General features: G+C 67.5%; 50 protein-coding genes (2 of these 50 cut by a window edge). 11 read left to right on the forward strand and 39 right to left on the reverse strand.

Going from position 1 to position 56,542, the window contains the following annotated elements:
• The 8 genes from ACE3QW_RS01270 to fmdA form a co-directional block, all read right to left on the reverse strand.
• Positions 1 to 600, reverse strand: partial view of an ABC transporter substrate-binding protein gene (locus ACE3QW_RS01270; protein WP_374250121.1) — the beginning only. Its footprint begins 744 nt before the window's first position; 600 of the gene's 1,344 nt are visible here — the first part of the coding sequence; the start codon lies at positions 598 to 600; its stop codon lies off the left edge, out of view.
• Positions 601 to 650: 50 nt separating this feature from the next.
• On the reverse strand, positions 651 to 1,745 hold the full coding sequence (locus tag ACE3QW_RS01275) for an ABC transporter ATP-binding protein (protein WP_374250122.1): 1,095 nt from the start codon (positions 1,743 to 1,745) through the stop codon (positions 651 to 653).
• Entirely contained in the window at positions 1,738 to 3,294 is a 1,557-nt protein-coding gene (locus ACE3QW_RS01280; protein ID WP_374250123.1) for a xylulokinase, read from the reverse strand. Before ACE3QW_RS01280 ends, ACE3QW_RS01275 begins: the two co-directional genes overlap by 8 nt.
• Entirely contained in the window at positions 3,284 to 4,786 is a 1,503-nt protein-coding gene (locus ACE3QW_RS01285) for an FAD-binding oxidoreductase (RefSeq protein ID WP_374250124.1), read from the reverse strand. The genes ACE3QW_RS01280 and ACE3QW_RS01285 overlap by 11 nt, the downstream gene beginning before the upstream one ends.
• 141 nt (positions 4,787 to 4,927) lie before the next feature.
• Positions 4,928 to 5,971, reverse strand: a complete 1,044-nt coding sequence (locus tag ACE3QW_RS01290) for a LacI family DNA-binding transcriptional regulator (protein WP_374250125.1) — start codon at positions 5,969 to 5,971, stop codon at positions 4,928 to 4,930.
• 70 nt (positions 5,972 to 6,041) lie between these two features.
• The gene (locus ACE3QW_RS01295) at positions 6,042 to 6,344 is read right to left on the reverse strand and encodes an FmdB family zinc ribbon protein (RefSeq protein WP_024280764.1); all 303 of its coding nucleotides are present in this window, start codon (positions 6,342 to 6,344) and stop codon (positions 6,042 to 6,044) included.
• A gap of 52 nt (positions 6,345 to 6,396) precedes the next feature.
• Complete coding sequence (locus ACE3QW_RS01300) at positions 6,397 to 6,915, reverse strand: AmiS/UreI family transporter (protein ID WP_029555671.1); 519 nt, start codon at positions 6,913 to 6,915, stop codon at positions 6,397 to 6,399.
• 70 nt (positions 6,916 to 6,985) lie between these two features.
• Positions 6,986 to 8,212: a formamidase gene (fmdA, locus tag ACE3QW_RS01305; RefSeq protein ID WP_024280766.1), complete on the reverse strand. Its 1,227-nt coding sequence runs from the start codon at positions 8,210 to 8,212 to the stop codon at positions 6,986 to 6,988.
• 251 nt (positions 8,213 to 8,463) lie between these two features.
• Here fmdA and ACE3QW_RS01310 point away from each other — a divergent pair, with 251 nt between their 5' ends.
• Entirely contained in the window at positions 8,464 to 9,210 is a 747-nt protein-coding gene (locus ACE3QW_RS01310) for a winged helix-turn-helix domain-containing protein (protein WP_374250126.1), read from the forward strand.
• Positions 9,211 to 9,219: 9 nt separating this feature from the next.
• On the opposite strand, the gene ACE3QW_RS01315 is transcribed toward ACE3QW_RS01310, so the two are convergent.
• The 4 genes from ACE3QW_RS01315 to ACE3QW_RS01330 all read right to left on the reverse strand — a co-directional run bounded on the left by ACE3QW_RS01315 (position 9,220) and on the right by ACE3QW_RS01330 (position 15,374).
• Positions 9,220 to 10,383, reverse strand: a complete 1,164-nt coding sequence (locus tag ACE3QW_RS01315) for a response regulator (protein WP_374250127.1) — start codon at positions 10,381 to 10,383, stop codon at positions 9,220 to 9,222.
• The gene (locus ACE3QW_RS01320) at positions 10,373 to 13,027 is read right to left on the reverse strand and encodes an ATP-binding protein (protein WP_374250128.1); all 2,655 of its coding nucleotides are present in this window, start codon (positions 13,025 to 13,027) and stop codon (positions 10,373 to 10,375) included. The genes ACE3QW_RS01315 and ACE3QW_RS01320 overlap by 11 nt, the downstream gene beginning before the upstream one ends.
• A 137-nt stretch (positions 13,028 to 13,164) precedes the next feature.
• Positions 13,165 to 14,397 (reverse strand): CaiB/BaiF CoA transferase family protein, encoded by a 1,233-nt coding sequence (locus ACE3QW_RS01325; RefSeq protein ID WP_374250129.1) that lies wholly within the window; start codon positions 14,395 to 14,397, stop codon positions 13,165 to 13,167.
• A complete protein-coding gene (locus ACE3QW_RS01330) occupies positions 14,394 to 15,374 on the reverse strand; it encodes a CoA ester lyase (protein WP_374250130.1) in 981 nt (326 codons plus the stop codon). Before ACE3QW_RS01330 ends, ACE3QW_RS01325 begins: the two co-directional genes overlap by 4 nt.
• Here ACE3QW_RS01330 and ACE3QW_RS01335 point away from each other — a divergent pair.
• Positions 15,373 to 16,290: a LysR substrate-binding domain-containing protein gene (locus tag ACE3QW_RS01335; protein WP_374250131.1), complete on the forward strand. Its 918-nt coding sequence runs from the start codon at positions 15,373 to 15,375 to the stop codon at positions 16,288 to 16,290. The two genes, ACE3QW_RS01330 and ACE3QW_RS01335, sit on opposite strands and share 2 nt — an antisense overlap.
• A gap of 15 nt (positions 16,291 to 16,305) precedes the next feature.
• On the opposite strand, the gene pcaQ is transcribed toward ACE3QW_RS01335, so the two are convergent.
• The gene (gene pcaQ, locus ACE3QW_RS01340) at positions 16,306 to 17,220 is read right to left on the reverse strand and encodes a pca operon transcription factor PcaQ (RefSeq protein WP_374250132.1); all 915 of its coding nucleotides are present in this window, start codon (positions 17,218 to 17,220) and stop codon (positions 16,306 to 16,308) included.
• Between the two features lie 176 nt (positions 17,221 to 17,396).
• Between pcaQ and pcaC the strand changes: the two genes are divergently transcribed.
• From pcaC to ACE3QW_RS01355, 3 genes are all read left to right on the forward strand, one after another.
• Complete coding sequence (gene pcaC, locus ACE3QW_RS01345) at positions 17,397 to 17,804, forward strand: 4-carboxymuconolactone decarboxylase (protein ID WP_374250133.1); 408 nt, start codon at positions 17,397 to 17,399, stop codon at positions 17,802 to 17,804.
• 150 nt (positions 17,805 to 17,954) lie between these two features.
• Positions 17,955 to 19,319 (forward strand): short-chain fatty acid transporter, encoded by a 1,365-nt coding sequence (locus tag ACE3QW_RS01350; protein ID WP_374250134.1) that lies wholly within the window; start codon positions 17,955 to 17,957, stop codon positions 19,317 to 19,319.
• 5 nt (positions 19,320 to 19,324) lie between these two features.
• On the forward strand, positions 19,325 to 20,176 hold the full coding sequence (locus tag ACE3QW_RS01355) for an amidohydrolase (protein ID WP_374250135.1): 852 nt from the start codon (positions 19,325 to 19,327) through the stop codon (positions 20,174 to 20,176).
• Between the two features lie 80 nt (positions 20,177 to 20,256).
• On the opposite strand, the gene ACE3QW_RS01360 is transcribed toward ACE3QW_RS01355, so the two are convergent.
• The 3 genes from ACE3QW_RS01360 to ACE3QW_RS01370 form a co-directional block, all read right to left on the reverse strand.
• On the reverse strand, positions 20,257 to 21,048 hold the full coding sequence (locus ACE3QW_RS01360) for an extracellular solute-binding protein (RefSeq protein ID WP_374250136.1): 792 nt from the start codon (positions 21,046 to 21,048) through the stop codon (positions 20,257 to 20,259).
• Positions 21,049 to 21,272: 224 nt separating this feature from the next.
• Entirely contained in the window at positions 21,273 to 22,595 is a 1,323-nt protein-coding gene (locus ACE3QW_RS01365; protein ID WP_374250137.1) for an MFS transporter, read from the reverse strand.
• 204 nt (positions 22,596 to 22,799) lie between these two features.
• Positions 22,800 to 23,945 carry an ABC transporter substrate-binding protein gene (locus tag ACE3QW_RS01370; RefSeq protein ID WP_374250138.1) on the reverse strand — a complete coding sequence of 382 codons (1,146 nt, stop codon included), beginning with the start codon at positions 23,943 to 23,945 and terminating at the stop codon, positions 22,800 to 22,802.
• A gap of 169 nt (positions 23,946 to 24,114) precedes the next feature.
• On the opposite strand from ACE3QW_RS01370, the gene ACE3QW_RS01375 reads away from it, so the two are divergent.
• Both ACE3QW_RS01375 and ACE3QW_RS01380 read left to right on the forward strand, forming a co-directional pair.
• On the forward strand, positions 24,115 to 24,780 hold the full coding sequence (locus tag ACE3QW_RS01375) for a response regulator (RefSeq protein WP_374250139.1): 666 nt from the start codon (positions 24,115 to 24,117) through the stop codon (positions 24,778 to 24,780).
• Complete coding sequence (locus ACE3QW_RS01380; RefSeq protein WP_374250140.1) at positions 24,780 to 26,192, forward strand: sensor histidine kinase N-terminal domain-containing protein; 1,413 nt, start codon at positions 24,780 to 24,782, stop codon at positions 26,190 to 26,192. The genes ACE3QW_RS01375 and ACE3QW_RS01380 overlap by 1 nt, the downstream gene beginning before the upstream one ends.
• 161 nt (positions 26,193 to 26,353) lie before the next feature.
• On the opposite strand, the gene ACE3QW_RS01385 is transcribed toward ACE3QW_RS01380, so the two are convergent.
• From ACE3QW_RS01385 to ACE3QW_RS01450, 14 genes are all read right to left on the reverse strand, one after another.
• Positions 26,354 to 26,683 (reverse strand): DUF202 domain-containing protein, encoded by a 330-nt coding sequence (locus ACE3QW_RS01385; protein WP_374250141.1) that lies wholly within the window; start codon positions 26,681 to 26,683, stop codon positions 26,354 to 26,356.
• Positions 26,684 to 26,696: 13 nt separating this feature from the next.
• Positions 26,697 to 27,095 carry a YidH family protein gene (locus ACE3QW_RS01390; protein WP_374250142.1) on the reverse strand — a complete coding sequence of 133 codons (399 nt, stop codon included), beginning with the start codon at positions 27,093 to 27,095 and terminating at the stop codon, positions 26,697 to 26,699.
• Between the two features lie 75 nt (positions 27,096 to 27,170).
• The gene (locus ACE3QW_RS01395) at positions 27,171 to 28,181 is read right to left on the reverse strand and encodes a formylglycine-generating enzyme family protein (protein ID WP_374250143.1); all 1,011 of its coding nucleotides are present in this window, start codon (positions 28,179 to 28,181) and stop codon (positions 27,171 to 27,173) included.
• A complete protein-coding gene (locus ACE3QW_RS01400) occupies positions 28,178 to 29,812 on the reverse strand; it encodes an arylsulfatase (protein WP_374250144.1) in 1,635 nt (544 codons plus the stop codon). The genes ACE3QW_RS01395 and ACE3QW_RS01400 overlap by 4 nt, the downstream gene beginning before the upstream one ends.
• Positions 29,813 to 29,842: 30 nt before the next feature.
• Entirely contained in the window at positions 29,843 to 30,634 is a 792-nt protein-coding gene (locus ACE3QW_RS01405) for a GntR family transcriptional regulator (protein ID WP_374250145.1), read from the reverse strand.
• Between the two features lies 1 nt (position 30,635).
• Positions 30,636 to 31,688 carry an ABC transporter ATP-binding protein gene (locus ACE3QW_RS01410; protein ID WP_029555690.1) on the reverse strand — a complete coding sequence of 351 codons (1,053 nt, stop codon included), beginning with the start codon at positions 31,686 to 31,688 and terminating at the stop codon, positions 30,636 to 30,638.
• Positions 31,685 to 32,524, reverse strand: coding sequence for a carbohydrate ABC transporter permease (locus ACE3QW_RS01415; protein WP_029555691.1), 840 nt, complete (start codon positions 32,522 to 32,524; stop codon positions 31,685 to 31,687). The genes ACE3QW_RS01410 and ACE3QW_RS01415 overlap by 4 nt, the downstream gene beginning before the upstream one ends.
• Entirely contained in the window at positions 32,521 to 33,447 is a 927-nt protein-coding gene (locus ACE3QW_RS01420; RefSeq protein WP_374250146.1) for a carbohydrate ABC transporter permease, read from the reverse strand. The genes ACE3QW_RS01415 and ACE3QW_RS01420 overlap by 4 nt, the downstream gene beginning before the upstream one ends.
• Positions 33,448 to 33,451: 4 nt before the next feature.
• Entirely contained in the window at positions 33,452 to 34,834 is a 1,383-nt protein-coding gene (locus ACE3QW_RS01425) for a sugar ABC transporter substrate-binding protein (RefSeq protein ID WP_024280789.1), read from the reverse strand.
• Between the two features lie 104 nt (positions 34,835 to 34,938).
• Entirely contained in the window at positions 34,939 to 36,444 is a 1,506-nt protein-coding gene (gene glpK, locus ACE3QW_RS01430; protein WP_374250147.1) for a glycerol kinase GlpK, read from the reverse strand.
• A 55-nt stretch (positions 36,445 to 36,499) separates the two neighbouring features.
• Positions 36,500 to 38,065 (reverse strand): glycerol-3-phosphate dehydrogenase, encoded by a 1,566-nt coding sequence (gene glpD, locus ACE3QW_RS01435; RefSeq protein WP_374250148.1) that lies wholly within the window; start codon positions 38,063 to 38,065, stop codon positions 36,500 to 36,502.
• Positions 38,066 to 38,237: 172 nt separating this feature from the next.
• A complete protein-coding gene (locus ACE3QW_RS01440; RefSeq protein ID WP_374250149.1) occupies positions 38,238 to 39,020 on the reverse strand; it encodes a DeoR/GlpR family DNA-binding transcription regulator in 783 nt (260 codons plus the stop codon).
• Positions 39,021 to 39,225: 205 nt separating this feature from the next.
• The gene (locus ACE3QW_RS01445) at positions 39,226 to 39,675 is read right to left on the reverse strand and encodes a PaaI family thioesterase (RefSeq protein WP_374250150.1); all 450 of its coding nucleotides are present in this window, start codon (positions 39,673 to 39,675) and stop codon (positions 39,226 to 39,228) included.
• A gap of 213 nt (positions 39,676 to 39,888) precedes the next feature.
• Positions 39,889 to 41,091: an ABC transporter substrate-binding protein gene (locus ACE3QW_RS01450; protein ID WP_374250152.1), complete on the reverse strand. Its 1,203-nt coding sequence runs from the start codon at positions 41,089 to 41,091 to the stop codon at positions 39,889 to 39,891.
• A gap of 186 nt (positions 41,092 to 41,277) precedes the next feature.
• Between ACE3QW_RS01450 and ACE3QW_RS01455 the strand changes: the two genes are divergently transcribed.
• Positions 41,278 to 41,724 (forward strand): MaoC/PaaZ C-terminal domain-containing protein, encoded by a 447-nt coding sequence (locus tag ACE3QW_RS01455; RefSeq protein WP_374250153.1) that lies wholly within the window; start codon positions 41,278 to 41,280, stop codon positions 41,722 to 41,724.
• A 50-nt stretch (positions 41,725 to 41,774) separates the two neighbouring features.
• Here the strand turns inward: ACE3QW_RS01455 and ACE3QW_RS01460 are convergent, their stop codons facing one another.
• From ACE3QW_RS01460 to ACE3QW_RS01490, 7 genes are all read right to left on the reverse strand, one after another.
• Positions 41,775 to 43,424 carry an electron transfer flavoprotein-ubiquinone oxidoreductase gene (locus tag ACE3QW_RS01460; protein WP_374250154.1) on the reverse strand — a complete coding sequence of 550 codons (1,650 nt, stop codon included), beginning with the start codon at positions 43,422 to 43,424 and terminating at the stop codon, positions 41,775 to 41,777.
• 60 nt (positions 43,425 to 43,484) lie between these two features.
• Positions 43,485 to 44,687 (reverse strand): 3-oxoadipyl-CoA thiolase, encoded by a 1,203-nt coding sequence (pcaF, locus tag ACE3QW_RS01465; RefSeq protein ID WP_374250155.1) that lies wholly within the window; start codon positions 44,685 to 44,687, stop codon positions 43,485 to 43,487.
• Positions 44,684 to 46,744, reverse strand: a complete 2,061-nt coding sequence (locus tag ACE3QW_RS01470) for an FAD-dependent oxidoreductase (RefSeq protein ID WP_374250156.1) — start codon at positions 46,742 to 46,744, stop codon at positions 44,684 to 44,686. Before ACE3QW_RS01470 ends, pcaF begins: the two co-directional genes overlap by 4 nt.
• Before the next feature lie 72 nt (positions 46,745 to 46,816).
• A complete protein-coding gene (aliA, locus tag ACE3QW_RS01475; RefSeq protein ID WP_374250157.1) occupies positions 46,817 to 48,475 on the reverse strand; it encodes a cyclohexanecarboxylate-CoA ligase in 1,659 nt (552 codons plus the stop codon).
• A gap of 22 nt (positions 48,476 to 48,497) precedes the next feature.
• A complete protein-coding gene (gene aliB / locus ACE3QW_RS01480; RefSeq protein WP_374250158.1) occupies positions 48,498 to 49,670 on the reverse strand; it encodes a cyclohexanecarboxyl-CoA dehydrogenase in 1,173 nt (390 codons plus the stop codon).
• A gap of 188 nt (positions 49,671 to 49,858) precedes the next feature.
• Entirely contained in the window at positions 49,859 to 50,641 is a 783-nt protein-coding gene (gene badI, locus ACE3QW_RS01485; RefSeq protein ID WP_250167320.1) for a 2-ketocyclohexanecarboxyl-CoA hydrolase, read from the reverse strand.
• 11 nt (positions 50,642 to 50,652) lie between these two features.
• Positions 50,653 to 51,423, reverse strand: coding sequence for an SDR family NAD(P)-dependent oxidoreductase (locus tag ACE3QW_RS01490; RefSeq protein ID WP_374250159.1), 771 nt, complete (start codon positions 51,421 to 51,423; stop codon positions 50,653 to 50,655).
• Between the two features lie 208 nt (positions 51,424 to 51,631).
• On the opposite strand from ACE3QW_RS01490, the gene ACE3QW_RS01495 reads away from it, so the two are divergent.
• Positions 51,632 to 52,198, forward strand: coding sequence for a MarR family transcriptional regulator (locus ACE3QW_RS01495; RefSeq protein ID WP_024280803.1), 567 nt, complete (start codon positions 51,632 to 51,634; stop codon positions 52,196 to 52,198).
• On the opposite strand, the gene ACE3QW_RS01500 is transcribed toward ACE3QW_RS01495, so the two are convergent.
• Positions 52,164 to 53,330: an acyl-CoA dehydrogenase family protein gene (locus ACE3QW_RS01500; protein WP_374250160.1), complete on the reverse strand. Its 1,167-nt coding sequence runs from the start codon at positions 53,328 to 53,330 to the stop codon at positions 52,164 to 52,166. The two genes, ACE3QW_RS01495 and ACE3QW_RS01500, sit on opposite strands and share 35 nt — an antisense overlap.
• Before the next feature lie 164 nt (positions 53,331 to 53,494).
• Between ACE3QW_RS01500 and ACE3QW_RS01505 the strand changes: the two genes are divergently transcribed.
• Both ACE3QW_RS01505 and ACE3QW_RS01510 read left to right on the forward strand, forming a co-directional pair.
• Entirely contained in the window at positions 53,495 to 54,517 is a 1,023-nt protein-coding gene (locus ACE3QW_RS01505) for a zinc-binding dehydrogenase (protein ID WP_374250161.1), read from the forward strand.
• 35 nt (positions 54,518 to 54,552) lie between these two features.
• Entirely contained in the window at positions 54,553 to 55,329 is a 777-nt protein-coding gene (locus ACE3QW_RS01510) for an enoyl-CoA hydratase-related protein (protein WP_374250162.1), read from the forward strand.
• Between the two features lie 129 nt (positions 55,330 to 55,458).
• Here ACE3QW_RS01510 and ACE3QW_RS01515 read toward each other — a convergent pair whose 3' ends face one another.
• On the reverse strand, positions 55,459 to 56,542 hold the 3' portion of the coding sequence (locus ACE3QW_RS01515; protein ID WP_374250163.1) for an MFS transporter. The gene runs 119 nt beyond the window's last position; the window shows 1,084 of its 1,203 coding nt (coding positions 120-1,203); its start codon lies beyond the right edge, outside the window; it ends in the stop codon at positions 55,459 to 55,461.

The raw sequence follows: 56,542 nt of genomic DNA on the forward strand, positions 1-56,542 counted from the left end.
GCCGATGGGGAACAGGGAGCCGGACGTGCCGTCGCCGTTGAGCGCCTGGCTGTTTTTCAGGAAGCCGTCCCAGGTCTTCGGCACGTCGAGCTTGTTCTTTTCGTAGAGATCCTTGCGATAATAGATCCAGGCAAGGTTGTAGTCGTAGGGATACCAATAGACCTTCCCGTCCACCGGGAACAGGATGTTCGGCCCCCACTTGTATTTGTCCGTCAGCTCGTTGAGCGGCATCAGCTGCCCCTCGGAGGCGAGGATCAGCACGTGGCCGATGAAGGCGAAGGTGGCGATGTCGTAGGGCGTGCCGCCGCGCAGCGATGTGGTCACCTTGGTGAAGATGCCGTCCAGCGGAACGGAATCCACCACCACCTTGGTGCCGAACTGCTTCTCGTATTCGGCCGCCGCCACCTTCAGCGCGCGGATGCTGTCGATGGAGGTCTCGGCATTGAGGAAGCGAATGGTCTTGGTGCCCTGCGCGCGCACCACGGCGGGGGCCGCGAGCCCACCCGCGGCGATGCCGGCACCGAGGGCTCCAACGCTCAGTGCTCCGGCGCCCTTCAATAGGGTCCGGCGTGACAGCCCGTCCTTCTTGATCTCGTCCATGGCGTTCTCCCGATCGTCTTGTTCTGCGTTCTTGTTTTCACTCGGCAAATTCAGGCGGCGGGGCGCCGCCCCACGTCCGCATCGGCGCGGTTGATCCGCGCTCCGGTTTCCTTGGAGAAGACATGCAGCCGGCCGGGCCGGAACTGGATGGGCAGGGTCGTGCCGTTGCGCACGGCGTCGGTGCGGTCCATGAGCACGCGAAGGCGCACGCCCGCGACCTCGCCGATGCAGAGCGTCTGCGCGCCGAGCTGCTCGATCACCGCCACCTGGAAAGCATGCGCGCCCGGCGCCTCGCCGACGCCGATGTGCTCGGGGCGGACGCCCAGAACCAGCGGCGTCCCCTCTGGGGCGGCGATGCCCGGGGGCAGCTCGATGGAGAGGCCGCCGGCCTTGAGCGCGCCGCGCTCCAGATGCCCCTCGATGAGGTTCATTTCGGGCGAGCCGATGAACCCCGCGACGAACAAATTGGCCGGCCGGTCATAGACTTCCAGCGGCGCCCCCACCTGCTGCACGTGGCCGTCGCGCATGATGAGGATGCGGTTGGCGAGCGTCATCGCCTCCACCTGGTCGTGGGTGACGTAGACCATGGAGGTGCCCACCTCCTGATGCAGGCGGGCGATCTCCTCGCGCATGCGCACCCGCAGCTTCGCGTCAAGGTTGGAGAGCGGCTCGGCGAGCAGGAACACGTCGGGGTCGCGCACCAGCGCCCGGCCCAGCGCCACGCGCTGCATCTGCCCGCCGGACAGCTGCTTGGGCTTGCGCTCCAGATAGGGATCGAGTCCCAGCATGGCGGAGGCGGACTTCACCCGCCGGTCGATCTCCGCCTTGTCCATCTTGCGCATCCGCAAGCCGAAGGCGAGGTTCTCGTAGATGGTCTTGTGCGGGTAGAGCGCATAGTTCTGGAACACCATGGCGATGTTCCGGTCCTTGGGCTCAAGGCGGGTCACGTCGCGCCCGCCGATCTCGATGGTGCCGGTGGTGATCTCCTCCAGCCCCGCGATCATCCGCAACGTCGTGGACTTGCCGCAGCCGGAAGGGCCGAGGAACACCACGAACTCGCCGTCGCGGATGTGGAGGTCCACCCCATGCACGGCCACCTGGCCACCATAGGCCTTGCGGACGGTGTTGAGCCTGACTTCAGCCATGGGTGACCTCATCCCGGCGGGCCGTGGCGTTGGCCCGCTCGTCCTCGACGAAGGCGTGAATGCGATGGTTGATCGGGGCGAGCGCCGCCTGGATCTCGCAATAGAGCCCGTGTCCCCGCGCATAGAGCGCCGCGCGCTCGGGATCGGGCGTGGCAGTGGAGACGATGGCGACGCGACGCGCCGCATCCGCTTCGTCGGCATACGCGCCGACGCCCACGCCAGCCAGCAGCGCCGCACCGAAGGAGGCTTCCGCCACCGCCGGCAGCTCCACCTTCACATCCAGCACATCGGCCACGATCTGCCGCCACAAGGCGCTCTTCGCCCCGCCGCCGGTGAGGCGCGCGGTGGAGAAGTCGAGCCCCTTGGCGCGCAGGGCGACGAGGCAGTCCTTCAGCGAATAGGCGATACCTTCATACAGCGCCCGCACGAAGTGGCCCGGCCCGTGGTTGAAGCCGATGCCCACGAAATCCGCGCGCAGCAGCGGATCCCAATGGGGGCTGCGCTCGCCGTTGAGATAGGGATGGAAGAACAGGCCCTCCGCCCCCGGCCGCACAGCGGCGGCAAGGCGGTCCATTTCGGTGAACACCGCGCCCCCATCCTCGCCCCCGCGCTTGAAGAAGGTGTCGCGCAGCCATTTGTGGGCCGAGGCGCAGGAATTGGTGGCCGCGATCACATACCAGTAGTCTGGCATGATGTGGGGGTAGTTGATGACGGTGAAGTCCGGCCGGGGATCGCGCGAGAGCACGCTGACCGTCGCGGCGGTGGCGAGCTTCACCACCCCGAGCCCCTCGCCCGTCATGCCCGCGCCATAGGTCTCGGCGGCGGTGTCGGAGGTGCCGCACACCACGGGCGTGCCCTCGGCAAGGCCCGTTTGCCGCGCGGCTTCCGCCGTCACGGTGCCCACCACGGTCTTCGGCGCCACGATGGGCGGCAGCGTCTCCAAGGGCCAGCCGATCATGGCGCACAATTCGGGCGACCAGCCGCCGGTTGTGGCATCGGCCATCAGCGTGCCGACGGCGTCGATGGTGTCCGTCTCCCAGGTGCCGGTGAGGCGGGAGCGCAGCCAGTCCTTGGCCACGTAGAGCCGGCGCACGCGGGCGAAGGCGGTCGGCTCGTGCCGGCGCAGCCACAGCATCTGCGGCAGGGTCCAGGTGGGATTGGCGCGGTTGGCGCCGATCTCCAGGATGCGCGCATCCCATTGCCGGCGCAGGTCCGCCGTCTCGGGGCCGGAGCGCTGGTCGTTCCACAGGATGGCGGGGCGGATCACCGCGCCGTCCGCATCCTCCAGCACCTGCGTGTGGGCGCCGGCGGAGAAGGAGACGGCGAGCACGTCGCGCGGCGACGCGCCGGCGGCGGCGAGAGCGCGCGGCACGGTTTCGCACACCGCGCGCCACCAGTCGTGCGGGTCCTGCTCGCTCCAGCCGGAATAGGGCGCGGAGGTGGCGATGGGCGCGGACGCCTCGCCCGCCAGCGTGCCGTCGATGCGGATCACGCTGGTCTTCAGCGCCCCCGCGCCGAGATCGATACCGATGAGGAGATCAGCCGCCACGGCGCACGTCCACCGCTCCGGCGGCCGGGCGCAGGCCCAGCTTGCCGGGGTTCATGAGGTTGCCCGGATCCAGCGTGTCCTTGATGGCCTGCAGGATGTCGAGGCCGACGCCCAGCTCCCGCGCCAGCCACGGGTTGCGGAACACGCCGACGCCGTGATGGTGGGCGATGGAGCCGCCATGGTCCAGCGTCAGGGACTGGATGGTCTCCCACAGCCGCGCATGGAGCGGCAGCGCTTCGGCTTCCGGCATGGGCGGCAGGCGGATGGTCATGTACTGGCAGGCGCCCTCGGGATAGATGTGCGACCAGTGCGCACCGAAATGGATGTTCGGGTAGATGGCCCGCACCGCCGCTTCCATGGCGGCATACATGCCGGGAAGCGCGGACCAGTTGCCCGTCACCTCGATGGTGTCGTTGTAATAGCCCGCCGCCTGCCACTTCTGCGAATAGGCGACATAGCGGTTTTCCTTCCAGTGGTGGTACGGCCCATCGGGCGCGATCACCGCACCCTGCGCCTTGGCGATGGCGAGGCTCATCTCCTGTTCCGCGCTCACCATGGGCTCGGTACCGGAGAAGGCGAAGATGCCGAGGATGGGCCGCGTGGCGAATGCCTCAAGCCCCTGCGTGCGCTCCGCGCTCTCCGCCGCGTCATAGAGGCGGGCGATGGTCGGGCGCAGTTCGGCCTGCATGATGAGGCGGGCAGTTTCCCACGCGGCTTCCAGCGAGGGGAAGGCCAGCACAATGCCGCGCTCCACATCGGGCTTCTTCCAGATGCGTAGCGTGACCTCGGTGATGATGCCGAAGGCACCCTCTCCGCCCACCATCAGGTCGCGGATGGACGGCCCCACCGAACGGCGGGCGAGCGGGCGCACCTCCAGCAGGCGGCCGTCCGGCAGCACGGCCTTGAGGCCGAGCACGATGTCCTCGATCTTGCCATAGCGGCTGGAGGCCTGTCCGCCGCCCCGGCACGCGACCCAGCCTCCCACCGTCGAGATCTCGATGGACTGGGGAAGATGGCCGCAGGTGAAGCCCTCGGCATTCAGCGCCGCCTCGAACTCCGCGCCGTTCATGCCGGCCTCGACGGTGACCATGGCGTTTTGCGGATCGACCGAGACGATCTTGTCCAGCCGACGCAGGTCCACCATCACCTCGCGGGCGAGCGGGATGGCGCCGCCCAGCACGCCGGAGCCATTGCCGAACGGGATGAGCTGGATGCCGTTCTGCCGGGCATGGCGCACGATCGCGGCCACCTCGTCCGCCGAGCCGGGCCGCAGCGCGAGGCGCGGCATGACACCAGCGAGCTTGCCGGTGCGGGCGCGGAAATTGGCGAAGGGCAGGCGGTCATGGGCATAGGCGCGCCGGTCTTCGGCGCCGGTCAGCACGTTGTCGCGGCCGACCAGCGCGGCGAAGGCCTCCACCAGCGCCGCGTCGGCGGACGCTTCGGATCGCGCGGCTTCGTTGATGTTGGTTTGGACTGCGGCCGGACCGGTCATAGGCACCTCTTTGCGCGAGAGGCACGGCGATGCGATCCCTTGCGGGCTCCCATGCTGGCGTCCTCCCATCGTCGTTTTCGATCTTGAACAATCGTTTGTTCAAAGCTGTCAGAGAAAGCCGGAGGCGTCAAGCGGGGATATTCAGAGGGGGGCGGGACCGGTGGAGCCGCGCACCACGAGGGCGCCGGGCGGCAGCGGCGCGACCGGCGTCGGGTCTTCCCCGCCGAGCGCCCGGATGAGCAGGTCGGCGGCGACGCGGCCCATCTCCTCGGTGGGCATGGCGACGCTGGTGAGGGCGGGATAGAGCATTCGCGCCACCGGCGCGTCGTGCAGGCCGATGACGGAGATATCCTCGGGAATGCGCAGGCCCGCCTCGTGCAGCGTCGCCATGGCGCCGGCGGCGGAAACGAGGGTCGCGGCCAGTACCGCCGTGGGGTGTTGCGGCAGCAGCTCCCGCATGGCCTGCGTGCCGCCTTCGGCCGTGTAGCCCGCCACCCCCACCAGCGCTTCATCGAAGGCGATGCCCGCCGCCGCGAGCCCGTCGCGATAGCCCTGCAGGCGCTCGCGGGCATTGAAGCCGCCCTCGCGACCGGCGAGATGGGCAATGCGGCGGTGGCCCAGCGCGGTGAGATGCTCCACGCCCTTGCGCGCGGCGGCGCGGCTGTCCAGCACCACGGAGAGCGGCGCGCCGGGCAGGATGCGGTTCATGAGCACGAAGGGCACCCGCGCGGCGGCGAGATCCGTGCGCAGCACCTCGTCATCGTCGAGGCTCGCGACCAGAAGGCCGTCCACGCGGTTGGTGCGGGAAATCTTGGCGATCGTGGTGGCCGTCTCCCCCGGCTCGCGATGGGAGATGAGCAGCGAATAGCCGCGCTCGGCCGCCTCCAGCTCCGCCCCGCGGATGGCTGAGGCGAACACCGGGTTGTCGAGCTGGGGCACCACGATGCCGAGCGTATCCGTGCGCTGGGTCCTGAGCCCACGCGCCAGCGGATTGGCGAGGTATTGCATCTCCTCGGCGATCTTCAGGATGCGGACGCGCGTCTCCTCGCGCACCCGCTGGCTCGCCTCGCCCCTGAGGACGCGTGAGGCCGTCGACATGTCGACGCCCGCCGCCCGCGCCACATCCGCCAATGTCACCCGCGCCATTCCGCCGGAGCCCCCTGCCAGCTCTCCCGCGCCCACCATCCTCCAGGCACGGGCGTCTTTGCAAGGCGGGCGAAATGCCCCGCCGACCGGGCCGGCGGAGCGGAGCGGCTCAGTGGCCGAGGGACCAGCGCCGCTCGATGGGGGCGGGCTGCTTCTTGCGGGTGGCGCAGAGCGAGCAGCCACAGCCGGCCAGATGCTCGCGCTTGACCACCTTGGGCTCGGCAGAAGTCTTCTCCGAGCGGTCGATGGCCCGGCGCAGCTTGCCGTTCATGGTGCTGAGGCGGGGCATCGCCATCTCGCGCGGCGCCTCGCCGCTGCAATTGGGGCAGCAGGCAGGCTGTTCGGCCGCGCTCATGGAGCCCCAGTCGTCGAAGGGGCCGCAGGCCTCGCAGGAATAGGTATAGAGGGGCATCGTCTGTCTCCCGGGGGGAAACGGGCGGCCCACGGGCCGCCCGGATGGAGTGTCAGGGGTTGAGCCAGCCCTGCAGCAGCGAGAGGCCGGGCACCCAGCCGGTGAGAATGCCGATGAGCACGGTGAAGGCGCCGGTGAACTTCAGAATCGGCTGCTTCATCGTCAGCAGCAGGAAGTAGCAGAACCAGAGCAGGCCCCAGCCCACCCAGTTCCACCCCATCCAGAGCCCGATGGGGCTATCCGCCCCGCGCAGCGACTGGATCGCCACCGGCGCCACGGTGATGGCCACGAACAGGCTGAACCAGCCGAGCCCCCGCCCGTCCACCTTGGTCACGCGGTTGTAGGCCACCCAGAAATAGGTGGCGGTGAACAAGAGCGTCAGCGCGGCGCCCTTGATGGAGGCCGCATCCGCTGCCGGGTTGAAGGCCCAGAACAGCGAGATGGCGAGCGTCACCACGCCCGACACCACGTTCACGACGATGATCTCGCGGTCCTCGATCTTGCCCAGCAACCAGAGGCCGTTGAGCACGAGCACCGCGCCCACATAGAGCAGGCCAAGTCCAAGCAGCATGATGGATCTCCTCAGCCCCGGCCAATGGCTCGGCCGGGGCGACAGGGGTTGTTCCGAAGGTGCCTGGACTTCAGCTCGCGCGGGCGACGTCGACGCCCGAGACCTGCCGGGTGGGGCCGGTGGAGTTCGGGTTGATGTCGAAGTCGAAGATCTTGGTGGGGATCGCCACCGTGGCGCACACGTTCGGGATGTCCACGATGCCGGCGATGCGCCCCTCCACCGGCGCGGTGCCGAGGATGGTATAGGCCTGCTCGCCGGAATAGCCGAATTTCTTCAGGTATTCGATGGCGTTGAGGCAGGCCCGGCGATAAGCGACATGGGCATCGAGATAGTATTGCTCGCCGGTGTGCTCATCCACCGAGATGCCTTCGAAGATGAGGTAGTCGTCGAAGTGCGGGTCGATGGGGCTCGGCTTGAAGATGGGGTTGATGACCCCGTATTTGGCCATGCCGCCCTTGATGAGGCCCACGCCGATGTCGATCCACCCGGCCATCTCGATGGCGCCGCAGAAGGTGATCTCGCCGTCGCCCTGGGAGAAGTGGATGTCGCCCATGGAGAGGCCGCCGCCCTTCACATAGACCGGGAAGTAGCAGCGTGAGCCGCGCGACAGGTTCTTGATGTCGCAATTGCCGCCGTGCTCGCGCGGCGGCACTGTGCGCCAGCCTTCCGCCGCCGCCTTGTCGCGCATCGCACCGGTCATCTGGCCCATGAGGGCGGTGTCGGCATAGGGCAGCGCCGCAAGCGGCGGCACGCGCTGCGGATCGGTGGCGACGAGGGCGGCCTCGCGGCGGTTCGCCTCGGCCATCAGCTTGTGGTCGGGCAGGCAGCCGATCAGGCCGGGATGGATGAGGCCGGGATAGCGCACCCGCGGCACATGGCGGGAGGTGGTGTAGATGCCGTGGAAGTCCCAGCAGGACTTCACCGCCTCGGGATAGTGCTCGGTGAGGAAGCCGCCGCCGTTCTGCTTGTCGAACAGGCCGTTGAAGCCCCATTCGGAACCTTCGATGGGGCCGATGTCGAGGATGTCCACCACCATCAGGTCACCCGGCTCGGCGCCTTCCACGCCGAACGGACCGCTCAGATAGTGCACCTTGGTGAGGTCCACGTCGCGCACGTCGTTGGCGCTGTCGTTGTTGCCGATTTGCCCGCCGGTCCAGTCGTAGCATTCGACCCGGAACTCGTCGCCCGGCTTGAACATCTCGACCATGGGCAGGTCCGGATGCCAGCGATTGTGCGTCTTGATGGTCTGCTGCTCGGGCTTCTTGTTGAGGTCGATCTTGAAGACGGTCTTTGCCATGGGGCTTCCTCCTTGGAGGGTGCCGCGGCTTTCGCGCCGCTCTACGGACAGCCTTGAAGCCGCCACGCCCGCACCCTGCCCAGGAAAGCTAGGAAGCCCATGTAAGCGGCTTAGGCGCTTCGTGGGCCGCGCATGTAAAATTTTGTAAGCGGCAGCGGCTCGGGCGCGCATCGCCCGCCGGTCGCGCTATGATCGCGAGGCGAAGCAATCTTGGGACGAAGCAGAAGCTCAGCGCGAGGGTGCACGGCGGGATGATGAACGAGGCTGCGCGCAGTCCGAAAATCCTGATGGTGGACGACGACCGCCGGATGTGCGGCTTCGTCACCAAATTCCTGGCGCGGGAAGGTTTCTGCGCCGATTTCGCGCTGGACGGCAGCGCCATGCGCGACGCGCTGGCGGCGACGCGCTTCGACCTCATCATCCTCGACCTCACCTTTCCCCGCGGCGAAGACGGGCTCTCCCTCGCCCGCGCGGTGCGCGCCGGCTGGGACATGCCGCTGCTCGTTCTCTCGGCCAAGTGCGAGACGGTGGACAAGATCGTCTGCCTGGAACTCGGCGCGGACGACTACGTGACCAAGCCGTTCGAGCCGCGCGAGCTGCTTGCACGGGTGCGGGCGCTGTTGCGGCGCGCCAATGGCGCCATCCGCACCACGCCCCCCTCCCCTGCCCCGGCCGTGCCGTCCGGCCATCATCTGGCGTTCGGCGTCTTTCGGCTCGACCTCGACCGCCGCGAGCTGACCCGACAGGATGGCACCCGCGTGACGCTGACCAGCCACGAATTCCGCCTGCTCGCCGCCCTCGCCGAGCGGCCCGGCCGCGTGCTCACCCGTGACCAGATGCTGGATCTCGTCGCCAACCGGCAATGGGCGCCGTTCGACCGCAGCATCGACGTGCTGGTCGGCAAGCTCCGGCGCAAGCTGGAGGATGGTGGCGGCGGGGAGATCATCAAGACCGTGCGCGGGGAAGGCTATGTCTTCACCCCGCCCGCGCCCCACTGAGGCGTCGTCTCAAGCGTCGCGCGGGGCGGCTGGCAGCAGCAGCGTGACGCGGGTGCCCGCGCCCGGCTCGCTCTCGATGATCAGGTTGCCGCCGGACTGCCGCGCGAAGCCGTAGACCGTCGCGAGGCCGAGGCCGCTGCCGCTTTCCGCCGGCTTGGTGGAGAAGAAGGGATGGAACGCCCGCTCCACCACGTCCGGCGCCATGCCGCAGCCGTCATCCTCCACCACCAGCGCCACGTAGGCGCCGGGCGGCATGTCGTCCAGAAGCACGGGCGCGCCGGGGGCAAGGTCACGCAGTTCGGCGCCGAGGCGGATGGTGCCGCGCCCGTCGAGGGCATCGCGGGAGTTAAGCATGAGGTTGAGCAGGCTCGCCTCCAGCTGGCGCGCATCGACAATGGCGGCACACGGCTCACGCGCGACCAGCCGATCCAGTGCGATGCCGGCACCCAGCGCGGCATTCGCCTGGTGGATCACCTGGTCGAGCACATGGTCGAGGTCCACGAGGCGCGGCAGCAGCGGCTGCGCCCGGCCCACGGCGAGCAATTGGCGGCTGGCGGCGATGCCTTCCTCCACCGCGCTGAGCGCATCCGCCACCAGCTCGCGCATCACCGCGCGATCGCCCGGCGGATCGCGCAGTACCTCCTCCTGCAACAGCTTGAGATTACCGCCAACCACCGCGAGGAGATTGTTGAAGTCGTGGGCGATGCCCGCCGAGAGCCGGCCGATGGCCTCCAGCCGCCGGCTGCGGCGCAGCAGTTCCTCCGCTTGCGCCCGCTCGTGGGCCAGCGCATGGCGATCGAAGCAGCGGCCGAGGGTGGCAAGAAGATCGTCGGGATCAAACGGCTTGCAGACATAGTCATAGGCGCCGGCCTGCAAGGCCCGGATGGCGGTGGGCACGGAGGCATAGGCCGTCACCATCACCACCAGCAGGTCCGGCCGGATGCGACCGAGTTCCGTGGCGAGGGCCACGCCGTCCTCCCGTCCGAGGCGGATATCCACCAGCGCGACGCCCGGCGCCTCCGCCGCCATGGCTTCCACCCGCGCTCTGGCACCGGCGCCGTCATGGGCGACGGCGATCACATAGCCTTCCATCTCCAGCAGCGCGGCGAGGCTGCCGGCGAAGTCCTGGTCGTCGTCCACGATCAGGACGCGTCGTTCCGCCCTACGCGGCATCGGCATGCTCCCCGGCAGACGGCAGCGTGATGTCGACGCGCGTGCCCCGGCCCGGCTCGGAGCTGATGGAGACGCTGCCGCCGTGGCGCTCGGTGATGCGCTTGACCAGCGCGAGCCCGAGGCCAAGCCCGAACGGCTTGGTGCTGAACAGCGGCTCGAACAGGCGCCGGCGCACCTCATCATCCATGCCCACGCCATTGTCGGTGACGGTGATGCGCACCCGCTCGCCCTCCGCCGCGGTGGCGATGGCGACCCGGCCCGGCGGCGCCCCGGCGGGCCGCTCCAGCACCGCCTGCATGGCGTTCTGCACCAGATTGACGAGCACCTGCCGCAGCCGCTCGCCGTCCGCCTCGATGATGCGGTCACAGTCGAGGTCCAAGGCCAGCTCGACACCGGACAGGGCACGCAGGTCCGAAGCCTGCTCGGTGATCCAGGCATCAAGCGCCAGCGGCACCATGCTGACGTCTGGCCGGCGGGAAAACTCCAGCAGATCCTCGATGATGCGCACGCAGCGCCGCACGTTGCGCTGGATGCGGTCCAGCTCCCCCCGTTCGCGCTCGCCGGCGAGGGTGCCCGCCCGCTGCAGCACCGCCACCGAGGTCGTGAGCGTTCCCAGCGGGTTGCGCAGCTCGTGGCTCACCGTCGCGGTCAACTGGCCGATGGCGGCGAGGCGCTCGCTGCGCGTCAGCTCCTCCCGCGTCTCGTTCAGCTTCTCCAGCGAGCCGACGAGGTTGCGCTCGGCGAGTTCCCGGCTCTCGTTGGCGAGCACGATCCACCACGCGCTGATGGCGAGCAGCGGCAGCATGGCGAGGAACACGCGCAGCAGCAGCCCGCCATTGTCCAGATGGGGCGTCTCCGCCCCCGGATCGATCAGCCGGTAGGTGAGCAGGAACAGCGCCGCGGTGACCACCGTGAGGGCGACGAGCACGCCGCCGACCTTGAGGAGGCGCTGCGGCATGTGCGGCGCGATGCGCCGCCGGAACCCCTCGCCGAAATAGCGCGAGCGCGAGCTTTCGAGATCCTGATGCGACTTCTTGCAGGCATCGTGGCAGTGCGCGTCGAGGCTGCAGCAGAGCGAGCAGATGGGGCGCTCGTAGAAGCTGCAATAGGCCATGTCGTCCCGCTCGTAGCCGTGATCGCAGATCTCGCAGCGCAGGACGGGTCCGGTGCCCTGCGCAAGCGAGGCATCGACCGGCGGCCGGGCCAGATAGTAGCGCCCGCGCGTGGCGAAGCCGATCGCGATGGCGGTGAGGAAGGCGACGAGGAAGGAGAGCGGCGCCGCATAGGCCTCGACGGCCGGACCGAAGACCCCGGTGAAGGCGAGGAGGGAGACGAGCGAGCCCGCCGCCATGCCGCCGCAACCCACCGGGTTGAAATCGTGCAGGTGGGCGCGCTTGAACTCGATGAAGCCGGGGCTCACCTTCAGCGGCTTCAGCACCAGCAGGTCGGCGATGATGGCGCCGACCCACGCCATGGCGATGTTGGAATAGACCGCCAGCACCACATCCAGCGTATCGAAGATGCCGAGCAGCATCAGCAGCAGCGAGATCAGGATGTTGAACACCAGCCACACCACCCGCCCGGGATGGTAGTGGGTGACGCGGGAGAAGAAGTTCGACCACGCCAGCGAGCCGGCATAGGCGTTGGTCACGTTGATCTTCACCTGCGACACCAGCACGAACAAAGTCGCGCAGAACAGGGCCAGCGCCGGGTTGTCGAAGACGTGCTGGTAGGCGACGAGGTACATGTAGATGGGCTCGAGCGCCGTCTGATGCGGCAGGCCGGCGCCGAGGACGAGCACCGCGAGCAGGCCGCCGGCGAGGATCTTCAGCCCGCCAATGACGATCCAGCCCGGCCCCGCCATCACCACCGCGCCCCACCAGGCGAGCCGGTTCGTGGCCTTCTTCTCGGGCAGGAAACGCAGATAGTCCGCCTGCTCGCCGATCTGCACCACCAGCGAGCACATGACGCTCACCGCCGCGCCGAAGGCCAGCGCATCGAACCCGGACGATCCGGTGTCGCGGCCGACGAAGCGGGTCCACGCCGCGACCTCGTCCGGCGCCTTCAGCCAGATCATCACGAAGGGCAGCACCATCATCGCGAGCCAGAGCGGCTGCGTCACCATCTGCAGCCGCGAGATCATGGTGATGCCCATGAGCGTGACGGGGATGATGACGACGGACGACAGGATATAACCGAGCACCAGCGGCAGGTCGAAGTAGAGCTTCAAGGCCTGCGCCATGATGGCGCCTTCCAGGGCGAAGAAGATGAAGGTGAAGCTCGCATAGATCAGCGACGTGACCGTCGAGCCGATATAGCCGAACCCCGCCCCGCGAGTGAGCAGATCGAGGTCGATGCCGTATTTGCTGGAGTAATAGGCGATGGGCAGGCTGGTGATGAAGATGAACACGGACACCGCGAGGATGGCGAGGCTCGCATTGGTGAAACCGTAGTTCAGCGTGATCGAGCCGCCGATCGTCTCCAGCGCCAGAAAGGAGATGCCGCCGAGCGCGGTGTTGGCGATGACGAAGGGCGACCAGCGACGGAAGGACCGCGCCGTGTAGCGCAGCGAATAGTCCTCCAGCGTCTCGTTGGCGATCCAGGAGTGATAGGACCGCAAAGCGGGCAGTTCGGGCGTTTCCAACGCGTTCTCACCTTGTTATTGCCTCCAAGGCTAGAGGTTCGCGCACGCAGAGGCCAGCCCCGCCGTCCGCGTGTCGCGCCGGTGCCCTCAGCCGCCGCCGGCGGCTGCGGTCCAGACGGCCTCGGCGCTGACGGCGGTCACGCTTCCGCGCCGCATATGACACCTGCTTTTTGCAGGTCCTGATAGTCCTCGGGGCTCATCCCGATCTCATCAAGCAATTCGCGGTTGTGCTGTCCCAGCCGGGGCGCCGCCAGCCGGATCGACCCGGGCGTCTGGTCGAGCCGTGGCACCACATGGTGCATTGGCAGGAGGCCCATCTCGGCGTCGGGATAGTCGGTAAGCAGTTCGCGTTCGGTGACGTGGGGATCAGTCATGATCTGTGGCGTGTCGTAGATCGGCCCGATGGTGACCTCGGCCTGCTCGAAGAAGGCGACGTTTTCCTCTTGCGTGCGGGCCCCGATGAAGGCTCCGATGATGCTGTCCAGCTCAGCGGCATGCTGCAGCCTGTCCGCATTGGTGCGAAAGCGGGGATCGCCGACCAGTTCAGGACGCCCGATGGCCCGGAACAGCCGCTCGGTCATCTTCTGGGTGGAGCCGGACAGGCTGACATAGCCCCCGTCGCTGCACCGATACGCGTTGCGGGGCGCGGAATTCGTCGATCGGCTGCCGGTGCGCGGCTTCACCTTGCCGGTCAGGCGGTAGTTTGCCGCCTGCGGGCCGAGGATGGCGAACAAAGGGTCCAACAGCGGCAGGTCGATCACTTGGCCGCGGCCGGCCTTCACCTCCACCTCACGCAGGGCGATCATTGCGGCGGAGGCGCCATAGATCCCGGCGACGCCGTCGGCGAGATACATGGGCGGCAGGACCGGCTCGCGATCGGCAAATCCGTTGATGGCGGCAAAGCCCGACAGGCCTTCGATAACGGTGCCGAAGCCCGGCCGCTGCGCATACGGCCCGTCCTGTCCCCATCCCGAGATGCGGATGATGACCAGCGCGGGATTGATCGCCTGCAGTTCCCGCGGCGACAGTCCCATCTGCTCCAGCACGCCGGGGCGAAAGCTCTCGACGAAGATCTGCGCCGACGGCACCAGCTTGCGGATGATCTCGATGGCGCGCGGGTCGCGCAGGGAAAGCGCCAGGCTCTTCTTGTTGCGCCCGTAAATCTTCCAGTGCGTCTCGATCCCTTCCGCCTTCCATGCGCGCAACGTGTCGCCTTCGGGCGGCTCGATCTTGATCACCTCCGCGCCGAAGTCGCCGAGAATCTGCGTCAGCACGTTTCCCGCAAACAGGCGCGACATGTCGAGGACACGAATGCCGTCCAGCGTTCCGCGTGCCTCTGGCTGATAGTCGAGGGTCCGAAGCGTGCTCATAGGGTCCTTTCGAGCGGATTCCGGTCCGCCAGGCGCATGACCGCGCGGGCGCGCTCGACGAACGGCTTGTCGATCATGTGACCGTCGACCAGATAGGCGCCGATGCCGCGCGCCTCGGCATCGGAGGCGGCCGCAACCACCTTTCGCGCCCATGCGATCTCGTCGGCGTCCGGCGCGAAGATTTCGTTGGCCGTGGCGATCTGGCTGGGATGGATGCAGCTCTTGCCGGCAAAGCCGTGGTGCCTGGCGGCGATGCATTCGGCGCAGTAGCCGTCGCGATCGCTGACGGCGGCGAAGGCGCCATCATAGGCGGCGATCCCGGCTTCCGCCGCGGCGAGCCGGACCGCGAGCCGCACATGCGCCAGCGCGGCCCCATCACGGCGTGCGATGCCGCAGGGTTCGAGCAGATCCGCGTAGCCGACCTGCAAGCCTATCACCCACGGATGCGCCGCGGCGAGTTCGGCCGCCTTGCGCAGCCCCCTGGGCGTCTCGATGTTGAGCAGGATCTTCAGGCTGCGGTCCGGCGCGGCGCGTGACCGGCAACTTGCGATCCGGGCGACGGCCTCACCGACGGCGCCCGCGTCTTCCGCCATGGGCAGGTTGACCACGTCGACGTGGAGACCGCCCAGAGCCGCCATGTCCGCGTCGAACGCCTCGGTGCCAAAGGCATTGACCCGCACCACGATGGTCTTGGCCGTGGCCGGCCGGCGTTGAAGGAACGCGGCGAGATTGGCGCGGGCCTGCGGTTTCTGGTCCTGGGCCACCGCATCCTCGAGGTCGAGCGCCACGGCGTCGGCCTCCGACGCGAATGCCTTTTCGAACAGTTCGGGGCGGGAGGCGGGGACGAACAGCTTGCTTCGCATCAACATGGCCTCGTCCTCCCCGCGCCGCTGGGCGTTCCGGATGCGGCCGATCTTGCGGGTCGGTCGAGGTCGCGTAAAATGCATTAATTGCAATTTTTCATGAGTGTTCTGCATGAAAATCCCCATCGACGGCGTTCAGGCTTTCGTGCATGTCGCCGAGCTCGGGAGCTTCCATCGCGCCGCAGAGCACCTCTTCATCACCCAGACCGCGCTCACCCGCCGGATCCAGCGCCTCGAGGCTTTTGTCGGATTGCGGCTGCTGGACCGGACGACGCGCTCGACCACCTTGAGTCCCATGGGCAAGGAGTTCCTGCCCATGGCGCGGCGCATCATCGATGATCTTGTCGATGGTCTTGACCGGCTGCGCACCTCGTCCCGGCTCGGGGTGGGGGATGTCACCGTGGCGACCCTGCAGTCCGTCGCCTTTCGACACCTGCCGTCGGCGCTGCGCACCTATGCCCGCGCGCACCCGGACAATCGTGTCCAGGTGCTGGAGCGTTCGGGGGCGCTCGTCACCGAGGCGGTGCTGCAGGGGCATGCGGACTTCGGCATTCACATTCAGCAGGATCCCCACCCGGACCTGACCGAAGACATGCTGATGCGCGACCCGTTCGTGCTCGTGTGCAGCCGGTCGCATCCCGTTGCAAAGGCAAAGGGCGTGGCCTGGTCAGATCTGAAGGGCATCGACCTCATCACGCTCGGCGGCGCGAGCGGCAATCGTCGCAGCGTCGAAACCCAGTTGGCCAAGGCCGGTCTGAACACCCGTGGCCGGTTCGTGGTGGAGAGCACGCCCAGCGCCATCGCGCTGGCCCGGGAGAATGTCGGCGCGGCAATCCTTCCGGCCGCCATGACCAAGACGCTGGCGGCCGGCCTCGTGGAGGTGCCACTGGTCGAGCCCGTCGTGTTCCGTCTGATCGCCTTGGTGAAACGGAAGAACGAGACACTTTCCCCTGCCGCCAGCGCGCTCTATGCCGTCATCAGGAACGAACTCTCGCACGCCCGCACCAAGACGCCAGCAGGACGCGCATAGCGACCCGACGCCGCGTCACAGCGCCCGGGCGACCTCCCGCACGGCATTGAAGAACAGCTCCACCTCCGGCCCGGGTCCATGCCCGGCCCGGGTCGTGAGGCCGACCGGACCGCCGGAAATGGAGGTGGACAGAGGCAGGCGCACGAGGGTGCCGTCTTCCAGATCACTCGCCACCACGCCCTGGGAGATGACCCAGACCGCATCGCTGGCCAGAACGTGGGCGCGTGAAAAACTCGGGTCGGTGGTCTCGATCCGCTCGGCCGGGGTTCTGATGCCTTCCAGCAGAAACAGGCGATCGATCTCCGGGCGGATGATGGAGCCCGTCCCCGGCAGGATGAGGGGGTGGCGGATGATTTCGGCGAGCGCCACCGGATGGCCGGTCTGCGCCGGGTGGTGCGGCCGGGCGACGAAGACGATGGGTTCCGAATAGAGGTGCTCGAACGCCAGCCCCATCATCACCGTAGGGCCGGCAAGGCGGCCAACCACCAGGTCCAGCCGCCCCTGCTTGAGTTCCTCCAGCAGCCATCCGTTGGGGCCGGCTTCGATGGCGATGGCACCGGCAAGGCCCGCCGCCCTCGCCCGCTGCACCGCGCGGGGCATGATGCGCGCCGCCACCGTGGGCAGGGCGCCGACGCTGAGGGTGGCCACCATGCCGGACTGGGGATGGCGCAGGGTGTCGATGCCGCGGTTGAGCTCCACGAAGGCCGCGCCGGCGTGGATCCGGAAGGCCCGGCCCTCGGCCGTGAGCGAGGCCCCGCTGCGGCCGCGATCGAACAGCGCCGCGCCGAGGATCTCCTCCAGCTCCGCGATCGCCCGTGAGACGGCCGGCTGCGTGAGGTTCAGCGCCTCGGCCGCACGCCCGAAGCCGGCGCGGGCCGCCACCTCAAGGAAGCAGGAAATGTGGCGGAGCTTGATTCGGCCGTCGATCATGGCGCGTTACATATCAAAAACGCATGGGAGGATACGAAACTATCATTTTCCATATCGAAATGCACATGAGAGCGTGACCTAGGGTGTACCGCAGCGACCGTTGCGGCACGCCGCTCCGAAGCCATGCAGAGGCATGGCGCATCCCGGTTTCCGCCCACTCACCCGCAAGAGGCGCCATGTCATCCCCCGCCGGTCGATCGCAGCGTTGGACTAAAGGCATGGCGACCCGTCGTGCGGTGCTCGGGGACGCCCATGTGGAAGCGGCAACGGCCCGCGCCACCCCGCTGGACGAGGCGTTCCAGACCTTCATCACCGAAGGGGCCTGGGGGTCCGTGTGGTCGCGCCCCGGCCTGAGCCGGCGCGAGCGCTCGATCATCACCATCGCGCTGCTCGCTGCCCTCGGCCATGACGAGGAACTGGAGATGCATGTCCGGGCGACGCGCAATACCGGGGCCAGCGCCGAAGATGTGTCCGAGGCCCTGATGCATGTGGCGGTCTATGCCGGCGTGCCGGCGGCCAACCGCGCCTACAAGATCGCCAAGGGGGTCTACGCCGAAGCCAGCTCACATGGAGACCAGGGCTGAGACAGGCGGATTCGAAGGCGGGACATACGTCTCCGCCTGGTGAGAAGACCCGCGCGCTGCGTCGGCCGTGACGGGGCGCTGACCGCTCGACAGCGGCGTCACGAACGCGCGTGTGCCCTCCAAGAATTCGAGAAAACAGGGAAGAAACGTATGACCACCCAAGACGCCGCCGCTCCCCCGCGCCCTCGCCGAAGCTTTGTGGCCGGATCGGTCTATCTGTTCGAGCGCCTCCTCCCCGATCCCTTCGTCATCGCCATCGGCCTGACGTTCGCGGTGGCGGGCGCGGCGCTGCTGTTCGCCCCGAAAGGCGACCTCGTGACGGTGGTGACGTCCTGGTACACGGGCGTCTTCGGCATTGTCGGCTTCGCCTTCCAGATGGTCATGATCCTCGTGACAGGCCATGCCGTCGCGCACGCCCCCGTCGTCCAGCGCGGCCTCAAGACGCTGGTGGCGACGGTTTCCACGCCCAATCAGGCCGTCGTCCTGACATTCCTGGTCGCGGCCGCTGCATCCTGGCTCAACTGGGGATTTGGCCTGGTCGTCGGCGCGATCCTGGCGCGGGAGGTTGCCAAGCGCATCCATCTCGATTTCGGATGGCTTGTCGCGGCCGCCTATTCGGGATGGGTCATCTGGGCCAGCGGCCCGTCGAGCTCCATCGCCCTGTCCCAGGCCACGCATGGCAACGCCCTGAATATCGTCGAAAAGCTCACGGGCAAGTTGCTTCCGTTCGGCGACACCGTCTTCACGACCTTCAATCTGGTCCCGACCGTTCTGGTGGTCATCCTGGTGCCCATCGCCTTCATTCTTCTCAAGCCCCGCGAGGATGAGATCGTTGCGTTCGTTCCCGGACCCGACGAACAGGCAGCGCCCGCTTCGGCGAAATCGGCCGGCACCTTCGCCGACAAGGCCAACCGCTCGCGGATGGTCAGCCTCTTCCTCGTTCTACTCGGCGTCGCCTATCTCGGCGTGTCCTGGACGACGAAGGGCGTCAAGTTCGACGTCAATACCGTCATCCTCATCTTCCTGATCCTGGGTGTCGCCCTTCACGGCACCCCGGTTGCTTATTCCGACGCCATGAAGAACGCGGCGAAGCAGACCGGATCGATGATCCTGCAGTATCCCATCTATGGCGGCATCATGGGCATGATCGACGCCACCGGGCTTGCCGCGATGATCTCGAAATTCTTCGTCGTGGTGTCGACCGCCCACACCTTGCCGTTCTGGACCTACATCGCCTCGCTGTTCATCACGTTTCTCGTCCCCAGCGGTGGCGGACACTGGGCCGTACAGGGACCTTTCGCCATACCGGCGGCGGTTGAACTTCACGCCTCCATTCCGGCGGTGACCATGTCTGTCGCCATGGGTGAGCAGGTGTCCAACATGATGCAGCCGTTCTGGGCCCTGCCCGTCGTGGCGATGGCCGGCATCGGCATTCAGCGGGTGCTCGGCTTCACGGTGGTGACGTTCTTCCTCGCGGGCATCATCTATGGTGCCGCGCTGCTGCTGCTCCCGTGACAGGCGTGCCGCATTCCGCCGGAACCGCGCGGCCGTCCACGGTCGCCCCGGCGGGCGCCTGCGATGCCCATTGCCATATCGTCGACCCCCGCTTTTCCCCGTCCGGGACCGGCGTGGCGGTCGGCGCACCGGCCGGCATGGCCATCGAGGATTATCAGCAGCTCCAAAGGCGGATCGGCACCACACGCGCGGTGTTCGTGCAGGCGAAGTCCCACGGGACCGACCATGCCTGTCTGCTTGATGCCATCAGCCGCCTTGATGGCAACGCCCGCGGCATCGGCGTGGTCCATCCCTCTGTCACCGACAGCGAGCTGAAACGGCTCGATGCCGGCGGCATTCGCGGGCTTCGCTTCAGTCTCTGGAAGCCCGCCGATGCGGTCGTCACGATCGACATGATCGAACCGTTGGCGAAGCGGATCGCCGACCTCGGCTGGCACGTCCAACTCCACCTGTCGGGAGATCAGATCGTCGGGGCGGCGGCACTGCTCGCCCGGCTGCCCTGCCCGATCGTATTCGACCATATGGGACGGCTGCCGCCGGACCGCGGCCCGGCTCACCCGGCGTTTGCCGTGATCGTCGACCTCGTGCGCAAGGGGCGGGCGTGGGTGAAGCTCGCGGGCGCCTATCTCAACACCGGGCAGGGACCGCCCTATGGCGATGCCACCCGGATCGCCCGGGCCTATGTGGCGCAGGTGCCCGAGCGGCTCGTGTGGGGCAGTGACTGGCCTCATGTCACCGAGACGCACAAGCCGGACGATGCGGAGCTTTTCGATCTACTTGCGGTCTGGGCCGGCAGCGATCGCGTGCGCGACCTCATCCTGATCGAAAACCCCGCAGAGCTTTACGGCTTCCGGTAGGGACCGGGCGTTTGGCCGGACGAACGCCAGAGGCGCCCGTCCGGCTCTCGCCTTCGCCGCGAAACCTGCGGCGGGGGCCGTTATTTCGCGGCCGGATGGGCGATGGGATCAAGGCCCGTCTTGCTGATGACGGGAGCGGCCTGCGGGGAGGCGAGGAAGGCGATGAGCTCCGCGCCGGCCTTGGGCGATCCGGCCTTCGAGGAGATGCCGGCAGAGAAGATCGTGATTTTCTGCACGCTCTCGGGAATGGGGCCGACCACGTCCACGCCCGCCACGGGCAGAAGCTCGCTGATCTGCTGGAAGCCCAGCTCGGCTTCGCCGCGCGCCACCACCGCGGCCACGGGCTCAGCCGGGATCATCCGCGCTTTGCCCTTCATCTGCTCCTCGATGCCGAGGCGCTTGAACAGTTCATTCTCCACATAGACGCCGCTCGCGCTGTCCGAATAGGCGACGGACTTGGCGTTGACGAGCGCGGTGCGCAGGGCATCCACGGTGGAGATATCGGGCTTCGGCGCGCCCGCGCGGACGGCGACGCCGATGGGCGAGCGGGCGAGATCGACGCGCGAGGCCTTGTCCGCTTTCCCCTGCTCGGTCAGTCCGGTGAGAGCCTCGCCCACCATGATGAGCACATCCACCGGCTCACCCCGGTTGAGGCGCACCGGAATGGCGTTCTCCGTGGTGCCCATGGACGGCCCGTAGGCGGTCGACACCTTGTGTCCGGTCGCGCGCTCGAACTGCGGCACCAGCTGCTTGTAGGCAGCCGAGAAGCCGCCCGAAATCATGACGCGCACCTCGTCGGCGCGCGCCGAGGCCGGCAGCGCCAGAGCGGCGCCGATCAGCAAGGCGGAAACCCAGCGTCGTGAGATCGTCATTGTCTTTCCTCCCGAGATCGATGTCTTGATTTTTCGGTCCTGCCGGCCGCATGAGCGACGGCCGCGCCCACCGGATCGCGTCGCCCCAGGTCGCGTCCTTTGGAGTGAGGCGCAGCCCGAGCGCTCCTCGACGGAGCGAACAATCATTTTGCAGGTGCGGCGGATTCAGGGGCCGCCACCCGATATGCGGACGCGGCGCCTGGAGGGGCGCCGCGTCCTTGCCTTCAACCTCGGGAGAGGGAGGCGTTGCGACCGCGATAGATGAGGATGGTCGCGATGAGGCCCGAGGCGGCCGCCGCCATGAGCCAGAAGCCGGGAGCCGCGCGGTTGCCCGTCATGTCGATCAGCCAGGTGGAGACCAGGGGCGTGAACGTGCCGAACAGGGCGGCGGCGAGAGCGAAGGCGAGCGAGAAGCAGGTGGTCCGCACATGCGCCGGCACTTCCTCCGACAAGGCGGCCACCATGGCGCCGTTGTAGACGCCGAAGCACATGGAGAACCACAGCTCCACCATCAGCATCTTGTTGAAAGTCGGCTCCACCACCAGCCACGCAAGGGCGGGATAGGCCGTCGCCAGCGCCAGGATGGCGATGGTCAGCAGCACCGGACGGCGCCCCACGCGGTCGGAGATGGCGCCGCCGATGGGCAGCCAGATGAAGTTGGTGGTGGCGACCAGCAGTGTGACTAGCAGACTGTCGGTAATGGACAGCTTCAGCACGTTCCGGCCGAAGGTCGGCGTGTAGACGGTGATGAAATAGAAGGTCACCGTGGTCATGGCCGTCAGCATCATGCCGAGCACCACGATCCGCCAGTTCGCCAGCATCGCGGCGAAGACCTCGCTCTGGGTCGGGTGCTTCTTCTGCTTGAGGAACTCGGGGGTTTCCTCCAGCGTACGGCGGATGAAGAAGATGAAGGGGATGATCGCGCAGCCGATGAAGAAGGGAATGCGCCAGCCCCAGGCGGTGATGGTCTCGGCCGGCATCAGCTGGCTCAGCGAGAAGCCGATGATCGCCGCGAAGAAGATGGCGACCTGCTGGCTGGCGGACTGGAACGAGGTGTAGAAGCCCTTGTTGCCGGGCGTCGCGATCTCGAACAGATAGATGGAGACGCCGCCCAGCTCCACGCCCGCCGAGAAGCCCTGCAACAGTCGCCCGAACAGCACGATGAGCGGCGCGGCGATGCCGATCTGCGCATAGGTCGGGCACACGGCGATCAGCACGGTGCCGGCGGCCATGATGCCCAGCGTCACGATCAGGCCCTTGCGGCGGCCGATGCGGTCGAGATAGGAGCCGAGCACGATGGCGCCGACCGGTCGCATCAAGGCGCCGAGCCAGAAGGTGGTGAAGGTGAGGAGCAGTTCCGTGACTTCATTTCCAGTGGGGAAGAACGCCTTGGAAATGGACGTCGCGTAGAAGCCGAAGAGGAAGAAATCGAACTGCTCGAGGAAGTTGCCGCTGGTCGAGCGCAGGATGGCTGCGGTTCTCGATTTGATGACAGGCACCTGTGTGCCCGCAGCGGATGGAACGGCGGCTGCCGAAGGCCCGACCATGCGTTGTCTCCCATGCCGGCGCAGCCGCTCGCGGCGTCTCTGCGCTGCTTCTTGTTGCTTCGTCCGGCCGCCTGCAGCCGGCCAGTCCCTTGGCGGGAATCTGGCGCAGCCCATCGCATGACGGCATCGGCGGGAGCCTAGGGGGGAGAACCTGTCAAGAACCTGTCACGTCTTCCGCGACATTGGTCTGATGCGCTCAGGCGATCATTCGCCTTCCAGCGCCTTCCGCCATGCGCGGAAGAAGATGCGGCGCCGGGACTGATCCTGGTAGGCCAGAAGCTCGGGGCCCACATGGATCGGGCGCAACCTTGCGGGATCGGCTCCGGCCTCCGCCGGCGGCGGCATGTCGAGCCGGACGGTACCGAAGGCCCGGCGTGCGAGGTCCTCCTGACCTTCGCGGGACAGGAGGAAATCCAGGAAAAGATGGGCCTGCTCGGGATGCGGCGCCTGTTTGGGAATGAGGGCGATGCGCGTCATCACCAGCGTGTAATCCTCGAAAGCCACCACGCCGATGGCCGGCTCCTCCAGCGCCCGCGCCCGGGCATAGGACGAGATGGTGTTGTAGGCGAACAGCTGGTCTCCATCCGACACGCGGTCGAGCATGGTGTGGGCGAAGGAATAGAGCTTCGGTCCCGTCCGCCCCATGGCCCGGACCAGTTGCCAGGTGTCCGCGGTGATGCGCACATCGCTGTTCCAGAACAGAAAACCGGTCCCGCTGCGCTCCGGGTCGTAGGCCGCGACCTTGCCCCGGTAGGCTGCGCCCTTCTCGCGCAGGAGGCGGATGAAATCGGCATGGGTGCGCGGCACGTCTTCCGGCGGCACCCGCATCTTGTTGTAGACGAGGACGATGGGTTCCGCCGTGACCCCGAAGGCCTCGTTGCGCCACACCGCCCAGGGCGGCAGCATGGCCGTGGCGGGGGACTCGTGGCGCGCGGCATAGCCGTCGTTCACCAGCTTGATCTGGAGATCCATGGCCGAACTCCAGGCGATATCGGGACAGGGGTGGGTGTCGTTGCACTCCACCACGTCGGAATAGACGTACAGCGAATTCTTGTGCCGGTAGGTCAGCTTGATGTCGGGATAGCGCGCCCGCCAGTGCTCCAGCAGCTCGCCCATCTCCACGAGATCGATGGAAGACACGACGGTGAGTGAGCCGGCGGCGCCGGTGCCGACCGAGATCTCGTCCGAGCGGGACTGCGCTCCAGCCGGGCGGCCCGCGTCCGCGAGGCCCCCTGCGATGACGAGCGCCACAGCCAAGGCGATCCCGCTCATGCGCCCCGCAACCGCCCGAAAGCGCCGCCCCGCCGACGGCACGGCGATCCGCCCCCAGTCGCTGCCCGTCGGGGCCATCCACCCGCCTCCCGCACGCACGTCCGCACCGTCTCTTGCACTTGCTACCGTTAGCCGGTCTACATTATGCGATGCGACAGGTGTGGTCACGTATGGGGCATCCTTCCAGCTCCGAACCCGGGGCTTTCATGCCTTGCGGCCGGTTGCAGCCCGGCCGGGAGCCGGCTTGATGCGTATCCTCATCGTGGAAGACGACCGGGCGCTTGCGAGCGGACTGAAGCGTTCGCTCGCCTCGCTTGGCTACGCGGTCGATCACGAGGCCGATGCGGCGGATGCGGTCGGGCTGGCAATCCGCGAGGCGTACAATCTGGTCGTGCTCGATCTCGGCCTGCCCAACGGCAGCGGATATGACGTGCTCAGGGCGATCCGCCGCGCGGGCCTCAAGACGCCCGTCATGATCCTCACCGCGCGCGACCATGTGAGCGAGAAGGTGAAGGCGCTGGACCTCGGCGCGGACGATTACGTGAACAAGCCGTTCGCCCTCGCCGAGTTCGAGGCGCGGGTGCGGGCGCTGGTGCGCCGCGGCTTCGGCGTCAGCGACGCCCTGATCGAGTTCGGGCCGCTGCAGTTCGATACCGTGCAGCACGTGGCGCGCCTGGAGGGCACGCCTCTCGATCTTAGGCGGCGGGAGCTTGCGGTTCTGCACCTCCTTCTGGTCCAGGCGGGCAAGCTCGTGCCCAAGGCCCGCCTCATCTCGGAAGTGTTCGGACTAGACGACGCGGTCGGGCCCAACGCCCTGGAACTGTACATCGCCCGCCTGCGCAAGAAGCTCGGAGCCGGCGGGTTGCGCATCCGCACCGTCCGAGGGCTCGGCTACATGCTGGAGAAGGACTGATGCGCCCCGCCCGCCGCTCGCTGAAGCGCGCGGTTCTCCTCAATCTGCTCGCGCCGGTGCTGCTGCTGGCCGTCGCCATCGGAGCCGGCGGCTATCTCACCATCACGTCGGTGGTGGAGAGTTCCCACGACCGCCTCCTCGACGGCTCCCTGATGGCCATCGCCGAGCGCCTCGCGGTGGAGAGCGGCGAGGTGGTGGTGGACATGCCGCAGGTTGCCCTCGGCATGCTCGAAACCAAGACGCAGGATAACGTCTATTATCTCGTCACCTCGGACGCCGGGCCGGTGACGGGCTATCCCGACCTGCCGCTCGGCCGGATGGCGGCGGCCTTGCCCGGCCAGCCGACCCACTGGAACGACACCTACCGCGGCAATGCCGTGCGCCTCGCCGCAGTGGCGCGCCGCGTCTATGGCGTCGAGCGTCCGGTGATCGTCGCCGTCGCCGAGACCCGGCTCGCCCGCAACCAGCTGCGCAACGAGATGCTGCGCAACCTGGGTCTGGCAGAGGCCGCCCTGATACTGGCCATCGGGATTCTGGCGTGGGTTTCCGTCGAGCGCGGGTTGATGCCGCTCGCCGACCTCAGCCGGCAGATCGACACCCGCGCTGTCAGCGACTGGCGCGATCTGCGGCCGCTCGATCTGTCCGAGGTGCCGCAGGAGGCGATGGCTCCCGCCACCGCCATCAACGCCATGTTCGAGCGCCTGCGCTCGGCCACCGAGCTGCTGCGGCGCTTCACCGCCGACGCCTCCCACCAGATGCGCACGCCGCTGGCCATCGTCAGGATGCATGTGGACCTGCTGCGGCGGGAAAGTGCGGATCCCGAGCTGAGGGGCAGCGCGCTGGCCGAGCTGGACCAGGGCGCCGAGCGGCTGGAGCGGCTCATCACCCAGCTTCTCACCCTGGCCCGCGCCGACGAAAGCGCGGTTTCAGCCGCAGGCGGCACGCCCTGCGATCTGGGCGACGTGATCGAGCACGTCATCGCCGAGCGTATCGCCGGCATCCCGCCCGACACCCAGCTCTCCTGCCTCATCCGGCAGCGCCCGTTGCCGCTTGTGTCCGATACCGTGCTGCTGTCCGAACTGCTGGGCAATCTTCTCGACAATGCGGTGAAATATTCCGGCGCCGGTGGCCAGGTGGTGCTGTGCGCCGACCGCAGCGGCGATGCAGCCGTCGTGACCGCCGAGGACAGCGGCCCCGGCATTCCCGAGGCCGAGCGCGAGCGCGTATTCCAGCGCTTCTACCGTGCGCCCAACCGGGCAGACGTCCCGGGCAGCGGCCTCGGCCTGTCGATCGTGAAGGTGATCGCGGACCTGCTGCACATCACGATCACCCTCGACAGCAGCCCCGATCTGGGCGGCCTGCGGGCCACGCTCCGCATGCCGCTGTCGACCCGGACACCGCCTGACGCCTGAGCCCTTCAGGTCGGCGGGATGGCCTGAAAGGAGATGATGGAGGCGCGGCACGGACATGGAACGTCAGCACCAAACCATGCCCCCATGTGAGCCCTCCCGAGCGATTTCGGCCCGCTCGATCTCACGCACGGCGTGCTCCGGCCCTCATATGGCGCGCCAGCCTAACCGCCCGAATGGTGCAGGAGCCGGAGCAGGACCGAAGTCGCATGGAGCAGCGCCACCGCGAGAACGACCATGCCCGTGACGGCGGCAAGCCGGCGGCTTGGCTCGGCGACGACCTCGTCCGTGCCGTCCTCGTAGCGGGATCGCTGGTGGCCGCGATACAGCAACAGGCCGGACGTCCCGCTCAGCAAGAGCGCCGCCAAGAGCTGGCTGAAGGAGAAATGGGAGAGGCCGCCGCGCACGGACAGCAGGGCGACGAGCATCATCACGAAGCCCGTCCGCGACCAGGCCAGCCCCGTCCGCTCGCGCTGGAGGCCTGGGTCTTTCATGCCGCAGGTCCGGTCAGATCAAAACCATGAGGCAGGCGAGCCCCACGGCAAGGGTGGCAGTGAAGGCCGCCAGAAGGGGAAGCAGGGCGCTGACGGGCAGATCGGCGTTGTGACGCATGGCTTGCTCGGCCCGTACCCAGCGGGGATAGGCCATTCCACCGAGCACGCCTCCCGCCACGAACAGGATCAGTGCAAGACCAAGCCGCAGGGGCAGCGGCCCGAGATGCGAGGCGAACTGGTCGATACCCACCGCTCCGGCAATCAGCGCCAGAGCCGTCCGGATCCAGGCGAGAAACGTTCTCTCGTTGGCGAGCGAGAAACGGTAATCCGGCCGCGCCCCGCGCTGCCACCATTTCAGAGACGGTCCATGCTTTGACCGGTCAGCGGATGTATCGAGAGACAGATTGGACATTGTTGCACGCTGCGCAGTGTATCAGGTCGCCATGAAGATCAGATCGACACGTGACGAACTCATCGTCCGGGCGGTTTACGCGAATTGGGCCGCGCCCGCATCCAGCGCGGCGACGCGAAAGCCGATATTTCCGCTGCTGCTGTTCGGCGTATTGGAGTTCCGGGCCGCGACCCGATAGCGGTTGCAGTAGGAGCTGTGGCACAGATACGAGCCGCCACGCATCGAGCGGCTCGCGCCCGGCCCGTCATGGACGGGGTCGCGATCGCCTGTAACCCGGTGATATTCGGGGCTGAAGACATCCCGAACCCATTCCCAGACATTGCCCGCCACATTGAACAGGCCATAGCCGTTGGGCTCGAAGGCGTGCACCGGGGCGGTGCCGACATAGCCGTCCTCCGCCGTGTTCAGATCCGGGAAGGTGCCCTGCCAGATGTTGCAGCGATGCTGGCCGCCAGGGGTCAGCTCGTCTCCCCAGGGATAGAGTTTTCCGTCCAGTCCGCCGCGCGCGGCATATTCCCATTCCGCTTCGGTCAGGAGGCGCGTGCCCGACCACGCGCAGAAGGCCACCGCGTCGTTCCAGGACACATGCACCACCGGGTGATCCAGGCGGTCGAGAACGGTGGTGCCGGGGCCTTCCGGCTGGGCCCAGTAGGCGAACGGCACGGGCAGCCACCAGGGCGCCTCCACTGGCACCCGCTCGATCCGGGCCGCGGTCTCCGGCGGCACCAGCGCGTGGAAGACGTAGGACCAGTTGAAGCGTTCGGCCTCCGTGACATGGCCTGTCGCCCGGACGAAATCGGCGAACTGCGCGTTCGTCACCGCATAGGCCGACACCCGGAACGGACTCAGCGTGACCGGCCGCGCCGGCCCCTCGCCATCGCCCGCGAAGCCTTCGGCGCCGGACGTGCCCATCAGGAAGCGTCCACCCGGCAGCGCAATCCAGCGAAAGGCCGTGCCCTTCCCCCCGGCGGAAGCCGGCGGAGGTGGCGGCGGCGCTTCGCCTGCCGTCTCGGGGCGGCGCGCGCAGCAGCAGGTCGGCGACTTGCCGGCCTGCTCCGCCCCGCCGCTGTCCCGCCCCTGTGTCACTCCTCTTCCTCCCAGAAGGCGGCGGCGCCCTGGGCCTTCATCAGCTCGAGGATCTTCTCGCGCGGGATCACGCCGCAGCGTTCGGCCCACGCCTGATAGAGGCCGATCATCTCCTGGACGCGCTCGGGGTGGCCCGCCGAGAGATCGTGCAGCTCGGTGCGGTCGGCCTCCATGTCGTAGAGCTCCCAGGGGCCGGGGTATTTGCGGACCAGCTTCCACTGGCCGACACGCACCGCGGCATTGCCCTCATGCTCCCAGAACATCGGCTCCGTGCGTTCGCCGTCCTCCGGGAAGGAGGGCGCGAGGCTCACGCCTTCGCAGGGCAGGATGGCATTGCCGTCATGGGTCTGCGGATAGGCGGCGCCGGTCACGTCGAGAATGGTTGCCATGATGTCCGGCAACTGGCCCGGCACATGGCGCAGCTCGCCGCCTGCCGTGATCTGGGCCGGCCAGTGGAGAATGAGGGGCGTGGCGATGCCGCCTTCGTGGACCCAGTGCTTGTAGAGCCGGAACGGCGTGTTCGAGAGGTTGGCCCAGGCGACGCCGTAGCTCTGATAAGTGTCCTCCGCGCCGGGCATGATCTCGGGAATGTTGCCGAAGCGCACGGGACGGCCGTCGCGGGTCTGCGCCCGGGCGATCATCAGGTCCTCGACGAGGGCCTGGGGCGAAACATCCTCGGGAATGTCCTCGGCGCAGGCGCCGTTATCGGAGAGGAAGATCACCAGCGTGTCGTCCATCTGCCCGGTGTCCTCGAGCGCCTTCAGCACGCGGCCGATGCCCTGGTCCATCCGGTCGATCTGGGCGGCATAGACCTCCATGCAGCGGGCCAGCCACGCGCGCTCCTCCGCCTCCGTCCACGGCGGCTGGGTGGGATCGCGGTCGGTCAGCTTCCAGTCGGGATGGATCAGCCCCGATTTGATCATGCGGGACAGGCGCTCCTCGCGCAGTTCGTCCCAGCCGGCGTCGAAGCGGCCCTTGTACTTGGCAATGTCCTCGGGGTGGGCATGGAGCGGCCAGTGCGGGGCCGTATAGGCCACGTACTGGAAGAAGGGCGTACCGGCATGCTCCTTCGCGTGGCGATGGATGAAGTCGGCGGCTTCGGTGCTGATGGCGTCCGTATAGAAGAAGTTGGGATCTTCCTTGGCCTCATGCTCGGCATTCGCGTTGCCGCGCGTCAGCGTATTGGGCCAATAGAAGCTGCCGGCGCCGATGATGGTGCCGTAGAATTCATCGAAGCCGCGCTGCAGCGGCCAGGTGTCGGTGGGCTCGGTGAGGTTCGCCGCCACATGCCACTTGCCGGTGAGGCGGGTCCGGTATCCGGCCTTGCGCAGCACTTCGGCGATGGTCACGCAATTCTTGTTCAGATTGCCCACATAGCCTTCCGGCCCGGTGCTGTAGGTGAGGATGCCGATGCCGGTCTGGTGCGGATGAAGGCCGGTGAGCAGCGACGCGCGGGACGGGCTGCAGCGTGCGGTGTTGTAGAATTGCGAATAGCGCAGGCCGTTCGCCGCCAGCCGGTCGAGATTGGGCGTCTCGATCTCGCCGCCGTAGCAGCCGATATCGGAAAAGCCCATGTCGTCATTCAGGATGAGGACGATATTCGGGCGCTTGGTCGGGGGCGTATCGGACATGGATGGCTCCAGGGGCGCGGCGTGACCTCGTCACGCCCGTCGCGTCAGATTGATGGTGAAGCGGAAATAGTCGGGCAGGTAGACCGAGCGCAGCAGCTCCAACGGCCGTCCGTCCGTGGAGATGGTCAGGCGTTCCATGGCGAGAAGCGGGTCGCCGGGCGCGATCCCGAGCAGGCCGGCGGTCGCCTCGTCGGCGAGCGTGGCGGAGATGCTCTGGCTCGCCTCCTTGATGTTGAGCCCGAGCTCCTCCTCGAACACCCGGTACATCAGGATGGAGACGAGATCCCGCTTCTCCAGCTCAAGGCCGATATCGGGCGGGTAGAAGGCATGCTCGATGGCGATGGGGATCGCGTCCGCGAGCCGCACGCGCTTCAGCTCCCAGACCGCGCGCTCGCGCAGGGTCTCGCGTGCGGCGGTGTCGTGGGCGTTGGTCATTCCCTGGTGGAGAATGCGCGCGCCGGGCTCGAAGCCGGCGTCGCGGATGGTCTCGGAAAAGCCCATCAGCCGTCCGAGCCAGTTCTCCGGCTCGTTCGACTTCAGGAACGTGCCGCGGCCGCGCTCGCGGGCGAACATGCCCTCTTCCACCAAGGGCTGGATGGCGTGGCGGATGGTGATGCGGCTCACGCCGAAATGCTTGACCAGCTCGGCCTCGGGCATCAGGCGGCCATCCGCGTCGATCAGCTTGCCCTCGCGCACCTGACTGCGGATGGCTTCGCGCACCTGGATGTGAAGCGGCGTCGCTCCGGCCCCGCCGGATTTGGTCCCGTTCGCTTCACGCGCGGACTTGCCTTTCATGGGCGCGAGTTTGATGGGCGCGAGCATGTCAGATCCGCCGGCCGGTGGTTGGGTCGAACAGATGGATGTCTTCGGGAGCGAACGACACGGCCATCGTCTCCCCTTCGCGCGGCAGCGGGAAGCGGTCGTATCGGGCCCTGAGCGGGGTGCCATCGAGGGTGAGGTCGAGGATGGCGGCGTCGCCGAGGTTCTCCACGACCTCCACAGTCACGGGAATGCCGGCCGGATCGAACCGGACGGCGCTGGGCCGCACGCCCACCACCACCGCGCGACCCGCCTCGAGCGAGGCGGCCACCGGAACATGACGGCCGCCGATCAGGACGCCTCCGGCCGTGGTCCGGGTGGTGATGAGGTTCATGGGCGGGCTGCCGATGAAGGCGGCAACCTCGATGCAGTTCGGCGCGGCGAACACATCCGCCGGCCGGCCGATCTGGCAGATCTCGCCTTCCCGGAACACCGCCATGCGATCGGCGAGGGTCATCGCCTCTTCCTGGTCATGGGTGACATACACCGCCGTCACGCCGAGCGACCTCTGCAGCTTCTTCAGCTCCACGCGGGTGGCGAGGCGCAGCATGGCATCGAGATTGGAGAGCGGCTCATCCAGCAGGAACAGCCGCGCCTTGCGCACGATCGCCCGGGCGAGCGCGCAGCGCTGCTGCTGGCCGCCGGAAAGCTGCCCCGGCTTGCGGTCCAGAAGATGATCGATCTTCACCTTGGCGGCCGCCTCCCGGACCGCGGGTGCGATCTCGGCCTTCGGTGTCTTCGCCATCTCCAGGGGGAACGCGATGTTCTCGGCCACCGTCATGTGCGGGTAGAGCGCATAGCTCTGGAACACCATGGCGATGTCGCGGGCGCGCGCATCGGCGCCGGTCACGTCCTTCCCATCCAGCAGGATGCGGCCGGAGGTGGGGGCATCGAGGCCGGCGAGAATGCGCAGCGTCGTGCTCTTGCCGGAGCCCGACGGCCCGAGCAGGGCGAAGAATTCGCCCGGGCGGATCTCGATGTCGATGCCCTTCAGGGCTTCGAACGACCCATGCTTCTTGACGATCTTTTCGAGCTGAACCAGTCCGCGCGCGGTCATCGGCGTCCCCCTCCCTTGACGGCGCCGACCGTCAGGCCTTTCACGATGTGTTTCTGGGCGATGATGCCGAGGATGATGACGGGCAGCATCGCGAGCGCGGACACCGCCGCCAGCTTCGACCAGAGCGTCTGTTCCACCGACACGAAGTTGAACATGGAGATGGTGACCGGCCTCACCACGTTTCCGGACAGCACCACGGCGAACAGGAACTCGTTCCAGGCATTCAGGAAGACGAAGACCACGGTCACCGCCACACCGCCGCGCACCTGGGGCAGGATGATGCGCCACAGGGTCATCAGCCGGCTCGCACCGTCGATGAAGGCCGCCTCTTCCATCTCGAACGGCAGGTCCTCGAAATAGGATACCAGAAGCCAGATCGCGAACGGCAGCGAGAAGGAGAGATAGATCAGGATGATGCCCTGATAGGTATCGATCCAGCCGATATCCCGCAGGATCAGGAAGTAGGGAATGATGATGCCCACCGGGGGCAGCATCTGGGTGGCGAGCACGTAGAAGCCCGACCACTTCTTGCCCGGCACCCGCAGGCGGGCGAGCGCGTAGGCGGCGGGAATCGCGAGCACCATGGTCACGATGGTCGTGCCGATGGAGATGATGAAGCTGCTGACGAGGTTCGGCACGATGGACGTGGGGCCGAACAGCACGTCCCTGAACGCCGCGAGCGTCGGCGAGAAGATCAGCTTTGGGGGATAGGCGAGCACATCCTGCTCGCTCTTGAAGGCGTTGAGGAGGCTCCAGAAGATCGGGAAGATCCAGGCGAGCAGAAACAGGCCGGATACGCTCAGGAGCAGGGCAAGGCGCAGCTTGTGACCCTTCATTTCGCCCTCCGGAGTGCGAACAGGACGCCGGTGATGACGAGGGTGAAGATCAACAGGGCCACCGCGAGCGCCGAGCCGTAGCCGATGGACAGCTCGGTGAAGGACTTGCGGTAGGCGTAGAGATTGAGGATCTCGGTGGCCGTTCCCGGACCGCCGCCGGTGACGGTGAAGATGGCTGCGAACGCCGTGAGTGCCACCATGGTGCGCATGATGATCACCATGACGATGGCCGGGCGCAGCAACGGCAGGGTGATGCGCACGAAGCAGCGCCACGGGCTCGCCCGGTCGATGCGCGCCGCCTCGTAGATGTCCTCGGGCAGGGCCGCAAGACTGGCCAGCAGCACCATGAAGGCGAACGGCGTCCACTGCCAGGTGTGGATCACCACGACGGAGAACAGGGCGAGGGAGGGATCGCCGAGCCAGTTGTGGCTGCCGAGGCCGGCCGTCATGCTCAGATAGTCCACCACGCCGAATTCGGGGGTGAGCATGAACGTGCGCCATACCATGCCGACAACGGCGGGCGAGAGCACCACGGGCAGGATCGCCACGATGCGGAACAGCGCCTGTCCGCGCTTCATGCCGTTGACGAGCAGCGCGAGCGCGAGGCCCAGGACGACCTGCAGGATCACCGTGGAAAACGTATAGACGAGGCTGACCCCGAGCGCGGACCAGAAACGCGGATCGCCGAGCAGTTCCCGGTAATTGTCGAGCCCGACGAAGCCGTCCATGAACGGCATCGCGAGGTCCATCCGGTGCAGGCTGGTCCATCCCAGATGCAGCAGCGGAAACGTGGTGGTCGCCATCAGGGCGATGAAGGCGGGGGCGACCAGCGCCGCCGCAAAGCGGCGCTCCCGTCCCTCCATCATCCGCGCGGGATCTACGCGACCGCCGACCGGAACGTCGAGGGTAGTGGCTTTCGTCACGACATCAGCCTCGCATCATCGGCTCTAGGCGGCGCTGCGCCTCGTCCAGGGCGGCCTTGGTGGTGGCCTGCCCCACCAGCGCCTGCTGGATCGCGGTGGCGAGCGTGTCGCCGATGGCCGGCCACTGGGGCACGCGCGGACGCCAGTTCACGTCCGTATCCTGTTCCAGCGCGTCCAGGGTGGTGGCGACGAAGTTGTCGCCGAAGCTGTTCATCAGCTTCACAAAGTCCGGGTTCTTCCACAGGCTCAGGCGGTTCACGCCGGACCGCTTGGCGGGACCGGAAAACTGGTAGGACGTGAGCGCCTGGGTCTGGAGCGATGCCGCCCACTGGATGAACAGCCAGGTGGCCTTCTTCCGCTTCTCCGGCAGCGAGGCATTGATGGGGAAGCCCCAGTTCCAGATGGACGACACGCGCTTGCCGGTCGGCCCCTTGGGCCAGCGCGCGAAGCCGATCTTGCCGACCACCTTGGACTTCTCGGGATTGGTGATGACAGAGGCGGACGTGTTCGCGTCGATGTAGCTGGCGATGGTGCCCTGCGAGAAGGCGTCGGCGATGTCGGGCCAGTTCCAGTTCTGCGCTGCGGTGGGCGCGTATTTGCGCATCACGTCCACATACCAGTTGAGCGCCGCTTCGGCCTCCGGCCCATTGACGCGGAACTTGCCGCCCGGAAACCAGTCTCCGCCGAATTCCTTGAAGAGCGAAGAATAGATGTAGACGTTCTGCCCGGCACCGGCGACCCCGCGCAGGGCGGCGCCCCAAAGGCGGTTTCCGGGATCGTTCAGCGCCGCGGCGTTGGCGACGTAGTCTTCCAGCGTATCCGCCGCCTTGAGGCCCTTCGCGTCGTACAAATCCTTGCGATAGACCTGGACCGTGACCTCGCCGTCATACGGCACGCCATACAGCTTGCCGTCGATGGTGTTGGCGTTGCGCCACGCGGGAATGATGTCGTCCGGCTGGAACCAGGCAGGGTCGGTGAGGGTCGCGTCCTTGAGATAGGGATCGAGCGACTCCACCCATTTGTTCGCGGCGTAGAGCGCGTAATACATGGGGTCGGCCGCATGGGTCGAATATCCGCCGGCCTTGGACGTGAGGTCGATCACGGCCTTCTGGCGGATCTGCGCGGGCGGGATTTTCTCGAACCGGACGCTGATGCCGGTCAGCGCCTCGAACTGGGGCGCGAGCGCGATGAGCGCGTCGAAGTAGCTCGCCGGGATCACCGCGACGGTGATCTGCTCGCCGGATGCCTGGCGCCAGTCGATCTTGGCCGCCTTGTAGGCCGAAAGGTCCGCATCCTGCGCGCCGGCGGAACGGATGAGAGCGGGGAAAGCGACGGCGGCAAGGCCAGCCTGCAGCACGTGACGCCGCGTGGGCTTCACAGAAGTCATTGGCGTTTCCTCCTGGCCGATATGGGTCCGGCCTATTGTCATAACAATCTATGAGACATCATAACCTGTCAACCGGCGCACCTGTCTTCCGTGCGGGTTGAAGGTCAGTCCTGAGCGTGCAGCGCCTGCGCGACCGCGTGGCGCCAGCCCTTGATTTTGCTGGATCTCCTGTCGTCCGCCATCTCTGGCGAGAAGCGCCGGTCGAGGTGCCAGTTGCGGGCAAATTCCTCCGGCCCGCCGTAAAGGCCCGCGCGCCATCCGGCGAGGAAGGCCGCCCCGAGCGCCGTGGTCTCCCGCACGACGGGGCGGTCCACGGGATTGCCGAGAACGTCGGCGATGAATTGCATGGTCCAATCGCTGTCGGACATCCCGCCATCCACCCGGATGACCGCCTCGGCGCCCTCAAGACCGGCGTCGAGCATGTCCGCCCGCATGGCCTCCAGAAGATCGAGGGTCTGATAGCCGACGCTTTCCAGCGCCGCGCGGGCAATCTCCCGGCGGGTGGTACCGCGGGTGAGGCCGCTCAGCGTGGCTCGGGCCTCGCTGCGCCAGTGGGGTGCGCCAAGGCCGGTGAAGGCCGGGACGAGATAGACTGGCTGATCATCTTCCGCCTCGGCCGCCAGCCGCGTGCTCTCGGCCGCCGTGGTGATGATGCCCAAGCTGTCCCGCAGCCATTGCACCGTGGAGCCGGCGGAAAAGATCGAGCCCTCCAGCGCGTAGGTCCGCTTGCCATCCCATTGATAGGCAATGGTTGTCAGGAGGCGATGGCGCGAGCGCGGCCGGGCATCGCCCGTGTTGAGCAGCATGAAGGCGCCGGTGCCATAGGTCGCCTTCGCCAGCCCCGGCGAGAAACAGGCCTGCCCCACGAGGCTCGCCTGCTGGTCGCCGACCATGGCCAGCACCGGCACCTCGCGCCCCAGCCAGCTTGCGGCGGCGGTGCCGAACGCGCCGGCGGTGTCACGCACCTCGGGCAGGATGGCGGCGGGGATCTGGAACAGGCGCAACAGGTCCTCATCCCAGGCGCCGGAGTGAATGTCGAACAGCATCGTCCGGGCGGCGTTGGTCGCATCCGTGGCATGCACGGCACCGCCGGTGAGCTGCCAGAGCAGGAAGGTGTCCACCGTGCCGAAAGCGAGCGCCCCGCGCTCTGCCCGGCTCCGCGCGCCGGGGACGTTATCCAGCAGCCAGCCGATCTTGGTGGCCGAGAAATAAGGATCGATCAGGAGCCCGCTGCGTTCGGCGACGAGGCCCTCGCAGCCCTCCGCCGTGAGACGGTTGCACAGGTCCGCCGTGCGCCGGTCCTGCCAGACGATGGCGGGCGCGATGGGCTCTCCGGTCTCGCGGTCCCACAGGACGGTCGTCTCGCGCTGGTTCGCGATGCCGATGGCGGCGATGTCGGCCGCCGTCAGCCCAGAGCGCGCGAGTGCATCGCGCATGGTGGCAAGGCTGGTCTCCCACAGATCGCGCGGATCATGTTCGACCCAGCCGGGATGCGGGAACGACTGCGGGAATTCGCGTTGGGCCGAGGCCACGGGCGTGAAGTTGCGATCGAACACGATGGATCGCGTCGAAGTCGTGCCCTGGTCGATGACAAGTATATGCGTCTCCACCCGCCTCCTCCCCCTTCTTGTTCTTTGTCATTCTTGTTCTGGGCCATGCCCCGCATCAGGCCGCGGCGCCGTTGCGCTCCAACGCCATGAAGTCTTCCAGCGCCGAAACTTCCGCCGGCGTCAGGCGAAGGCCGAGCTTGGTCCGGCGCCAGAGCACGTCGGCGGCCGTGCGTGCGAACTCCTCGCGCATCAGATGGCGCACCTCCGCGACCGTCAGACCCGCCCCGAAGGTGATCCGCGCGGCGGGATCGGCGTCCGCGGCGGCGAGAAACGTTTCGGCCCTGGTGCCATAGGTGCGGGCCAGACGGGCGGCATCCGGAGGCGTCAGCCAGGGTCGGTTCTGCCGAAAAGACTGCGCCAGCTGCGCCGTCCCGCCGCGAGGAAAATCGCCGCCGGGCAGTGGCGCGCTCCCTGTCCAGTCCCCACGGCGCGCGGCCGCAGCGCCAAGATGCGGGCTGAGCTTGTCCAGAGCGTCGAGGGCGAGATGGCGATAGGTGGTGATCTTGCCGCCGAGCACGGAGAGGAGCGGCGCGCCTCCCGCATCGTTCAATTCCAGCACATAGTCCCGCGTCGCCGCCTGAGCGGCGCTCGCCCCGTCGTCGTACAGCGCGCGCACGCCCGAATAGCTCCACACTACGTCGGCAGGAGAGACGGGGCGCGAGAAGTATTCGCTGGCGGCGGCGCAGAGATAGCCGGTCTCGTCGGCGGTGATCGCAGCCGCGGCCGGGTCCCCCTCGAAGTCGTGGTCGGTGGTGCCGATGAGGGTGAAGTCCCCCTCATACGGAATCGCGAAGACGATCCGGCCGTCGGGGTTCTGGAAGATGTAGCAGCGGTCGTGATCGAACAGGCGCGGCACGATGATGTGCGAACCCTGCACCAGCCGCAGCCGGCCGGCGAGGAGCGGAAGCGTTTGGCCCGCGAGGCGGTCCGCCCAGGGGCCAGCGGCGTTGATGAGCACGCGGGCGCGCACATCCTTGCGCTGGTGTGTCTCGGCGTTCTCGACCTGGAGTGTCCAGCCGTCCGGAGCGCGCGCGGCATCCACCGCCCGCGCCCGTGTCTCGATCACAGCGCCCCGATCCCGGGCGTCGCAGGCGTTGAGCACCACGAGCCGGGCATCATCCACCCAGCAGTCGGAATATTCGAAGCCGCGCGTGCGCAGATCCGACTTGAGGGGCGCACCGGCCTGGTCCCGGCCGAGGTCGAGGGAGCGGGTGGCGGGCAGCAGCTTGCGCCCGCCGATGTGGTCGTAAAGGAACAGGCCGAGGCGCAGCATCCACCACGGGCGCATACCCCGGCGATAGGGCAGCACGAAGCGCAGCGGACGCACGATGTGGGGCGCGATCCCCCAGACCACCTCCCGCTCGGTCAACGCTTCGCGCACCAGCCGGAACTCGTAATATTCGAGATAGCGCAGGCCGCCGTGCAGCAATTTGGTGGAGGCGGAAGAGGTGGCGCCGGCGAGGTCGCCCTGCTCGCACAGATAGACCGAATAGCCCCGTCCGGCCGCGTCGCGTGCGATGCCGCAGCCATTCACGCCGCCGCCGATGATGGCGATATCGAAGGGATCGTCCGCTGCCGGACGGCCTGCCGACACCTGCGCGGACGTGCGCACTCGTTCCATCGACCCAGCCTCCGCACCCCATTGCAGCGCGTGTCTCGCGGCGATGCGGCGCCGAGCCTATGCGGCCAAGGAGCGATCCGGATCACGGGTCAAACCTAAAACGAACAAATCCATGTTCGCAATCGAAAACAACGAACATTGTACGATCGATATAACACGATAAATCAATTAGTTATCTGTTTTCGTTTTCCGGCGGCGCTTCCACCACACGCACGCCATGCGTGGCGCACACGGCGCGCAGGCGATCCGAAGACAGGTGGTCGGTGACGAAGGCCGACACCTGGGAGAGGTGTCCGAGACGGACCGGCGCGACGCGGCCCACCTTGCTGCGATCGCACACCAGGATCACCCGGCGCGCATTGTCCATGATGGCCCGCGCGACCGTCACCTCGAGGGGATCGAAGTCGAGCAGCGATCCATCCTCGTCGATGGCCGAGGCGCCGATGATCGCGGTGTCGACCTTGAACTGGCGGATCATGTCGACCGCCGCCGGCCCCACGACCGCCCCGTCCGAATGCCGCACTTGTCCGCCCGCGACCATCACGCGGATCGCGGGGAAAGGATAAAGCCTCAGCGCCACATTGATGTTGTTGGTGATGACCAGAAGGTCGCGATGGGCGGTGATCGCCCGGGCCACTTCCTCCGTGGTGGTGCCGATGGTGATGAAGAGCGAGGAATTGTCGGAGATGAGCGCCGCCGCGGCCGTGCCGATGGCGCGCTTGGCAGGTGCCGCGATCTGCCGCCGCGCCTCGTAGGACAGGTTTTCCACGGATGACGAGATGACGGCGCCGCCATGGGTGCGGGCCAGAAGATTGCCGCTGCACAAGGCGTTAAGGTCGCGGCGGATGGTCTGCGGCGTCACGCCGAAGCGCAGCGCAAGGTCCTCGACGTCCACATGGCCGCTCGCCCGGGCAAGGGACAGGATGGTGTTCTGGCGATCGTTCAACACAGGCACGTCGGCCAACCCCGGTGCGAAATTCCGACGTGCACGATGTCAACCCGTGCCCATCCGATCAATGGGAACGTGTCGGAAGACTGCTCCTGGGCTCTGATCACGCCGGTCCAATATGCGGCCATGGTGGCGATCGAGGAGCGGGCCGGCGTCGATGCCACCGTGAGCTTTGAAGGCACGATATGAGATGCGGGCACGCGCCCGCCGTTCAGCTTCCGCCGCCGCTGCCCTCGCTGCGGAGCCACCGGCCGGAAAAGGTCCCGGCAGCCACCACCGCGTCGGGATTGCCCGGATCGAGGGTGAGCACGACGGTAAAGATCCCGCTCAGCCCCCGGCGGCTGATCTGCGCCGCGGACGCATGGATCGTCGCGCCGCCAGGAACAGGACGGATGAAGGTGAGATCGCTGCCCGTGGTCAGGATGGTGCCGTCGTAGTAGCCGGCCGCGCCAAAGACCATGTCAGCCAGCGTCCACAGGGCGCCGCCATGACACGTGCCATGGCCGTTCATCTGCGCCGGGCCGACCTCCATGGTGATCATCGCCCGCCCCACCTCGGCCTCGACGAGGCATAGCGGCATCGTCCCCGAGAAGGCATTGCGCGAGAACATCCGCAGGATGCGCGCCCTCAGGCTCTCGGACGATACGTCCGCGTGAGACATGGTTGCGTCCGTCATCGCTTGGCCTGGACTGGAGCGGCGGTGGATGCGCGAATGCGTCCGGCAGTGTCGATGGCCGGCTTGCCGAAGCCCTTCCGGGAGGCACTGTCTGCGTTCGCCGTCGGCATGATGGGAGAACCCTCCAGCTCTTTGATGGGGCGCGCCTGCTTCACGCGAGGCGATCTCCGCCTCGCGTGAAGACGCTCCAGGTCCACCCTACTTCACCAGCGGGCAACCGCCTTCATTGAGCGGGCGGAACGCCTGCGCTGCCGGGATGGTGGCGAGGGTCTCGTAGACGTCCCATTCGCCCTTGGACTGGGCCGGGGCCTTCACCTTGAACAGGAACATGTCGTGCACCGCGCGGCCGTCGATGCGCACCTCGCCCTTGCCGAACAGGGGATCGTCGATGGGCATCTCGCGCATCTTGGCCAGCACGGTGTTCGTATCCTTGGTGCCGGCGGCCTCCACGGCCTTCAGATAGTGCATGATGGAGGAATAGACGCCGGCATGAACCTGGGTCGGCATCTTGCCCTTGTGGAGCGCGGCAAAGCGCTTGGCGAAGGCGCGACTCGCGTCGTCGCGGTCCCAGTAGAACGCCTCCGTCAGCACCAGACCCTGCGCGAGTTTGAGCCCCAGCGCATGGATGTCGGTGATGAAGGTGAACAGGCCGGCGATGGACTGCCCGCCCTGCACGATGCCGAACTCGGAGGCCTGCTTGATGGCGTTGATCATGTCCTCGCCGCCACTGGCGAGGCCCACCACCTTGGCGCCGGAGGATTGCGCCCGGATCAGAAAGGATGAGAAGTCGCTGGTGCCGAGCGGATGCTTGACCGATCCCAGCACCTGCCCTCCGGCGGCCTTCACCACCGCCACGGTGTCGCGCTCCATGGCATGGCCGGAGGCCTGGTCCACCGCGATGAAGAACCAGCTGTTGCCGCCCTGGCGCACCATGGCGCTCCCGGTGCCGTTGGCGTTGGCCCAGGTGTCGTATGTCCAGTGGATGGTGTTGGGCGTGCATTTGGACCCGGTGAGATCGGCGGTCGCCGCGCCGGCATTCAGCTGGATCCTGTCCTTGTCCTTGACGATCTGGCTGACCGCCAGCGCGACCGGCGAGCCGGTGACGTCGCCGATGACGTCGACACCCTCCTGGTCGATCCACGAGCGGGCGATGACGGAGCCGATGTCCGCCTTGTTCTGATGGTTGCCGGAGACGACCTCCACCTGGATGCCCTTGTCTGCACCCTTGAAGTCCTCCACCGCGAGGCGGGCGGCCGCCACCGAGCCGGGACCTGCAAGATCCGAGTATGGTCCGCTCATGTCACTCAGGATACCGATCTTGATCCTGGTCTCGGACGCGGCGGGCCCAGCCCACACGGCAATTCCCACCAAAACCCCTAAAATGCTCATATAATGACGCATGGCGTGTCCTCCCCTTGCGGTGACTGAAGCTGTTTTTATTGGCGCCATTTACGTCAATCACATTCCATATATTATGTAAATATATTTGCCAATTTTTTTGGACAGGGCTACGTTGGGCGTTCCGCCGGGCGCGGAGAATGATCCACGGCCGGCCGCATGCCGATCCGGGTTGGAGGGGAGAGGACGATGCAGGACTTCCACGTGAAGCCGGGCGATTCCGCCGTCTTCACGAAAACGGTTGGCGAGACCGACGTGTACCTGTTCGCCGGCATCACCGGCGACTTCGCTCCGAACCACGTCAACCGCCCCTTCATGGAGCGTTCGCGCTTCGGCCGGCTACAGGCGCACGGCGCGCTGCTGGTGGGCTTCATGTCCACCGTCGCCGGGATGATCGCGGCCCGGACGCCGCCAGAGGCGAACGAGATCGCCGTAGCGCTCGGCTACGATCGCATCCGCTTCGTCAAGCCGGTCTTTCTGGGCGATACGGTGACCACCCATTATCGCGTCAGCACGGTGGATGCCGCACGCAGGCGCGCCAGTGCCGAGATCGAGGTCACGAACCAGGTCGGCACGCTGGTGGCCGTCGCCTCCCACACGCTCGCCTGGGTGCCTAACACCCCGGCGGCCGGATAGGCGAGGCCGCCCGCTGCGTCCAGACGGAGCCGCCATCGCCCATCGTATCCTCACATGTTCGGATAGTTCGGCCCGTCGCCGCCCTGCGGGGTGGTCCAGGTGATGTTCTGCGCCGGATCCTTGATGTCGCAGGTCTTGCAGTGGACGCAATTCTGGAAGTTGATCACGAAACGCGGCTCCGCCTGATCTTCAACCACTTCATAGACCCCCGCCGGACAGTAACGCTGGGCCGGCTCGGCATATGTCGGCAGGTTGACGGCGACGGGAATGGAGGGATCGGCCAGCTTCAAATGGGGCGGCTGGCTCTCCTCGTGGTTGGTGAAGCTGAAGGCCACGTTGGTGAGGCGATCGAAGGAGAGCACGCCATCGGGCTTGGGATAGTCGATGGGGGTGAAATCCTTCGCCTCTCCCGTCGAAGCGGCATCGCTCTTGCCGTGCTTCAAGGTGCCCAACAGGCTGCGTCCGAAGAGCTGGTTGGTCCACATGTCGAAGCCGCCCAGCGCCAGCGAGGCCATAAGCCCGTAACGCGACCAGAGCGGCTTCACGTTGCGCACCTTGTTCAGGTCCTGCCCCACCGCTCCCGTACGAATCTCGCTCTCGTAGGACGCCAGCTCGTCACCGGAGCGGCCGGAGGCCAGCGCCGCATGGACCGCCTCCGCGGCCGCCTTGCCCGAGAGCATGGCGTTGTGGTTGCCCTTGATGCGCGGCACGTTCACCAGCCCCGCCGAACAGCCGATCAACGCCACCCCTGGCGCAACCAGCTTCGGCAGCGACTGAAGACCGCCCTCCGAGATGGCCCGCGCCCCGTAGGCCACGCGCTTGCCGCCCTTCAGCAGCTCCGCCACCAAAGGGTGATGCTTGAAGCGCTGGAACTCCATGTAGGGAGAAAGATAAGGGTTCGCATAGTTCAGATGAACCACGAAGCCCACATAGACCTGATTGTTGTCGAGATGGTAGATGAAGGAACCGCCGCCCGCATTGGCGCCCAGCGGCCAGCCCATGGTGTGGGTGACCGTCCCTTCCCGGTGCCTGGCGGGATCGACCTCCCATATCTCCTTCATGCCGATGCCGAACTTCTGCGGGCAATGACCGGCGGAAAGGTCGTATCTGGCGATGACCTCCTTCGCCAGCGAGCCGCGCACCCCCTCGCCCAGCAGCACGTACTTGCCATGCAGTTCCATGCCCGGCTCGTAAGCGGGGCCGGGTGAGCCATCGGCCGCGCGGCCGAACTCGCCGGCCACCACGCCCATCACCTCGCCGGACGCGCCATAGACGAGGGCGGAAGCCGCCATGCCGGGGAAGATCTCCACGCCCAACGCCTCCGCCTGAGCGGCGAGCCAGCGGCACACATTGCCCATGGAGACGATGAAGTTGCCGTGGTTAGACATCAACGGCGGCATGGGCCAGTTGGGAATGCGCACGCCGCCGGTTTTGGTGAGGAAATGGAAATTGTCCTCGCGCACCGGCACGGTGATGGGCGCATCGCGCTCGCGCCAGTCGGGCAGCAGCGCGTCGAGCCCCGAGGGGTCGAGCACAGCGCCGGACAGGATGTGGGCGCCCACCTCCGAGCCCTTCTCCAGCACCACCACGGCGAGTTCGGGATCAAGCTGCTTCAGCCGGATGGCGGCGGACAGGCCGGCCGGGCCCGCGCCGACGATCACGACGTCATAGGCCATCGCCTCCCTTTGGATTTCGGACATGACGTCCCCTTATCTGGTCTCTCAATGCCGAGAGAGGCGCAGACGCGCCTCCCGTATGCGTCAGACTCGTTCGAGCAGCAGCGCGGCCCCCTGGCCGACGCCGACGCACATGGTGGCCAAGGCGTGGCGGCCCCCGCCGCGGGACAGTTCCAGCGCCGCCGAACCGGCGATGCGCGCGCCGCTCATGCCGAGCGGATGGCCCAGCGCGATGGCGCCCCCGTTGGGATTCACCCGTGGATCGTCGGCAGCGATGCCGAGCTGTCGCATCACGGCGAGCGCCTGGGCGGCGAATGCCTCGTTGAGCTCGATCAGGTCGATGCCATCCAGCCGAACGCCGGTGCGCGCGCACAGCCGTTCCACCGCAGGCACCGGGCCGATGCCCATGATGCGCGGTGCCACGCCCGCCGAGGCCCCGGCCACCACGCGGGCGAGAGGGGTGAGGCCGTAGCGCCGCGCCGCCGCTTCCGAAGCCACGATCAGCGCCGCGGCTCCGTCATTGACGCCGCTGGCATTGCCCGCCGTCACCGAGCCGTCCGGGCGGGTGATGGACTTCAGCCGGGCAAGATCGGACAGGGTCGTGGCACGCGGGTGCTCGTCCTTCATCACCTCTTCCGTCTTGCCACGGCCGACCGGCACGCTGACGGGGAGGATCTCCATGGCGAGCCGCCCGTTGACCTGGGCCGCCGCCGCCTTCTCCTGGGAGCGCAGGGCAAAGGCGTCCTGGTCCTCGCGGCTGATGCCATGCTCGTCGGCCAGATTCTGCGCCGTCTCAGGCATGGAATCGGTGCCATAGTCCTGCGCCATCCGCGGATTGACGAAACGCCAGCCGATGGTGGTGTCGTGGATTTCCGTGGCGCGCGACCATGGCCCGGCGCCCTTGGGGATCACGAAGGGGGCACGGGTCATGCTCTCCACCCCGCCGGCGATGGCGAGTTCCATATCCCCGGAGCGGATGGCGCGCGCGGCGGCAACCACCGCTTCGAGCCCGGAGCCGCACAGGCGGTTCACCGTCACGCCCGGCACCGTTGTCGGCAGGCCCGCGAGCAGCAGGGCCATGCGCGCCACGTTGCGATTGTCCTCCCCGGCCTGGTTGGCGCAGCCCATCCACACCTCTTCCACCGCGGCGGGATCGAGGCCGGGATTGCGGGCCAAGATGGCGCGAAGCGGCAGCGCGGCAAGGTCGTCGGCACGCACCTGCGCGAGCGCGCCACCGTAGCGGCCGATGGGGGTGCGGATGAAATCGCAGATGAAGGCTTGGGTCATGGGGCAGCTCCGGGATCGTCGGGGTTCAGACCCTCGCGCGCCGCCTGGCGCAGGCGGGCGGGAACACCCCAGGACAGCGGATCTTCGGCGGCGAAGGCCTCGATGCGACGCGCGATCTCGGCACATCCGATGCGCCCGGCGTGGTGCATAGGGCCGCCGCGCCAGCGCGGGAAGGCATAGCCATGCACCATCACAAGATCGATGTCGGAGGCCCGCGCGGCGATGCCCTCCTCGAGGATGCGAAAGCCTTCCTCGATCATGGAACTGATGGCGCGGGTGACGATCTCATCGTCGGAGAAGGTGCGGCGCGCGATGCCGGCGCGGGCGGATTCCTCGGCCACGATCCGGTCGATCAACGGGGAGGGAGAGGCCGTCCCGCCGTCGTAATCGTACCAGCCGGCCCCCGTCTTGCGGCCGAGACGGCCGGTCTCCTCGACGATCCGGTCGGCGATGGGAATGTAGCGGAAGCCGTCCTTCGCGCGCCAGCCGAGCCTCTTGCGGTTGGCATAGGCGATGTCGAGGCCGGAGAGGTCCTGCACCTCGTAGGGACCCATGGCCATGCCGAAGCCGCGCAGCGCCTGGTCCACCTGGGCCGGCAGCGCGCCTTCCATCAGCATGATGTCGCAGGTCTGGCGATAGCGGGTCAGGATGCGGTTGCCGATGAAGCCGTCGCACACGCCTGCGAGGACCGGGATCTTCTTCAGCCGCGCGGCGAGGCGCAAGGCGGTGGCGAGCGTCTCCGGCGATGTGGTCCGCGCCCGGATCACTTCCAGCAGCTTCATCACATGGGCCGGGCTGAAGAAATGCAGCCCGAGGAACCGCTCCGGATGGCTTAGCCCTTCGCCGACCCGGTTCACGTCGAGATAGGAGGTGTTGGTGGCAAGGATGGTGTGCGCCGGCAGCGCCGCGTCGAGGGCGGCGAAAACCTGCCGCTTGACCTCCATGTCCTCGAACACCGCCTCGATGGCGATATCCGCCGGCGGCAGGGCGCCATAGCCCTCGTGGAAGCCGAAGCGCGCGGCCTGCTCCGCCTCGGCGGCCTCGGCCGTGGTCTTGCCCCGCTTCACCGCGTCGGCATAGAGGCGCGCCACATTGGCCCGCGCCCGCCCGACGCCAGCGGCGTCGCTTTCCACCAGCGCCACGGAAATGCCAAGTCCGGCCAGGGCGTAGGCGATGCTGGCGCCCATGGTGCCGCCGCCCACCACCACGGCGGAGCTGATGTCCGCCCCGCCGCCCTTCCCCTGTGCCATGGCGGCGCGCTCGGCGAAGAAGACATGCCGCAGGGCCGCGGCCTGATCCGAGGTCTTCAGGGCGAGGAAGGTCTCCCGCTCCAGCGCCAAACCCTCGTCGAACGGAAGGCGGGTCGCGGCGTCAACGAGATCGATTGCCTTCAAGGGCGCGATCTGGCCGGCGCTGCGTCTTGCCGCCTGCTCGCGCGCCGCCTCCACGGCATCTGGATCCGGCGGCGGGGCGGGCAAGGCGCCGGTGGCAGGCCGGTGCGGGACAGGGCAGCTCAGGGCGACGGCGGCTGGATCGTCCGCGACCGCATCCACCAACCCCAGGTCCTGCGCCTCACGCGCGCCGATCACCCGCCCCTCGCAGATCAGCGACAAGGCCGGCCCGAGGCCGATGAGACGCGGCAGCCGCTGCGTTCCGCCGGCACCGGGCACGATGCCCAGCGTCACTTCCGGCAGGCCCAGAGTCGCGCCCGGCGCGACGATCCGCGCCCGGCACGCGAGCGCCATTTCCAGCCCGCCGCCGAGGGCCGTGCCGTTGAGGGCCGCGACCACCGGAACCGGAAAGTCCTCGATCCGGCGGATGATGTCCGGCAGGTGAGGCTCCTGGGGGGCGGCGGCGAACTCCCTCGCGTCGGCCCCCGCGATGAAGGCCTTGCCGGCGCCCGTCAGCACCACCCTCTTCACCCCAGCGGCCTCGGCCGCGTCGAGTGCGCGGACAAGTCCTTGCCGCACAGCCTGGGACGTGACGTTGACCGGGGGATTGTCGATGGTGACGAGGGCGACGCCCTCTTCGACGACGCAATGAACGGGTCCGGGCATGTCGGCCTCACTCGCGGACATGGGGGATGCGCCGCTCCGGCGCACGGGAAGCGCCGGGGCGCAAGGCGGCGATCAGGAGCGTGACTGCTCGTATTGCTCGCGCAGCAGGGTCCGCAGGGCGAACTTCTGGATCTTGCCGGAGGCGGTGGACGGCAGTTGATCGACCACCTCGATCCGCTCGGGAAAGTATTGCTTGGCGAGATGCTGGCTATCGAGGAAGGCGATCATCTCGTCGAAGCTGAAGGTCTTCCCTGCCTTCGGCACGACGAAGGCGCAGGCCCGCTCACCCAGGCGCTCGTCGGGATAGGCGACGATGGCCACCTGCTGGATGCTCGGGTGCTTGTAGAGTACCGACTCGATCTCGACCACGGGCAGGTTCTCGGCGCCGCGGATGATGACGTCCTTGGTGCGCCCGCAGATGCGGATGTAGCCCTGCTCGTCCATGCGCGCGATGTCGCCGGTATCGAACCAGCCATCGGCATCGGTGGCGTTCCACTGCGGCCGCTTGAGATAGCCGCCGAAATTGGAGCAGCCCCGCACGAAGAGCGCGCCCTCCTGGCCGACCGGGAGCGCGGTGCCGTCGGCGGCGCGGATTTGAATCTCCATGCCGGGCAGCACGAAGCCGTCCGTGTTGATGGAGCGCTCGTCCGGGTCGGAGGGAGAAACGAGCGTCAGCGCGCCGTTCTCGGTCATGCCCCAGGCGGAGATGATCTTGGTGCCCAGAACCTTCCGCGCCCGTTCCACCAGCGCCCCCGGAATGGCGGTGCCGGCGCACAGGAAGATGCGGAGCGAGGAGGAATCCGCACCCAGTTCCTCCACCGTATTGGTCAGGTCCATGAGGAAGGGCGTCGAAGCCATGGTGAAGGTGACACCTTCCTGCTCGATGACGCGCGCCGCCTGCGCCTTGTCCCAGCTGTCCATCAGCACCATGCGGGCCTTGAGCATGAAGGGCATCAGCAGGCCGTACATGAAGCCGGTCTGGTGGGCCATGGGAGAGGCCATCAGCACCACGTCCGCCGCACCGAGCCCAAGCCGGTCCGCATAGGCGAACAGGTTGGAATACATGGTGTTGGCGGTGTGCATCACGCCCTTGGGCTCGCCCGTGGTACCCGAGGTGTAGATGAGCTGGCACACGGCGTTCGCACCGCTCCGGTCGCGGGCGCTGATGTCCCGGACGGCGGGCACGTCCGCATCCAGCGCGGGATCGAGCAGCGACGCCTCGAATGCGTCCGGCCCCTCGCCTCCGGCCACGACCAGATGGCGCAGGTCGGGCAGGTCCGCCTTCAGCCGGTGCGCCATCGCCTCATGGTCGAAGCCGCGGAAGACGCGGGGAATGGCGAACACCTTGGTCTCGCCGTGGCGGAGCATGAACGACAGCTCATGCTCGCGGAAGATGGGCATCACCGGGTTGAAGACGGCGCCCAGCCTGAGGCAGGCGATGTAGAGGACGACGAATTCCCACCCGTTCGGCAGCTGGCAGGACAGGACGTCGTCCTTGCCAAGGCCGAGACGGCGGAGTCCGGCGGCGGCGCGCCATGCGAGGCGGTCGATCTCCGCATAGGTCATTTCGCGCCGCGTCCCGCTGCCGGTCACGACGGTGAGCACGGCCACTGCATCGGGTTTCTCGGCGAGGCAAACGTCGAAATAGTCGAGCAGGGTCTTGCCCTGCCAGAAGCCTTCGGCCTCCATCCGGGCGCGGCGGGGCTCGATGAGCACGGCGTCGAATTGCATGGTGTCCTCCCCTGTCTCCGGATCAGCCGTTGACCGCGACCCGACCCGCCCGTTCGCGGGCGATGATGTTCTTCATGATGTGCGCGGTGCCGTCGCCGATCTGGAGGCCCAGCACGTCGCGCAGCCGCTGCTCGAACGGCAGCTCGGTGGAATAGGCGGCGTGGCCGTGGATCAGCAGGCAGGCGTGGATCGCCTCATAGGCGAGGAGCGGCGGCCACCACTTGGCCATCGCCGCCTCCGCCACGTGGGGCAGGCCATTGTCCTTCAGCCACAGGGCGTTGTAGCTCAGCAGCCGGGCGCCCTCGACACGGGTGTCGAAGTCGGCGAGCTGGTGGGTGATGCCCTGGAAGGCCGCCAGCGGCTTGCCGAAGGCGCGCCGCTCGCCGATGTAGGCCCACGCCTCGGCAAGGGACTGGCGGGCCGTTCCAAGGCATTGCAGGCCGATGAGCGAGCGCGAGAAGTCGAAGCCCTGCATCACCTGCACGAAGCCCTTGTTCTCCCCGCCGAGCAGGTGATCGGCCGGCACCCGCACATTGTCGAAGAAGATGGAGCCGCGGCCGATGGCATGCTGGCCGAGGTCGGTGAAGCGGGTCGTCGAGATGCCGGGGGTGTCCATGGGCACGAAGATGGCGGAGACGCCGTGCGCCTTGTCCTCCGGCCGTCCGGTGCGGGCGAAGACGACGGCGGCGGCGGCCTGGTCGGCGGCCGAGATGGAGGTCTTCTCGCCGTTGATGACGTAATGGTCGCCGTCGCGCTCCATCCGCAGGCCCAGATTGGCCGCGTCGGAGCCGCCGCGCGGCTCGGTGAGGGCGATGGCCAGCAGGATCTCGCCGGCGGTCAGCTTCGGCAACCAGTGGCGCTTGATCTCGGGATTGGCAAAGTTCGCGAGGATCTGGCCGTTGAGCGAGGCGAGGACGTTGATATAGCCGAAGTTGAAATCGCCTTTGGCGATCTCCTCGATGATGACGCCCGAATAGATGGAGCCGGCGCCGCTGCCGCCGAATTCTTCGGGCAGCTCGGGCGCGATGAGGCCGAGGCTGCCCATCTCGCGCACCAGATCCTTGCCGAACGTGCCGGTGCGCTCGCGTTCCTTGTAGCCGGGTGCGAGCTTTTCGGCGGCGAATTTCGCCGCAAGATCGCGCAGGGCGACGAGGTCTTCAGTATCGAAAACCGTTGGATACGCCGTGGGTGTCATGGCTTGCCTGCCTTGGTTTCCTGCGTGCTGTTCTTGCTGCCCCGGCGTTTCCCCGCCGGGTTCGGCGCGGCCGCCCGTGCGCGGCCCTGTGGTCGTCCGCCATGCCGACGCCCTGACGTGCGGCATGGCGGAGCCGTCCTGTCCCTTGCGCCCCTGGCGGGACGGGACCGGACGACGGCCGCGAAGCCCTACTTGCCGAACTTGCGGAAGTCGGGCTTGCGCTTCTCGCGGAAGGCGACGCCGCCTTCCTTGCTTTCGTCGGTGTCGTAATAGAGGCTCAGCGCCCGCATCCCGAGGGCGGAGATGCCCCGGATGTTCTCGCTGTCGGCATTGAAGGACACCTTGGCGAGGGCGAGCGCCGTGGGCGAGCGCTCCATCAGCTCGGCGACCCAGCGGTCCACCTCGGCGTCGAGTTCCTCGTGCGGAACGACCGTGTTGACGAGGCCCATGGCCAGCGCCTCGGCGGCGCTGTAGCGCTTGTTGAGGTACCAGATCTCGCGCGCCTTCTTCTCACCGACCACGCGGGCGAGATAGGCGGTGCCGAAGCCCGGATCGACCGAACCGACCTTGGGGCCGACCTGCCCGAACTGGGCTTTGTCCGACGCGATGGTGAGGTCGCAGATGGTGGCGAGCACGTTGCCGCCGCCGATGGCGAAGCCGTTCACGCGGGCGATGACCGGCTTCGGCACGTCGCGGATCAGGCTCTGCAGTTCGTCGATGGGCAGGCCGATGACGCCGCGCCCGTCGTACTGGCCGTCATGGGCCGACTGGTCGCCACCGGTGCAGAAAGCCTTGTCGCCGGCGCCAGTGAGCACGATTACGCCCACCTTGCGATCCCAGCCGGCGGTCTGGAAGGCATGGATCAGCTCGTCCACGGTGTGGCCGCGGAAGGCGTTGTACTTGTCCGGCCGGTTGATGGTGATCCACGCGGCGCCGCCGCGGATTTCGTAGAGGATGTCGGTATAGCTCATCATGTCCTCCATCAGCCGTGCATGGTCAGGCCGCCGGAGACCGAGATCACCTGGCCGGTGATGAAGGCGGCGTCGTCGCTGGACAGGAACAGGATGGCGCCGGGCAGGTCCTCGGGCTTGCCGAGGCGTCCGAGCGGCACCGCGCGGGTGAAGGCGGTGCGCAGCTTGTCCTTGTCGCCGGCCGCCTCCATGAAGCTTTCCAGCATGGCCGTCTCGGTCACGCCCGGGCAAACCGTGTTGAAGGTGACGCCGTTGCGGGCATGCTCGCGGGCGAGGGTCTTCATGAAGGCGATGACGCCCGCCTTGCAGGCGGCATAGACCGCCTCACCCGAGGAGCCGACCCGCCCCGCATCCGAGCCGATGGAGACCACGCGCCCGGCAACGCCGCGCGCGACCATGGAGGCAAGCACCGGCTTGGTGATGTTCAGCACCGAGCGCAGGTTGATGTCGATGATCTTGCTCCAGAAGTCGGGTTCCGACTTCAGAAACGGGACGAACAGGTCCCAGCCCGCGTTGTTGACCAGGATGTCGATGGGCCCCAGGGCGCTCTCCACCTCGGCCACGGCTGCGGCAGTGGCGGCGGCATCGGTGAGGTCCACCACCATGGTGACGGCCTCGCTGCCGGCCGCCTTGATCTCCTCGGCGACCTTCTCGGCCGCCGCGGCGCCGATGTCGGCGACAACCACGCGTGCGCCTTCCTCGGCGAAGCGCCGGCAAGTTGCCGACCCGATTCCGCCGCCGCCGCCAGTTACGACAACTATTTTACCCTTTAGGCCTCGCACGGTGGTCGTCCTCCATGATCGTGGGCTGGGCCGAAGCGCAGGGTCCCGGCATTTTCGCCTGTTCCGGCGAAGCGCCCGCTCCCCGATACGCCCGTCGCTCTTGTGATTTCTGGTTTAGCGGCTCCTGCATTTTAGGTCAATATATTTCCTTATTTTGACCGAACCCCGATCCCTTGACCGAGCCGTGCGGCGCGGTCAAAGTGCTGACATGACAAAGACTGGCGGCACTTCACGCGGGATTTCGCCGGGCCTGAGCAACAGGCTCTTCTTCCGGCTCTACCAATGCGCAAACATGTTGCATAAGACCGGAACGCGGGCGCTGGACGACTACGAGATCACCACCCAGCAGTGGGCCGTGCTCGGCGCCCTCACCCGCCCGGCGTTCGCGGAGGGCGTGGCCGTGGGCGACCTCGCCGCCTTCCTGCTGGTCACGCGCCAGAACCTTGCCGGCGTGCTGCAGCGGCTCGAGGCCATGGACTATGTGGAGCGCACGGTCGACGCCAACGACAACCGCTCGCGCCTCATCCGCCTGACACCCAAGGGGCGAAGCCTTTGGGATGCGAACATGCGCCCGGTCATCGCCGATTATTACGATGCCGCGCTGGCGGGCTTCTCCACCGAGGATCGGATCCACATGATCCATTACCTCGACAAGATGCTGAACAACTTCAAGGCGATCGATCCGGAAAGCGCAGCCCGCCACCAGGAGGAGGCACCGGTGGCGGCAGCCGCGCCGACGCCTAGAGTCCGGCGCGTCCCCTCGCCTCGGCGGTGAGCGCCTTGGCGATGATGATCTGCTGGATCTGCGTGGTGCCTTCGTAGATGCGGAACAGGCGGGCATCGCGATAGAGCTGCTCGGCGCGATACTCGCGGATATAGCCGTTGCCGCCGTGGACCTGGACGTTCCGGTCGGCGATCCGCCCCACCGCCTCCGAGGCGAACATTTTGGCGCAGGAGGCCTCGACGCTCACATCCTGCCCGGCATCGCGCTTTCGCGCCGCATCGAGCACCATGCAGCGGGCGGCATACGCATCGGCCTTCGAATCGGCGAACATGGCCTGGAGCAGCTGAAAATCGGCCAGCGGCCGGCCAAACTGCCGGCGCCCCACCGCATAGGCCAGCATGTCGTCCAGGATGCGCTCGGCGAGCCCCACGCAGGCGGCAGCGATGTGCAGGCGGCCCTTGTCCAGCACCTTCATGGCGGTCTTGAAGCCCTGCCCCTCCACGCCGCCGATCAAGGCAGAGGCCGGCACGCGGCAATCGTCGAAGATGACATCGCACACATGGGCGCCCTGCTGGCCCATCTTCTTTTCCGGCTTGCCCGTGGTGAGGCCCGGCGTTCCACGCTCCACCGCAAAGGCCGAGACGCCCGCGGCGCCCTTCTGGGCGGGATCGGTGCGCGCCATCACGGTGAACAGGCCGGCATGCGGCGCGTTGGTGATGAATCGCTTGGTGCCGTTCAGCACATAGACGTCGCCATCGCGGCGCGCCGTGGTCTTCACCGAACCCGCATCGGATCCCACGTCCGGCTCGGTCAGAGCGAACGAGCCGATGATCTCGCCGGAGGCCAGGCCCGGCAGATATTTCGCCTTCTGCTCCGCCGTGCCGTCGATGGCGATGCCCTGCATGCCGATGCTCACATTGGTGGCGAACATGGACCGGAAGGCGGGGGCGGCGCGGCCCAGCTCGAAAATGGCGAGCACCTCCTCCTCCATCACGAGGCCGAGGCCGCCATACTCCTCCGGTGCAGTGAGGCCGAACAGGCCCAGCTCGCGCATCTCCGCGACGATGGCGGCCGGAATGGCGTCGGTCTCGGCCACCTCGGCCTCCGCGGGGATCAGCCGCTCGTCGACGAACCGGCGGATCGCATCCAGCAGCTGGGACAGGGTCCCGGGATCCAAGGCCATGACATCCTCCCCTATTATGGAAATATATTGTCCTATATATGCGAAAGACTCAACCCACAAGATGGTGGCATGAAGCCATAAATATTGGATTCTTAAGCCCACCCGCGCCATGCTCGGCTTGCGGAAATAAGGCAACATATCATCCTGATTTGGGAAGGAAGACCATGAAGGCCATTGTGTTGACGGAACGCGGCGCCCATGGCGTCGCTCTTCTCGACATGCCCGAACCCGCCGTGCCCGAGGGATGGGCAAAGGTTCGGATGCTGGCGGCATCGGTCAACCGCGTCGATCTCTACATGCGCGACTCGGGCGCGGGCATCACCCACCAGTTGCCGCTCATCATGGGGGTGGACGGCGTGGGCGTGGTGACCGAGGCGCCTGCTGGATCGGGCGTTGCCCCGGGCGACCGGGTGATCCTTTACCCTTACGAATTCTGCGGCACCTGCCGGCCTTGCCTCAACGGCGACCAGCCTCTCTGCCACCGCGCCAAGATTCTGGGCGAGCACCGCCACGGCACCTTCGCCGAATATGTGGCGCTCCCCCCGCGCGCTCTGCTGAAGCTACCGGACGACGCCGATATGGACCAGGCGGCCGTATTGGGCGTCGCCCATCTCACCGCCTGGCGCATGGTGTTCGGCAAGGCGCCGGCCGGGCCGGGCACGGTGGTGCTCGTCCAGGGGGCCGGCGGCGGCGTCTCCTACGCCGCCGTGCAACTCGCCCGCATGGCGGGCGCGCGGGTCATCGTCACCACGACCGGGCCGGACAAGCTCGCGCATTTCCGCAGCCTCGGCGTCGAAGCTCTGGACTATCGCGACGCCGACGTCGCCAGGACGGTGCTGGCCCTGACCGGAGGCGAAGGCGCGGATCTCGTCATCGACAATGTGGGCGAGCGCACGTGGGGCACCTCCCTCAAGGCCCTCGCCCGCGGTGGCCATCTCGTGACCTGCGGCGCGACGACGGGCGCCCATCCCTCGGCGGACCTCCAGCGCCTGTTCATCCGGCAATTGTCGGTGCACGGCTCCACCATGGGCTCCATGGACGAATTCCGCCGCCTCCTCCTCGCGTGGCACGGCGGCGGCTTCACGCCCCGCATCGACCGCGCTTTCCCGCTGGCCGAAGTGCCCTCCGCCTTCGCCCACCTCGAAGACCCAGGCCGGATGGGCAAGATCCTCATCCGCATCTCCTGATCCGCATCTCATGAACTCAATCGAAGGCCACAGACATGACCTATGAGACCGTGCTCGTCGCCACGCAGGGGGCTGTCGGCATCATCACCCTCAACCGGCCGGAGGCGCTCAACGCCCTGAACCACCAGATCACCTCCGAGCTATCCCACGCCGCCGCCGCCTTCGATGCCGACGGGGACATCGGCGCGATCGTGATCACGGGATCGGACAAGGCTTTCGCCGCCGGGGCCGACATCAAGGAGATCAAGGACAAGACCTTCGCCGAAGTCTATGAGGAGCAGCTCATCACGGCCACGTGGGAAGGTGTGTCGCGGGTCCGCAAGCCGACCATCGCGGCGGTGTCGGGGCATGCCATCGGCGGCGGCTGCGAGCTGGCCCTGATGTGCGACATCATCGTGGCGTCGCAGACGGCCCGCTTCGCCCTGCCGGAGACCACCATCGGCATCATTCCCGGTGCCGGCGGCACCCAGCGCCTGACGCGCATCGTCGGCAAGGCCGTGGCCATGGACATGATCCTCACCGGCCGGGCCTTGTCCGCGGCAGAGGCGCAGGCGATGGGGCTCGTCAGTCGCGTGGTGCCCGCTGGCACCCATGTCGCGGAAGCGGTCGCGATCGCCGCGCAAATCTCCACCTCGTCCCGGCCCGTGGTGCGCCTCGCCAAGGAAGCCGTGACCCAGGCGTATGAGACGCATCTCCAGGAGGGCCTCTATGTGGAGCGCAGGCTCCTCTATGCCACCTTTGCCCTTGAGGACAGGCGCGAGGGCATGAACGCCTTTGCGGAAAAACGCAGGCCGACCTTCCGCGGGCTCTGACCGGACAGCGCACGAACCGGCCCCGTCCCGCACGCTGTCCTGGCGCTGGCGCGTTCGGAACTGCCGGGTGGCTGATCTCCGTCCGGCGGTGGTCCCGCGCCCCGTGCAGTACGAGGCGCGGGAACGGGCTCAGGCGAGGACCGGGCGGAACCGGCGCGCCACCAAGGCCAGGGTGCCGAGGCCGCAGACGAGGATGACCGGCACCAGCACCAGCATCACGCCGGCCGGCGTGATGCCCTGCGCCACCAGAACCCCGGCGAGCAGCGGCCCGGCCATGGAGCCGAGGCGGCCGACCGCAACCACGACACCCACGCCCGTGCCGCGGATTTCCGCCGGATAGCATTGGGGGGCGATGCCGTAGAGGATGGACTGCACGCACAGCACGCCGACGCCCACCAGCGTCACGGTGAACAGCATGGTGGCGAGCGCCGGCTGGAGCAGGCCCAGCATGGCGAGGGCGGCCGCCACGAAGGCGAAGCTGGCGGCGATGGCGATGCCACGCTGGCGCCCGTCCAGCACCCGCCCGCCGATGAGGCTGCCGACGGCACCGCCAAGGCTGTACAGGATGAGGGCGAGCGACGCCTCGCCGCGCGAGAAGCCCTGCGCCACCAGCAGCTGCGGCAGCCAGTTCATGAGCAGATAGACCACCATCAGGCCGAGGAAGAAGGCCCCCCAGAGCAGCAGAGTGGCGACCATCGAGTCGGGACGGAACACCTCCGTCCACGGCGTCTTCTGTCCGGAGGTGGCGGGCGCCATCTTCAGCGGCGGCAGGCCCATGTAGATGAACGGCACAAGGATCAGGGGCAGGACGCCGCCCACGAGGAAAATGGAGCGCCAGTCCCCGCCATGCAGGTCGAGCAAAGCGACGAGGCTCGCCACCGCGGCACCCAGCGGCATCCCGGCATACATGAGGGCCACCGCCCGCCCCTTCCGCTCCGGCCCCACCGCCTCCGAGGCGATGGAGACGAGGTTCGGCAGCGCGCCGCCCAGCCCGACGCCGGTGAGGAAGCGCAGCACCACCAGTGCCTCCACGGAGGTGGCGAGGATGGTCGCGATGGAGGCGAAGCCGAAGGCCACCAGCGCGATGAGGAGACCTGCGCGCCGGCCCCAGCGGTCCGCCGTATAGCCGCCGATCAAGGCCCCGATCATGAGGCCGAGGGTGGCCGAGGAGAAGAACAGCCCCATCTGCTGGGGCGTCATGTGGAAGGCCGGC

It is taken from the genome of Xanthobacter sp., from assembly GCF_041911315.1.
GTDB lineage: Bacteria > Pseudomonadota > Alphaproteobacteria > Rhizobiales > Xanthobacteraceae > Xanthobacter > Xanthobacter aminoxidans.

Excerpts from the sequence above, each read along its gene's own strand:
- ACE3QW_RS01275 (WP_374250122.1), bottom strand. The coding sequence starts at position 1,745 with ATGGCTGAAGTCAGGCTCAACACCGTCCGCAAGGCCTATGGTGGCCAG.
- ACE3QW_RS01285 (WP_374250124.1), bottom strand. The coding sequence starts at position 4,786 with ATGACCGGTCCGGCCGCAGTCCAAACCAACATCAACGAAGCCGCGCGA.
- ACE3QW_RS01290 (WP_374250125.1), bottom strand. The coding sequence starts at position 5,971 with ATGGTGGGCGCGGGAGAGCTGGCAGGGGGCTCCGGCGGAATGGCGCGG.
- ACE3QW_RS01295 (WP_024280764.1), bottom strand. The coding sequence starts at position 6,344 with ATGCCCCTCTATACCTATTCCTGCGAGGCCTGCGGCCCCTTCGACGAC.
- ACE3QW_RS01300 (WP_029555671.1), bottom strand. The coding sequence starts at position 6,915 with ATGCTGCTTGGACTTGGCCTGCTCTATGTGGGCGCGGTGCTCGTGCTC.
- fmdA (WP_024280766.1), bottom strand. The coding sequence starts at position 8,212 with ATGGCAAAGACCGTCTTCAAGATCGACCTCAACAAGAAGCCCGAGCAG.
- ACE3QW_RS01310 (WP_374250126.1), top strand. The coding sequence starts at position 8,464 with ATGATGAACGAGGCTGCGCGCAGTCCGAAAATCCTGATGGTGGACGAC.
- ACE3QW_RS01315 (WP_374250127.1), bottom strand. The coding sequence starts at position 10,383 with ATGCCGCGTAGGGCGGAACGACGCGTCCTGATCGTGGACGACGACCAG.
- ACE3QW_RS01325 (WP_374250129.1), bottom strand. The coding sequence starts at position 14,397 with ATGAGCACGCTTCGGACCCTCGACTATCAGCCAGAGGCACGCGGAACG.
- ACE3QW_RS01335 (WP_374250131.1), top strand. The coding sequence starts at position 15,373 with ATGAAAATCCCCATCGACGGCGTTCAGGCTTTCGTGCATGTCGCCGAG.
- ACE3QW_RS01330 (WP_374250130.1), bottom strand. The coding sequence starts at position 15,374 with ATGCAGAACACTCATGAAAAATTGCAATTAATGCATTTTACGCGACCT.
- pcaQ (WP_374250132.1), bottom strand. The coding sequence starts at position 17,220 with ATGATCGACGGCCGAATCAAGCTCCGCCACATTTCCTGCTTCCTTGAG.
- pcaC (WP_374250133.1), top strand. The coding sequence starts at position 17,397 with ATGTCATCCCCCGCCGGTCGATCGCAGCGTTGGACTAAAGGCATGGCG.
- ACE3QW_RS01350 (WP_374250134.1), top strand. The coding sequence starts at position 17,955 with ATGACCACCCAAGACGCCGCCGCTCCCCCGCGCCCTCGCCGAAGCTTT.
- ACE3QW_RS01360 (WP_374250136.1), bottom strand. The coding sequence starts at position 21,048 with ATGACGATCTCACGACGCTGGGTTTCCGCCTTGCTGATCGGCGCCGCT.
- ACE3QW_RS01365 (WP_374250137.1), bottom strand. The coding sequence starts at position 22,595 with ATGGTCGGGCCTTCGGCAGCCGCCGTTCCATCCGCTGCGGGCACACAG.
- ACE3QW_RS01370 (WP_374250138.1), bottom strand. The coding sequence starts at position 23,945 with ATGGCCCCGACGGGCAGCGACTGGGGGCGGATCGCCGTGCCGTCGGCG.
- ACE3QW_RS01375 (WP_374250139.1), top strand. The coding sequence starts at position 24,115 with ATGCGTATCCTCATCGTGGAAGACGACCGGGCGCTTGCGAGCGGACTG.
- ACE3QW_RS01380 (WP_374250140.1), top strand. The coding sequence starts at position 24,780 with ATGCGCCCCGCCCGCCGCTCGCTGAAGCGCGCGGTTCTCCTCAATCTG.
- ACE3QW_RS01385 (WP_374250141.1), bottom strand. The coding sequence starts at position 26,683 with ATGAAAGACCCAGGCCTCCAGCGCGAGCGGACGGGGCTGGCCTGGTCG.
- ACE3QW_RS01390 (WP_374250142.1), bottom strand. The coding sequence starts at position 27,095 with ATGTCCAATCTGTCTCTCGATACATCCGCTGACCGGTCAAAGCATGGA.
- ACE3QW_RS01400 (WP_374250144.1), bottom strand. The coding sequence starts at position 29,812 with ATGTCCGATACGCCCCCGACCAAGCGCCCGAATATCGTCCTCATCCTG.
- ACE3QW_RS01405 (WP_374250145.1), bottom strand. The coding sequence starts at position 30,634 with ATGCTCGCGCCCATCAAACTCGCGCCCATGAAAGGCAAGTCCGCGCGT.
- ACE3QW_RS01410 (WP_029555690.1), bottom strand. The coding sequence starts at position 31,688 with ATGACCGCGCGCGGACTGGTTCAGCTCGAAAAGATCGTCAAGAAGCAT.
- ACE3QW_RS01415 (WP_029555691.1), bottom strand. The coding sequence starts at position 32,524 with ATGAAGGGTCACAAGCTGCGCCTTGCCCTGCTCCTGAGCGTATCCGGC.
- ACE3QW_RS01425 (WP_024280789.1), bottom strand. The coding sequence starts at position 34,834 with ATGACTTCTGTGAAGCCCACGCGGCGTCACGTGCTGCAGGCTGGCCTT.
- glpD (WP_374250148.1), bottom strand. The coding sequence starts at position 38,065 with ATGGAACGAGTGCGCACGTCCGCGCAGGTGTCGGCAGGCCGTCCGGCA.
- ACE3QW_RS01445 (WP_374250150.1), bottom strand. The coding sequence starts at position 39,675 with ATGTCTCACGCGGACGTATCGTCCGAGAGCCTGAGGGCGCGCATCCTG.
- ACE3QW_RS01450 (WP_374250152.1), bottom strand. The coding sequence starts at position 41,091 with ATGCGTCATTATATGAGCATTTTAGGGGTTTTGGTGGGAATTGCCGTG.
- ACE3QW_RS01455 (WP_374250153.1), top strand. The coding sequence starts at position 41,278 with ATGCAGGACTTCCACGTGAAGCCGGGCGATTCCGCCGTCTTCACGAAA.
- ACE3QW_RS01460 (WP_374250154.1), bottom strand. The coding sequence starts at position 43,424 with ATGTCCGAAATCCAAAGGGAGGCGATGGCCTATGACGTCGTGATCGTC.
- pcaF (WP_374250155.1), bottom strand. The coding sequence starts at position 44,687 with ATGACCCAAGCCTTCATCTGCGATTTCATCCGCACCCCCATCGGCCGC.
- ACE3QW_RS01470 (WP_374250156.1), bottom strand. The coding sequence starts at position 46,744 with ATGCCCGGACCCGTTCATTGCGTCGTCGAAGAGGGCGTCGCCCTCGTC.
- aliA (WP_374250157.1), bottom strand. The coding sequence starts at position 48,475 with ATGCAATTCGACGCCGTGCTCATCGAGCCCCGCCGCGCCCGGATGGAG.
- aliB (WP_374250158.1), bottom strand. The coding sequence starts at position 49,670 with ATGACACCCACGGCGTATCCAACGGTTTTCGATACTGAAGACCTCGTC.
- badI (WP_250167320.1), bottom strand. The coding sequence starts at position 50,641 with ATGAGCTATACCGACATCCTCTACGAAATCCGCGGCGGCGCCGCGTGG.
- ACE3QW_RS01495 (WP_024280803.1), top strand. The coding sequence starts at position 51,632 with ATGACAAAGACTGGCGGCACTTCACGCGGGATTTCGCCGGGCCTGAGC.
- ACE3QW_RS01500 (WP_374250160.1), bottom strand. The coding sequence starts at position 53,330 with ATGGCCTTGGATCCCGGGACCCTGTCCCAGCTGCTGGATGCGATCCGC.
- ACE3QW_RS01505 (WP_374250161.1), top strand. The coding sequence starts at position 53,495 with ATGAAGGCCATTGTGTTGACGGAACGCGGCGCCCATGGCGTCGCTCTT.
- ACE3QW_RS01510 (WP_374250162.1), top strand. The coding sequence starts at position 54,553 with ATGACCTATGAGACCGTGCTCGTCGCCACGCAGGGGGCTGTCGGCATC.